This window comes from Kitasatospora sp. GP30, from assembly GCF_029892145.1.
GTDB lineage: Bacteria > Actinomycetota > Actinomycetes > Streptomycetales > Streptomycetaceae > Kitasatospora > Kitasatospora acidiphila.
Map to the genome: position 1 here is coordinate 343623 of NZ_JARZAH010000005.1, position 53761 is coordinate 397383.

The 53761-nt window shown below is 72.7% G+C and carries 60 protein-coding genes (1 of these 60 running past the window's edge); 32 read left to right on the top strand and 28 right to left on the bottom strand.

The features are described 5' to 3' along the window. On the top strand, nucleotides 1–321 hold the 3' portion of the coding sequence (locus P3T35_RS11315) for a class I SAM-dependent methyltransferase (RefSeq protein ID WP_280705655.1). It extends 597 nt beyond the left edge of the window; only the last 321 of its 918 coding nucleotides appear in the window; the start codon falls outside the window, past its left edge; its stop codon occupies nucleotides 319–321. 12 nt (nucleotides 322–333) lie between these two features. Here the strand turns inward: P3T35_RS11315 and P3T35_RS11320 are convergent, their stop codons facing one another. Further along, the gene (locus tag P3T35_RS11320) at nucleotides 334–1329 is read right to left on the bottom strand and encodes a winged helix-turn-helix domain-containing protein (RefSeq protein WP_101384580.1); all 996 of its coding nucleotides are present in this window, start codon (nucleotides 1327–1329) and stop codon (nucleotides 334–336) included. A 145-nt stretch (nucleotides 1330–1474) separates the two neighbouring features. Between P3T35_RS11320 and P3T35_RS11325 the strand changes: the two genes are divergently transcribed. Beyond that, the gene (locus P3T35_RS11325; RefSeq protein ID WP_101384581.1) at nucleotides 1475–2026 is read left to right on the top strand and encodes a hypothetical protein; all 552 of its coding nucleotides are present in this window, start codon (nucleotides 1475–1477) and stop codon (nucleotides 2024–2026) included. Between the two features lie 567 nt (nucleotides 2027–2593). Continuing rightward, complete coding sequence (locus tag P3T35_RS11330) at nucleotides 2594–2995, top strand: VOC family protein (RefSeq protein ID WP_280705656.1); 402 nt, start codon at nucleotides 2594–2596, stop codon at nucleotides 2993–2995. Nucleotides 2996–3324: 329 nt separating this feature from the next. Here P3T35_RS11330 and P3T35_RS11335 read toward each other — a convergent pair whose 3' ends face one another. The 3 genes from P3T35_RS11335 to P3T35_RS11345 form a co-directional block, all read right to left on the bottom strand. Continuing rightward, nucleotides 3325–5547, bottom strand: coding sequence for a hypothetical protein (locus tag P3T35_RS11335; protein WP_101384583.1), 2223 nt, complete (start codon nucleotides 5545–5547; stop codon nucleotides 3325–3327). A 31-nt stretch (nucleotides 5548–5578) separates the two neighbouring features. After that, on the bottom strand, nucleotides 5579–6292 hold the full coding sequence (locus P3T35_RS11340) for a helix-turn-helix transcriptional regulator (protein WP_280705657.1): 714 nt from the start codon (nucleotides 6290–6292) through the stop codon (nucleotides 5579–5581). A gap of 98 nt (nucleotides 6293–6390) precedes the next feature. Beyond that, nucleotides 6391–6966 (bottom strand): TetR family transcriptional regulator, encoded by a 576-nt coding sequence (locus P3T35_RS11345; protein WP_101384584.1) that lies wholly within the window; start codon nucleotides 6964–6966, stop codon nucleotides 6391–6393. A 170-nt stretch (nucleotides 6967–7136) separates the two neighbouring features. Here P3T35_RS11345 and P3T35_RS11350 point away from each other — a divergent pair, with 170 nt between their 5' ends. Beyond that, entirely contained in the window at nucleotides 7137–7721 is a 585-nt protein-coding gene (locus tag P3T35_RS11350) for a dihydrofolate reductase family protein (RefSeq protein ID WP_101384585.1), read from the top strand. A gap of 6 nt (nucleotides 7722–7727) precedes the next feature. Here P3T35_RS11350 and P3T35_RS11355 read toward each other — a convergent pair whose 3' ends face one another. Continuing rightward, nucleotides 7728–9176 carry a GH1 family beta-glucosidase gene (locus P3T35_RS11355; protein WP_101384586.1) on the bottom strand — a complete coding sequence of 483 codons (1449 nt, stop codon included), beginning with the start codon at nucleotides 9174–9176 and terminating at the stop codon, nucleotides 7728–7730. Nucleotides 9177–9221: 45 nt separating this feature from the next. Beyond that, a complete protein-coding gene (locus P3T35_RS11360; protein WP_101384587.1) occupies nucleotides 9222–9647 on the bottom strand; it encodes a hypothetical protein in 426 nt (141 codons plus the stop codon). Nucleotides 9648–9742: 95 nt separating this feature from the next. Here P3T35_RS11360 and P3T35_RS11365 point away from each other — a divergent pair, with 95 nt between their 5' ends. The 3 genes from P3T35_RS11365 (at nucleotide 9743) to P3T35_RS11375 (ending at nucleotide 13484) form a co-directional block, all read left to right on the top strand. After that, nucleotides 9743–10486, top strand: coding sequence for a hypothetical protein (locus P3T35_RS11365; protein ID WP_101384588.1), 744 nt, complete (start codon nucleotides 9743–9745; stop codon nucleotides 10484–10486). Nucleotides 10487–10669: 183 nt separating this feature from the next. Further along, nucleotides 10670–12829, top strand: coding sequence for a serine/threonine-protein kinase (locus P3T35_RS11370; RefSeq protein ID WP_101384589.1), 2160 nt, complete (start codon nucleotides 10670–10672; stop codon nucleotides 12827–12829). A gap of 160 nt (nucleotides 12830–12989) precedes the next feature. After that, a complete protein-coding gene (locus tag P3T35_RS11375; protein WP_101384590.1) occupies nucleotides 12990–13484 on the top strand; it encodes a DUF5709 domain-containing protein in 495 nt (164 codons plus the stop codon). Between the two features lie 140 nt (nucleotides 13485–13624). Here the strand turns inward: P3T35_RS11375 and P3T35_RS11380 are convergent, their stop codons facing one another. Both P3T35_RS11380 and pip read right to left on the bottom strand, forming a co-directional pair. Beyond that, on the bottom strand, nucleotides 13625–14455 hold the full coding sequence (locus P3T35_RS11380) for a polysaccharide deacetylase family protein (RefSeq protein ID WP_101384591.1): 831 nt from the start codon (nucleotides 14453–14455) through the stop codon (nucleotides 13625–13627). A 92-nt stretch (nucleotides 14456–14547) separates the two neighbouring features. Continuing rightward, nucleotides 14548–15561 (bottom strand): prolyl aminopeptidase, encoded by a 1014-nt coding sequence (pip, locus tag P3T35_RS11385; protein ID WP_101384592.1) that lies wholly within the window; start codon nucleotides 15559–15561, stop codon nucleotides 14548–14550. Nucleotides 15562–15630: 69 nt separating this feature from the next. Between pip and P3T35_RS11390 the strand changes: the two genes are divergently transcribed. After that, nucleotides 15631–16140: a MarR family transcriptional regulator gene (locus tag P3T35_RS11390; RefSeq protein ID WP_101384593.1), complete on the top strand. Its 510-nt coding sequence runs from the start codon at nucleotides 15631–15633 to the stop codon at nucleotides 16138–16140. 7 nt (nucleotides 16141–16147) lie between these two features. Here the strand turns inward: P3T35_RS11390 and P3T35_RS11395 are convergent, their stop codons facing one another. The 5 genes from P3T35_RS11395 to P3T35_RS11415 all read right to left on the bottom strand — a co-directional run bounded on the left by P3T35_RS11395 (nucleotide 16148) and on the right by P3T35_RS11415 (nucleotide 19415). Next, a complete protein-coding gene (locus P3T35_RS11395) occupies nucleotides 16148–16690 on the bottom strand; it encodes a hypothetical protein (RefSeq protein WP_143677036.1) in 543 nt (180 codons plus the stop codon). Between the two features lie 43 nt (nucleotides 16691–16733). Next, a complete protein-coding gene (locus P3T35_RS11400) occupies nucleotides 16734–17492 on the bottom strand; it encodes an SDR family oxidoreductase (RefSeq protein WP_101384595.1) in 759 nt (252 codons plus the stop codon). 46 nt (nucleotides 17493–17538) lie between these two features. Next, nucleotides 17539–18465 (bottom strand): TIGR03619 family F420-dependent LLM class oxidoreductase, encoded by a 927-nt coding sequence (locus P3T35_RS11405; RefSeq protein WP_101384596.1) that lies wholly within the window; start codon nucleotides 18463–18465, stop codon nucleotides 17539–17541. Between the two features lie 99 nt (nucleotides 18466–18564). After that, complete coding sequence (locus P3T35_RS11410; protein WP_101384597.1) at nucleotides 18565–18960, bottom strand: barstar family protein; 396 nt, start codon at nucleotides 18958–18960, stop codon at nucleotides 18565–18567. 2 nt (nucleotides 18961–18962) lie between these two features. After that, nucleotides 18963–19415 (bottom strand): ribonuclease domain-containing protein, encoded by a 453-nt coding sequence (locus P3T35_RS11415; RefSeq protein ID WP_101384598.1) that lies wholly within the window; start codon nucleotides 19413–19415, stop codon nucleotides 18963–18965. Between the two features lie 292 nt (nucleotides 19416–19707). Here P3T35_RS11415 and P3T35_RS11420 point away from each other — a divergent pair, with 292 nt between their 5' ends. Then, nucleotides 19708–21039: a lanthionine synthetase LanC family protein gene (locus P3T35_RS11420; protein ID WP_101384599.1), complete on the top strand. Its 1332-nt coding sequence runs from the start codon at nucleotides 19708–19710 to the stop codon at nucleotides 21037–21039. Here P3T35_RS11420 and P3T35_RS11425 read toward each other — a convergent pair. Next, complete coding sequence (locus P3T35_RS11425; protein WP_101384600.1) at nucleotides 20981–21397, bottom strand: DUF5997 family protein; 417 nt, start codon at nucleotides 21395–21397, stop codon at nucleotides 20981–20983. The genes P3T35_RS11420 and P3T35_RS11425 overlap by 59 nt on opposite strands. Before the next feature lie 57 nt (nucleotides 21398–21454). Between P3T35_RS11425 and P3T35_RS11430 the strand changes: the two genes are divergently transcribed. Next, nucleotides 21455–22219 (top strand): LysR family substrate-binding domain-containing protein, encoded by a 765-nt coding sequence (locus P3T35_RS11430; RefSeq protein WP_101384601.1) that lies wholly within the window; start codon nucleotides 21455–21457, stop codon nucleotides 22217–22219. Between the two features lie 93 nt (nucleotides 22220–22312). Here P3T35_RS11430 and P3T35_RS11440 read toward each other — a convergent pair whose 3' ends face one another. Beyond that, nucleotides 22313–22849, bottom strand: coding sequence for a sigma-70 family RNA polymerase sigma factor (locus P3T35_RS11440; protein ID WP_101384602.1), 537 nt, complete (start codon nucleotides 22847–22849; stop codon nucleotides 22313–22315). Between the two features lie 795 nt (nucleotides 22850–23644). Here P3T35_RS11440 and P3T35_RS11445 point away from each other — a divergent pair. The 4 genes from P3T35_RS11445 (at nucleotide 23645) to P3T35_RS11460 (ending at nucleotide 25141) form a co-directional block, all read left to right on the top strand. After that, the gene (locus P3T35_RS11445; RefSeq protein ID WP_101384603.1) at nucleotides 23645–23971 is read left to right on the top strand and encodes a PadR family transcriptional regulator; all 327 of its coding nucleotides are present in this window, start codon (nucleotides 23645–23647) and stop codon (nucleotides 23969–23971) included. Further along, on the top strand, nucleotides 23968–24324 hold the full coding sequence (locus tag P3T35_RS11450; RefSeq protein ID WP_101384604.1) for a DUF1048 domain-containing protein: 357 nt from the start codon (nucleotides 23968–23970) through the stop codon (nucleotides 24322–24324). The genes P3T35_RS11445 and P3T35_RS11450 overlap by 4 nt, the downstream gene beginning before the upstream one ends. 1 nt (nucleotide 24325) lies before the next feature. Beyond that, the gene (locus P3T35_RS11455) at nucleotides 24326–24652 is read left to right on the top strand and encodes a DUF1048 domain-containing protein (protein WP_101384605.1); all 327 of its coding nucleotides are present in this window, start codon (nucleotides 24326–24328) and stop codon (nucleotides 24650–24652) included. Between the two features lie 237 nt (nucleotides 24653–24889). Further along, a complete protein-coding gene (locus P3T35_RS11460; RefSeq protein ID WP_280705721.1) occupies nucleotides 24890–25141 on the top strand; it encodes an alpha/beta hydrolase in 252 nt (83 codons plus the stop codon). A gap of 78 nt (nucleotides 25142–25219) precedes the next feature. On the opposite strand, the gene P3T35_RS11465 is transcribed toward P3T35_RS11460, so the two are convergent. Next, entirely contained in the window at nucleotides 25220–26191 is a 972-nt protein-coding gene (locus P3T35_RS11465; RefSeq protein ID WP_218976754.1) for an RIO1 family regulatory kinase/ATPase, read from the bottom strand. A gap of 390 nt (nucleotides 26192–26581) precedes the next feature. Here P3T35_RS11465 and P3T35_RS11470 point away from each other — a divergent pair, with 390 nt between their 5' ends. Continuing rightward, entirely contained in the window at nucleotides 26582–27604 is a 1023-nt protein-coding gene (locus P3T35_RS11470; protein ID WP_101385589.1) for a hypothetical protein, read from the top strand. A gap of 113 nt (nucleotides 27605–27717) precedes the next feature. Here P3T35_RS11470 and P3T35_RS11475 read toward each other — a convergent pair whose 3' ends face one another. Both P3T35_RS11475 and P3T35_RS11480 read right to left on the bottom strand, forming a co-directional pair. Continuing rightward, on the bottom strand, nucleotides 27718–27927 hold the full coding sequence (locus tag P3T35_RS11475; protein WP_101384607.1) for a DUF397 domain-containing protein: 210 nt from the start codon (nucleotides 27925–27927) through the stop codon (nucleotides 27718–27720). Next, entirely contained in the window at nucleotides 27924–28760 is an 837-nt protein-coding gene (locus P3T35_RS11480; RefSeq protein WP_101384608.1) for a helix-turn-helix transcriptional regulator, read from the bottom strand. The genes P3T35_RS11475 and P3T35_RS11480 overlap by 4 nt, the downstream gene beginning before the upstream one ends. Nucleotides 28761–29030: 270 nt before the next feature. Here P3T35_RS11480 and P3T35_RS11485 point away from each other — a divergent pair, with 270 nt between their 5' ends. Next, entirely contained in the window at nucleotides 29031–29246 is a 216-nt protein-coding gene (locus tag P3T35_RS11485; protein ID WP_101384609.1) for a hypothetical protein, read from the top strand. A gap of 220 nt (nucleotides 29247–29466) precedes the next feature. Then, the gene (locus P3T35_RS11490; protein WP_143677037.1) at nucleotides 29467–29892 is read left to right on the top strand and encodes an ATP-binding protein; all 426 of its coding nucleotides are present in this window, start codon (nucleotides 29467–29469) and stop codon (nucleotides 29890–29892) included. Nucleotides 29893–29995: 103 nt separating this feature from the next. On the opposite strand, the gene P3T35_RS11495 is transcribed toward P3T35_RS11490, so the two are convergent. Next, the gene (locus tag P3T35_RS11495; protein WP_101384611.1) at nucleotides 29996–30475 is read right to left on the bottom strand and encodes a DinB family protein; all 480 of its coding nucleotides are present in this window, start codon (nucleotides 30473–30475) and stop codon (nucleotides 29996–29998) included. A 223-nt stretch (nucleotides 30476–30698) separates the two neighbouring features. Further along, nucleotides 30699–31970 (bottom strand): MFS transporter, encoded by a 1272-nt coding sequence (locus tag P3T35_RS11500; RefSeq protein ID WP_101384612.1) that lies wholly within the window; start codon nucleotides 31968–31970, stop codon nucleotides 30699–30701. Between the two features lie 97 nt (nucleotides 31971–32067). On the opposite strand from P3T35_RS11500, the gene P3T35_RS11505 reads away from it, so the two are divergent. Together P3T35_RS11505 and P3T35_RS11510 are read left to right on the top strand one after the other, a co-directional pair. After that, the gene (locus tag P3T35_RS11505; protein ID WP_101384613.1) at nucleotides 32068–33114 is read left to right on the top strand and encodes a DUF5937 family protein; all 1047 of its coding nucleotides are present in this window, start codon (nucleotides 32068–32070) and stop codon (nucleotides 33112–33114) included. Nucleotides 33115–33212: 98 nt separating this feature from the next. Next, on the top strand, nucleotides 33213–33689 hold the full coding sequence (locus P3T35_RS11510; protein WP_101384614.1) for a VOC family protein: 477 nt from the start codon (nucleotides 33213–33215) through the stop codon (nucleotides 33687–33689). Here the strand turns inward: P3T35_RS11510 and P3T35_RS11515 are convergent. Further along, complete coding sequence (locus P3T35_RS11515) at nucleotides 33686–34534, bottom strand: DUF6585 family protein (protein ID WP_143677038.1); 849 nt, start codon at nucleotides 34532–34534, stop codon at nucleotides 33686–33688. The two genes, P3T35_RS11510 and P3T35_RS11515, sit on opposite strands and share 4 nt — an antisense overlap. A 158-nt stretch (nucleotides 34535–34692) precedes the next feature. Between P3T35_RS11515 and P3T35_RS11520 the strand changes: the two genes are divergently transcribed. Further along, a complete protein-coding gene (locus P3T35_RS11520) occupies nucleotides 34693–35250 on the top strand; it encodes a hypothetical protein (protein WP_101384616.1) in 558 nt (185 codons plus the stop codon). 47 nt (nucleotides 35251–35297) lie between these two features. Continuing rightward, the gene (locus P3T35_RS11525; RefSeq protein ID WP_101385590.1) at nucleotides 35298–36050 is read left to right on the top strand and encodes a class I SAM-dependent methyltransferase; all 753 of its coding nucleotides are present in this window, start codon (nucleotides 35298–35300) and stop codon (nucleotides 36048–36050) included. A 3-nt stretch (nucleotides 36051–36053) separates the two neighbouring features. Here the strand turns inward: P3T35_RS11525 and P3T35_RS11530 are convergent, their stop codons facing one another. After that, complete coding sequence (locus tag P3T35_RS11530) at nucleotides 36054–36797, bottom strand: MBL fold metallo-hydrolase (RefSeq protein WP_101384617.1); 744 nt, start codon at nucleotides 36795–36797, stop codon at nucleotides 36054–36056. Nucleotides 36798–36890: 93 nt separating this feature from the next. On the opposite strand from P3T35_RS11530, the gene P3T35_RS11535 reads away from it, so the two are divergent. From P3T35_RS11535 to P3T35_RS11580, 10 genes are all read left to right on the top strand, one after another. Then, nucleotides 36891–37613 carry an ABATE domain-containing protein gene (locus P3T35_RS11535; RefSeq protein ID WP_101384618.1) on the top strand — a complete coding sequence of 241 codons (723 nt, stop codon included), beginning with the start codon at nucleotides 36891–36893 and terminating at the stop codon, nucleotides 37611–37613. A gap of 32 nt (nucleotides 37614–37645) precedes the next feature. Then, on the top strand, nucleotides 37646–38485 hold the full coding sequence (locus P3T35_RS11540) for a class I SAM-dependent methyltransferase (RefSeq protein WP_101384619.1): 840 nt from the start codon (nucleotides 37646–37648) through the stop codon (nucleotides 38483–38485). Nucleotides 38486–38787: 302 nt separating this feature from the next. After that, entirely contained in the window at nucleotides 38788–42363 is a 3576-nt protein-coding gene (gene fxsT / locus P3T35_RS11545) for an FxSxx-COOH system tetratricopeptide repeat protein (protein WP_180356829.1), read from the top strand. A 40-nt stretch (nucleotides 42364–42403) separates the two neighbouring features. Beyond that, nucleotides 42404–43090: a hypothetical protein gene (locus P3T35_RS11550; RefSeq protein WP_143677039.1), complete on the top strand. Its 687-nt coding sequence runs from the start codon at nucleotides 42404–42406 to the stop codon at nucleotides 43088–43090. Between the two features lie 65 nt (nucleotides 43091–43155). After that, entirely contained in the window at nucleotides 43156–43881 is a 726-nt protein-coding gene (locus tag P3T35_RS11555; protein ID WP_101384622.1) for a YcnI family protein, read from the top strand. A 352-nt stretch (nucleotides 43882–44233) separates the two neighbouring features. After that, nucleotides 44234–44431 (top strand): hypothetical protein, encoded by a 198-nt coding sequence (locus P3T35_RS11560; RefSeq protein ID WP_280705682.1) that lies wholly within the window; start codon nucleotides 44234–44236, stop codon nucleotides 44429–44431. A gap of 119 nt (nucleotides 44432–44550) precedes the next feature. Beyond that, nucleotides 44551–45681 carry a TerD family protein gene (locus P3T35_RS11565; protein ID WP_101384624.1) on the top strand — a complete coding sequence of 377 codons (1131 nt, stop codon included), beginning with the start codon at nucleotides 44551–44553 and terminating at the stop codon, nucleotides 45679–45681. 92 nt (nucleotides 45682–45773) lie between these two features. Then, nucleotides 45774–46151, top strand: coding sequence for an ATP-binding cassette domain-containing protein (locus P3T35_RS11570; RefSeq protein WP_101384625.1), 378 nt, complete (start codon nucleotides 45774–45776; stop codon nucleotides 46149–46151). 93 nt (nucleotides 46152–46244) lie between these two features. Continuing rightward, nucleotides 46245–46832 (top strand): TetR/AcrR family transcriptional regulator, encoded by a 588-nt coding sequence (locus P3T35_RS11575; protein WP_101384626.1) that lies wholly within the window; start codon nucleotides 46245–46247, stop codon nucleotides 46830–46832. After that, nucleotides 46829–47668, top strand: coding sequence for an alpha/beta hydrolase (locus P3T35_RS11580; RefSeq protein WP_101384627.1), 840 nt, complete (start codon nucleotides 46829–46831; stop codon nucleotides 47666–47668). The genes P3T35_RS11575 and P3T35_RS11580 overlap by 4 nt, the downstream gene beginning before the upstream one ends. A gap of 25 nt (nucleotides 47669–47693) precedes the next feature. Here P3T35_RS11580 and P3T35_RS11585 read toward each other — a convergent pair whose 3' ends face one another. Continuing rightward, nucleotides 47694–48107 (bottom strand): VOC family protein, encoded by a 414-nt coding sequence (locus P3T35_RS11585; protein ID WP_101384628.1) that lies wholly within the window; start codon nucleotides 48105–48107, stop codon nucleotides 47694–47696. Nucleotides 48108–48189: 82 nt separating this feature from the next. Further along, the gene (locus tag P3T35_RS11590; protein WP_280705687.1) at nucleotides 48190–49125 is read right to left on the bottom strand and encodes a LysR substrate-binding domain-containing protein; all 936 of its coding nucleotides are present in this window, start codon (nucleotides 49123–49125) and stop codon (nucleotides 48190–48192) included. Between the two features lie 115 nt (nucleotides 49126–49240). On the opposite strand from P3T35_RS11590, the gene P3T35_RS11595 reads away from it, so the two are divergent. Continuing rightward, entirely contained in the window at nucleotides 49241–49975 is a 735-nt protein-coding gene (locus P3T35_RS11595; protein ID WP_101384630.1) for an SDR family NAD(P)-dependent oxidoreductase, read from the top strand. Between the two features lie 7 nt (nucleotides 49976–49982). Here P3T35_RS11595 and P3T35_RS11600 read toward each other — a convergent pair whose 3' ends face one another. The 4 genes from P3T35_RS11600 to P3T35_RS11615 form a co-directional block, all read right to left on the bottom strand. Continuing rightward, entirely contained in the window at nucleotides 49983–50990 is a 1008-nt protein-coding gene (locus tag P3T35_RS11600) for an NADP-dependent oxidoreductase (protein ID WP_280705691.1), read from the bottom strand. Between the two features lie 90 nt (nucleotides 50991–51080). Then, nucleotides 51081–52583, bottom strand: a complete 1503-nt coding sequence (locus tag P3T35_RS11605; RefSeq protein WP_101385592.1) for a dienelactone hydrolase family protein — start codon at nucleotides 52581–52583, stop codon at nucleotides 51081–51083. A 103-nt stretch (nucleotides 52584–52686) separates the two neighbouring features. Further along, nucleotides 52687–53451, bottom strand: coding sequence for a crotonase/enoyl-CoA hydratase family protein (locus P3T35_RS11610; protein ID WP_101384631.1), 765 nt, complete (start codon nucleotides 53449–53451; stop codon nucleotides 52687–52689). Nucleotides 53452–53500: 49 nt separating this feature from the next. Further along, nucleotides 53501–53647 (bottom strand): hypothetical protein, encoded by a 147-nt coding sequence (locus P3T35_RS11615; protein ID WP_180356830.1) that lies wholly within the window; start codon nucleotides 53645–53647, stop codon nucleotides 53501–53503. Between the last annotated feature and the right edge of the window lie 114 nt (nucleotides 53648–53761).

Sequence of the window (53761 nt, forward strand, 5' to 3'; positions counted from 1 at the left end):
ACCCCCGAGAAGCTGTACGGCACTTGGGGCGACCCCGAGCCGACTCAGCAGGCGCTGGTGGAGCTGGACGGCGACGCCGAGGACTGCCACCTGGACATCGACATGGTCGCCGGCCGCCGGCTGATCCGCCTCTCCGGCCGCGGTGTGGCCAAGTTGCTGCCCGCCGAGCAGCAGAAGTCCGCGCCCCCGGGGCCGACCCCTGCTGCCTCGAGCCACTCTCGGGCCCAACGCCCCTCCCCGGCACGGCGGTTGGCGCACGACCTGCTGCCGCCCCTGGCGGTGCGAGCGGCGCGCAAGCTGCGGGCCAAGGCCGCAGCCTGACGTGACGGACCGTCAGGGCTGGGCGACCGCGGTCGGGGCGGCCAGCAGGCGGTGGCCAAGCTGGGTGCAGCTGTGGCGGACCGAGCGGCCGGTGCGGGCGGTGCTGACCAGGCCCGCCCGGCGCAGGGCGCGGGCGTGCTCCGATGCGGAGGCCAGGCCGACGCCCAGCGTGGTGGCCAGCTGACTGGTCGTCGGCTCACGCAGCGTCAGCCGCAGCACAGCGGCCCGCGTGCGGCCGAGCAGCACGGCCACCGGATCGTCCGGATCGGCGCCGGGCGCCGGATCGGTTTCCGCCAGATAGGGCAGCGGGGTGAGCGCGGCATAGACCAGCACCGCCGGCCCGTCCGGATAGCTGCCCACCAGCGGCCGCCCGGTCCAGCTCGCGGACGGGAGCAACAGCAGCCCCTCGCCGTGCAGTTGGAAGTCCAGCTCCTTGGCCACCGGGATCTCCAGGGTGCACCCATGCCACCGGCTGCCCGGGTGCAGGCCGGCCAGCATGCCGCGCAGACCCTCCTGGCGTTGCACCTGGCCGCGCCAGCGCAGGTCCGCGTCGAAGCCGGCCCGCAGCCGCGGCCAGGCCGTGCCGATCACCGCTCCGTACGCCGACCGCAGCGTGTCCGCCAGATACCGCCAGGCCTGCTGGTCCTGGTCGGCGAGGTGCTTCAGCAGCGGCGTGACGGCCAGGCCGGCGCCGCAGATCCGCTCCAACTCGCTGCACACCAGGGTGTTGGTGGAACGGCGGACCAGTTCCAAGCCCTGGTCGAGGTCCGGGGCGATCGGATCGAGGAAGAACGGTCCGGCGCCGGTCGGCGGCACCAGTTCGCGCAGCGCAGCCGTCGCGGCCAGCGCCCCACTCGCCGCCAAGCCGTGCCGCCAGCGGACGAACCCCGGGTCGGGGTCCCGGCGTTGCAGCATCGCGACGGCCAGCTCCAGCTCGATCAGCGGAGCCGGACCGTCGGCGAACCGCACGTCCAGTAGGTCCGCTGCCGTGAAGTGGATGCGTAGCACGGTGGTCCGACCTCCAGAAGCCGCCGAGAAGACAACCTTTCGGCGGACACCGAAAGCATCGCGTCGGGACGGTCCGTGACCTGACGATAGCAAGACGCACTCGCCCGGCGCAGGGTCGGGACGAGGCGGCTCACCGGAGGTCGATATGTCGGTACGCTCGCATCCGTTCACTCGCCTACTGGGCGCGGCCGTTGCCGTCGCCGCTCTGGCACTGGCCGCCCCGGCGGCGACCGCGGCCACGCCGGCGCACGGCGACGGTGGCGGGGGCTGGCATCCGTACCGCACCGGCGGCCCGTTCGACTACCCGGCAGGTACGGTCTGCCCGTTCCACCTGTACGTCAGCGTGCTGGTGGACCAGGAGGAGAGCAAGACCGCCGCCGGCTACCCGGACGGCTCACCGAAGAAGGAGCTGTTCCGCGGCCCGCTGGTGCTGCGCTACGCCAACGCGGACAGCGGTCGCAGCGTCGACCGGGACCAGAGCGGCTTCGGCATCCTCAACTACCTCCCCGGCGGCTACCGGGAGTGGGTGATCCCGAAGACCTCGCACATCAGCGCGGTGGTCCACCCGGGCGACCCGTACCACGCGACCGGGGACTACCTGTTCAGCGGCGGTGCGCGGCTCCTGATCCACCCGGGCCACCAGACCCAGGTGCTGGAGCAGCACCAGGTGGAGAACCTCTGCGACACGCTGGCCTGAGACTCACCGGTTCCGCCCGACACGGGGGTGCGGGCGGAACCGGTGGCAAAGCGACCTCCCCTAGGATGATCAACTGCCGAGCGGGGAGGACTGTTTATGGCGGTCGAGGTGCGGTCGCGCGGGGTGGGCGGGTCCACCTCGGCGGGCAGCCGACGGCGGATGGCGGCGTCGAGGGGCAGGTCTATGTGCAGTACCTGCGGCCGGCCGAGCCGGCCGGCCGCCATCCGCTGGTGCTCTGGCCGGGCGGCGGCCTGACCGGCGCAGCTTCGAGGGCACGCCCGACGGCCGCCCCGGCTGGCAATGGCTGTTCCTCGCCGCCGGGTTGGACGTCTACGTGTGCGACGGCGTGGGGGCGGGCCGGGCGTCATGGCGGCCGCGCCCCGAGCCACCCGTGCTGCGGGACGCGGCGACGCTCAGGGAGCTGTTCCGGATCGCGCCACAACTCCGCCGAGCTGGTTGCCCTGATCACCGACTGGCCGAGCGGGCACGGGCTGCTCACGGGTGCGGTGGGCGGCGATGTCCGTTTCGTTCAAGACCCCCGGGCCCGGCCCCACTAGCGTGACGATCATGACTGCACAACCACGCATCAGCTTCATCGGCCTGGTCGCCTCCGACATGGCGGCAACGCTCGCGTTCTACCGCCGGCTGGGCCTGGCCATCCCGCCCGAGGCGGACGCCGAACCCCACGTCGAGTACGACCTGCCCGGCGGCCTCAAACTGGTCTGGGACACCGTGGCGACCGTCCGCAGCTTCGACCCCGACTGGACCCCGCCGGTCGGCGACCACCGGATCGCGATCGCCTTCGACTGCGAGCGGCCGGCGGACGTGGACAAGCTGTACCAGGAGCTGCTGGCCGCCGGCTACCGCGGCCACAACGAGCCCTGGGACGCGTTCTGGGGCCAGCGCTACGCCACGGTGCTCGACCCGGACGGCAACGCGGTGGACCTGTTCGCGGTCCGGCCGAGCTGAGCGGCGGTCGGCTCGCCAGTCCGCCGGTAGGTAGGGAGTGGGTGGCGGTGCCGACGGTTTCGGCGTGGCTGACCGACTTGGCGGCCTGGCTTGGCGGGTGCTGGTCAGCGCGTCTGGGCCGCGAGTGGGCGTCGGGCGGCGGTGTGGAGCTCCACGTCGCCGCCGATGGTCTCGGTGGGGCCATTGCGGGGTAGACCTGCTCGCGGTTCAACTCGCCAGTCCGTCACCGGGTGTTGGGCGGTGGGTGTGGAGCTCCACACCGCCGCCGAGGAGCCCGGTTGGGTGCCACGCGGTGGGCCTGTTCGTGGTTCGGGCGGGCTGAGTGCCGTTCAACTCGTCAGGTCCGCCACCAGGCGTCGGGCGGCGGCGCGGAACCGCACGTCGCCCCCGATGATCTCGGTGTGGCCACCCGCGCCCACTACGCGGCGTTCTCCCTCGGCGAGCAGCCGAAGCCGCTCGACCTGGGCAGCGGCGAACGCGGCGGGGCCGAGCACGGCGAGGGCCTCCAGCGCGGCCAGCGCGGGGCTCAGATACGCGCTCGGCTCGGCCGCCGGGAGAACCCGGTCGACCAGCTCGCCGAGCGTGACACCGCCGGGGCGGTCGCTTCCCGGGTGCACGGCCACCAGCGCCCGCGTGGCGGCCGCCGCCGTGTCCCGCTCTTCGAGCATCGAGAGCAGCTGCGGGACGGCCGGCAGCGCGGCCGGGCCGAGCCGGGCAGCGAGCTCGGCAGCGCGGTTCGCGACCTGCCCGCCCCACGGCTGCGTGGCCCAGCCCAGGCCCTCCAGAACCATGGGAAGCACCGGCTCCTGATCGCCAGTCAGCTGCCAGACCGCGGCGGCCGCCACCAACCCCGCCGAGACCACGGGGGTGGTGGTCCGGCCCTCAGCTGGTTCGGCCAGCAGCGCCAGCAACTGGGGCAGTAGCGGGCGTGCCTGCTCACCGAGCGCGGCGGCCGCCTCGACAGCATGCTCGCGCGACCGGCCATGCTCGGCGAACGCCGACTCCAAGCCGGCGAGCAGCGGACCGACCTCGCCCGTCAGTGCGCGCAGCGCAGTCGCGGACGCCTGACGGTTCGCCAGGCTGCCGGCCTCGGCAGCGGACCGCAGGGCGTTGACCGCCTCGCGATCGAGCTCCGCGTCGGCGACGGCGCCGAGGGCCCTGACCGCGCCGGGGTGATGCGGCATCGCGTCCAGCAGCTCGGGTATCGCCACCCGGGCAGCACGCCCCCACCCGGCCAGCAGACCGGCGAGGTGGATCGGCTCATTGACGGCCGCGAGCCCACCGTCGAACACCGACCGGCGCTCGCGCGGCGTCGCGGCCTCGGACGCCCAGGCCGCCAGCCGCACCCGGACCGCGTCCAGCAGCGCCGGAGTGCACGGCAGCGGAGCCGGGGGCCGCCGCGTGGTGCGCTCGAAGGCGGCCGCCAGCGCCTGCGGCCGCTCCGTCAGTTGCCGCGCCAGGAGATCCGCCGCCCCTGCCTCGCCCAGCGACACCAGGGCAGCCAGCGCTCGGTCGGCCACCTCGCTGGTCCCCTCGGCGAGGCGGACCAGGGCCGGCACCGCCTGCGGGGCGGGCTCGGCCCAGTAACGCACCGCGAAGATGACCGAGTCGGCGGTGGCCGGATCGTCCAGCAGCGGCAGCATCGCGGGCAGCAACCGAGCCGGCGCGCTCCGGAATCGCCAGGCGAGCGACTCCGCCGCCCAAGTCGCCTCCGTCGCCGCCGACTTGGCGTCCCCACCGGTGCCGCTGCCCGCCACCGCGCGGTCCAGCGCGGCGACGACGACCTCGATCGCCGCATCGACATTGCCACGCTCACACAGAGCAGCGGCGATGGCCTTCAGCGGCCCCCGCTCCCAAGAGCTGCTCTGCACGTGCTGCTTCAGCGGCGCCAGCTCCGTCACGACGGCTGCCAGCTCCGGGGCCCACGGACGACCGGTGTCCACCCAGGCCAGCAGCGCCGCCACCCGCACCGGCGGGGGCTCCACCGCTCGCAGGGCGGCCGCGCACAGCTCCTCGGCCGCGGCCGGGTCGACCCGCACGCACGCGGTCAGCAGGTCCGCCCGCAGCACCGGATCGCCCTCCGCCTCCCAGCGCCGCCGCAGCGCCGCCCGGGCGCCGGGGCCCGCGGCCTGCCCGCACTGGGCCACCGCCCAGGCCGCGCCCTGCCGCACCTCGGCGTCAGCATCCGACAGCAAGGGCAGCAGCAGCGGAAGTTGTGCGACGACGGCCGCACGTGCCGCGCCCGGCCGCGCCAGGTCGTGCTCGTCCGTGCTCTCGGCGACGGCCCCCACGATGTCCAGCAGCTTCGCTCGGTGCACACCCGCTGCCAGGAGGCGGGCCAGGAAGGGGACGGCGACCACCGTGGCCTGGTACACCGTGCCCTGGTGCACGAGGCTGCTCCACAGCTCCTCGTCGGCCTCCGCCACGGCCTCCTGGTCCGCGCCCGTCAACGCGCGCAGCAGAGCGGGGACATCCTCGGCGGAGCCGTAGGCATGTTCCAGCTCGTGCCAGGCGACCTGGTCGAGATCGGCGAGGACGGCGGCAAGATCCATGCGGCGGATCCTGTCACACCTCTCTGACAGGTCACTCCTGCAGCCCGCCCTCCTCGGCGAGCAGCCGCCCGAGCGGCAGGCCGGCCAGGGCGCGCACCTCACGGGTCAGGTGCGCCTGGTCGGCGTACCCCGCCACCGCGGCGACCTGAGCGAAGGGCAGGCCGGTCCGCGCCTGGTCGAGGGCCCGGCCGAGCCGCAGCACCCGCTCCAGCGTCTTCGGCCCGTAACCGAACGCGTCCAGGCAGAGCCGTCTCAGCTGGCGCTCGCTCAGCGCCAGCCCGCGCGCGATCTCGGTGACGGTCAGTCGCTGCCGCACCCCGCGCAGCACCGCCTCCGGCACCCGGGCGGGGCGGGCCGGCGCCCGGCCCAGCGTGACCGCCACGGCCTGCAACGCGGCGGCGCGGTCGGCGGCGTCCCAGATCCGCTCGGCCGATTCGCGCACCTGGCGCTGCGGCCAGAGCTGGTCCAACGGCACGCGCTGGTCGGTCAGTTCGCTGGCGGGCACCCCCAGCACCAGCGGCCCGGTGCCCGGCGCGAACCGCAGGCCGACATAGCCGTCCCCGGCCCGCCCCGGAACCAGGTGGGCGGCGGAGTCGGGGCCGGCGACCAGCAGGCCGCCGCCGGTCCAGATCAGATCCATGCAGCCGTCCGGCAGGATCCGCGCCGGTGCCGCGGTGTCGTGCTCCAGGCGCTTGGACCACACCACCGCGCCCGGAACCGCCTCGGATCTCCGCTCGCTGTACACACCCCTATTCAACAGCGGCCGGAGGCACCGGTCGACATGCTGAAGCGGTCCGAGGCGCCGGGCGGCCTTCAACAGCGCCCCCAGGCGCCGGGCGACCGTCAGCCGGCCGGGACGAGTCGGGCCACCAGTTGCTCGACCAGCTCAGCCGGCTCGGTGCCGCCCAACACGTCCGGCAGTGTGAGGTGTTCCACGATCAGGCCGGTCATCGCCAGATAGAGCAGCACCACCGTCTCGCGGTCACCGGGGAAGCCCTCGTCCAGGTGGTAGGCGATGTTGCTCTCCAGCTCGGCCCGCATGGTGCCGGAGAGTTCGGCCCGCACCTCGGGGCGGCGGGTGGCCTCCAGGCGCAGTTCGAGCATCGCCAGGTAGCCGTCCCGGTCCGCGCAGACCCGGCGCAGCAGATCGCGCATCAGGGCAGCCACCAGGACGCGGTCACGCGGGGCCCGCAGCAGCTCGGCCAGCACGACGGGGTCGGGCGTCAAGCGGTGGTGGATCCGGCGGGCGGCCTGGTGGAGCAACTCGTCCCGGTTGGCGAAGTAGTTGGACGAGGTGCCGGCCGGCACGCCGGCCCGCTGGTCGACCGCGCGGAAGGTGAGGCCGCGCGCGCCCTCGGCGGCCAGCACATCGATGGCGGCGTCGGTGAGCGCGGCGCGGCGTGCGGGGTTCTGGGCCATGCGTCCGGTCCTCTCTTTCAGCAGGCGCCGCAACGTCTCAACGTCACCAGGCGCGTCAACGTCAACGGGCGCGCCAACAGGCGCTTGCAACCACTACAGGCAGAGTACTATAAATGGAGTGGTTAACGCTGGCGGGCGGAATTCGCCCACCGACAGCATGGGGGACATGTATGCGAACGCTCAGCTACCTCGTCGCCGTCACCATCGACGGCTACATCGCCGGTCCCGACGGTGAATTCGACTTCTTCGCGCCCTACCTGACGCCGGACTTCCTTCCCCACTACATGGCGGAGTACCCCGAGGCCATGTCCACGCCGGGGCGGGCTGGGCTCGGCATCGCGGACGCGCCCAATCGCCGCTTCGACACCGTGCTGATGGGGCGCGGTGCTTACCAGCCCGGGCTGGACATCGGCCTCACCAGCCCGTACGCCCACCTGCGGCAGATCGTGCTGTCCCGCTCGCTCACCGAGAGCCCCGACCCGGCCGTCGAGGTGACCGCCGAGGACCCGGTGGCCCTGGTGCGCCGGCTCAAGAAGCAGGACGGGCTGGGGATCTGGCTCTGCGGCGGCGCCGACCTGGCCGGTCAGCTGCTCCCCGAGATCGACGAACTGATCATCAAGCAGTCCCCGGTGGTGGTCGGCGCCGGAATCCCGCTGTTTCGCGCCGAGTTCGGCCCGCGCGCCTTCACCCTGGCCGAAGTCCGGCTGTTCGACGAGGGCCAGCAGATCCTGCGTTACGTCCGAACGGGCGCCTGAGGGCGCTTAGTTCGAGACGGGCGGCTGCAGCGCGTTGCTGCGGGCGGTGCCGGCGTACCAGGCGGCACTGGCCTTCGGGATCCGGCACTGAGTGGCGTAGTCGACGTAGACAGCGCCGAACCGCTTGCCGTAGCCGTACGACCATTCGAAGTTGTCCAGCAGCGACCAGAGGAAGTAGCCCCGGACGTCCGCGCCGTCCGCCATCGCCCGGTGGACCGCCGCCAGATGGCCGTGCAGGTAGGCGATCCGCTCGGGATCGTGCACCTCGCCCGAGGGCGTCGGCACGTCCTCGAACGCCGCGCCGTTCTCGGTGATCAGCAGCGGCAGGCCGGGATTGGCCCGGGCGGTCTCGGTGAGGAGGTCGTACAGGCCGCTCGGGTCGATCGCCCAACCCATCGCGGTAGCCCGGCCGGGCGGCTGGTGGAAGAACACCCGCTCGGCGCCCGGCCAGGGCGAGTGGTCGCCGAGCCCGTGCGCGGGGCGTGCGGCGGCGGGCGCGGATGCCGAAACCAGCGCGGGCGTGTAGTAGTTGAGGCCCAGCAGGTCGATCGGGGCACCGATGGCCGCCGCATCGCCCGGGCGGACCAGCCGCTCCCAGTCCACCAGGTGGGCGGTGTCCGCTCGCAGGTCGTCCGGGTAACCACCGTGCAGCAGTGGGCCGGTGAAGATCCGGTTGCCGACCGCGTCGATCCGCCGTGCCGCCTCCCGGTCCGCCTCGCTGTCTGTCAGTGGCCTGATCTGATGGAGGTTCAGGCTGATCGTCACCAGGGCGGTGCTCGGCAGGGACGCTCGGAGGGCGGCCACGCCGCGGCCATGGGCCAGGTTGAGGTGGTGCGCGGCCCGCAGCGCGGCGGCCGGATCGGTGCGGCCGGGCGCGTGCACCCCCGAGCCGTAGCCGAGGAAGGCCGAGCACCAGGGTTCGTTGAGGGTGCCCCAGAGCGCCACCCGGTCGCCCAGCGCCTGGGCGACCAACTGCGCGTACTCGCCGAACCGTTCGGCTGTGGAGCGGGCGGGCCAACCGCCCAGGTCCTCCAACTCCTGTGGCAGGTCCCAGTGGTAGAGCGTGGCCACGGGTTCGATCCCGGCCGCCAGCAGCTCGTCGGTCAACCGCCGGTAGAAGTCCAGGCCCTGCTCCAGCGCCGGGCCTCGGCCGGTCGGCTGGACGCGCGGCCAGGAGATCGAGAAGCGGTACGAGGTCAGGCCCAACTCGCGCATCAGCGCCACGTCTTCGCGGAACCGGTGGTAGTGGTCGGTGGCCACGTCGCCGGTGTCGCCGCCCGTCACCTTGCCGGGGGTGCGACTGAACGTGTCCCAGATGGACGGCCCCCGGCCGCCCTCGCGCACCGCACCCTCCACCTGGTAGGCGGCGGTGGCCGCACCCCAGCGGAAGCCGGGCGGAAAGGCCGGCGGCAGGTCGGTGCGGTCGACCGGGGTGATGTGTGGAAGCGCTCCCATAGGCCGAGGATAGGGGAGTTGCGGCATCATGTGATCCCCTCGGAGTCAGTCGAAGTACACCACCAGGCGCACCCCGTCACCGCCGAACCGGCCGGCCAGGGCGCGCAGGACGGCGAAGACGTGCTCCCACTCGCTGCCCGGGCCCAGAGCGTCGATGCCGGTCAGGTCGGCCCGGTCGAGCTCGGCGCAGCTCACCCAGGTGGCGCCGTGCACCGCCGAGTCGATGCCCTGGACGCGCTCGAACTCCTCCCGCAGCTCGGCCGAGACATCCGCCGGCAGCCCCCGACCGGCGGCGACGGGGGAGTGCCCGGCGCTGTTGCGCACGCCGAACAGCACGGCGAACGCCGAGTAGTCCCGGCCGTCGTAGAGCGGTGAGAGGTCCATCAGGCGCTGCCAGGCCGGCCATTCCCACCAGTCCTGGTCGGCGTGGGGGTGGCGCACCTCGATCGCGCCGTAGATGTCGGTACCCATGGCGGGCAGCGTAGGGGCGGGCGATCCTGGTGACCACCCCCGGCCGCTCTGGGATGCTTCGTAGCGATGCAGAACACGGTGAGAGAGGGCCGGGCATGGGGATCGTGATCGGGGTACTGCTGGCGGTCCTGGTCGGCGTCGGGGCGGCGGTCGCCTGGCAGCTGTCGCGCTATCCGGGCGGCTGGGCCTACGCGTTCGGGGCCGCCTTCGCGCCGGACCGCCGGCGACTGGCCGCCGCCCGCCGCACGGCGGGGCACCTGCGCCGCGGGGCGAAGCGGGAGTTGACGGGCGCGCAGGCCGAGGTGCGGGGCGCCGAGGCGCGGTACCGGTACGAGGTGGAGCTGGCGGCCCGGCGGGTCGAGCAACTGCGCAGTCCCGGCCGGGGCCCGCTGCTGGTGCGGCTCGGGGTGCTCGCCCTGCACCAGCATGCGGTGGTGGTCGGCGCCGAGGAACTGCCACTGGCCGGAATGACCGTCCGTGTCGAGCGGGTCGACCGGCGCCACTACCTCCACTTCGCACTGCCGGGCGGCCGAGTGCATCGCCAGACGTTCGAACAGGGCTTGCACAGCGAGGAGGAGGTGCGCCGGTTCGGCAACCGAGTGGTGAATGCCGTGGCCGAGGAGAACGCCCTGTTGAAGCGCCGCCACCAGCTGGTGGCCGCGGCGGAGGCTGAGCTGAAACGGGTCGAACAGCGCTCCGCGGCGCAGCGGTCCGCATGCGACCGGCTCGCCGAGCTGACCGAGCGCCAGGGGGTGGACCAGCGCCCGGCCGCGGCGGCCAAGGCCCTCGACGATGCCCGGGCGCGCTGGCAGAACCTCACCGGCCGGTCGCCCAGCTGACACTCAGTCAGGGGGCCAAGTGCCAGTGCAGTAGGGTTCGAACGCGTGCGGCCGATCGACAGGGCGATCGGGCCGCGCACCCGCCACCGTGCCGCCACTCCACGGCGCTGGTCATGGAGTGGGAGGGGCCATACGCTTTTCCATTGGCCAGCAGCCAATGCTCACCATCAGGGGGAACGGGGAATGTGGAGCCGAGGGACGGTTCTCGGGGGCCGCTACACACTGGTCGAGCGCATCGGCGGCGGCGCGATGGGCGAGGTCTGGCGGGCGGAGGACCAAGTACTCGAACGCCGGGTCGCGGTCAAGATCGTGCTGCCCGCGCTGCTGGACGACGCCGACTTCGCGCTGCGGTTCCGGCGCGAGGCCAGGATCCTCGCCTCGCTCAGCCACCCGAGCATCGTCGACATCCACGACTACGGCGAGGACGACGACCAGCCGGATGACCGTCTGGCCTACATCGTCATGGAGCTGGTCGACGGCCGGCCGTTGGACGCGATCCGCGCCGAGCGCGGCCGGCTGCCGGCCGAGGAGGCGCTCGACCTCGTCGCGCAGGCGCTGGAGGCCCTGCAGGTCGCGCACGAGCGGGAGATCGTGCACCGCGACATCAAGCCGTCCAACCTCATGGTGACCACGGGCGGGCTGGTCAAGGTCACCGACTTCGGCATCGCCCGGGCCCTGGCCGGCACCAAGATCACCACTTCGCACTCGGTCTTCGGCACCGCCCTCTACATGGCCCCCGAGCAGGCCGAAGGCCAGGGCACTGTCGCGGCCTCCGACCTCTACTCGATCGGTGTGGTGGCCTACGAACTGCTCACCGGTGAGCTCCCGTTCACCGGTGAGACGGTGCTGGAGATCGTGCTCAAACACGTCCGCGAGCCGGCCCCCGCCCTGCCCGAGGAGTTCCCCGAGCCGGTGCGGGCGTTCGTGGCCCGGGCGCTGGCCAAGTCGCCCGGCGACCGCCATCCGACGGCGGCCGCGATGGCGGTGGCGGCCCGGCGGGCGGCCGAGGGCCTGCCCGACCTGACGCCCCCGCCGGTCGCCGCCGCGCCGGTCGCCGTCCCGCCGGTCGCCGGCGCGGCGGGCGACTCCGCTGACGAGGCCGCTGACGAGGTTTCCGAGGACGGGCAGTTGGCGCCCACCGAGCCGGCCAAGGCCCTCGCCGGCGGTGCAGAGGCGCCCGCCGCCGCGCGCACCCCCACCGAGCCCGCCACCCCGGTGGCGGACGGCCCCACCCCGGTCGGCGGCGACACCGGCAGCACGGAGATCTCCAACCAGCCGACCGTGCTCGGCGCGCCCCAACCCGTCTGGTGGAAGCGGCGCCGCCGGACCACGCTGATCCTGGTGCCCTGCGTGATCGTCGCCTCGGCGGGCATCGGCGTGGTGCTCAACCTGGACGAGTCGCCGCACACCACCGCCCTGCTGCCCGGCGCCCAGCCGGTGGCCTCGGCCTCTCGGTCCGGCGGAGCCGGCGGCAGCGGCTCATCCTCGGCATCGGCGAGCAACTCGGCGAGTAACTCGGCGAGCGCCGCTGCGAGCGCCTCCGGAACCTCCGCCGGCTCACCGTCCGCGGCGGCCTCCGGCGGCGCCCCCGCCAGTCCGGGGCAGAACGGCGGCGGACCGCAGCCGAACCCGGCCCCGAACGGCGGTGCCCCGGCCGGGGGCGGCGGCAACTCCGGCAGTGGCAACTCCGGCAGTGGCAACGCTGGCGGTGCCCCGGCGGGCGGCGGCTCCTCGGGCGCCGGCAAGGGCGGCGCGTCGGCCGGCTCGGGCAGCGGGCCCGGCGGCGGCGCGGGTGGCTCGGGCGGCTCAGCGGGCAGCGGGAGCACCCCCGGCGGCGGCAGCAACCCGGGCGGCGGCAGCAACCCCGGTGGGGGCAGCAGCCCGGGTGGGGGCAGCAACCCGGGCAGCGGTGGTGGCAACACGCCCCCGTCCGGCTGCGGCGGCGGCACCTGGGGCTACATCATCAACGTCGCCGACGGTCTCAAGCTGGGCTTCTCCGGCAGCATGACCGGCGGCGCACCGGTGGTGATGAACGAGAACACCCAGTACGGCTGGGTCTACGTGCCCGGCAGCTTCGACGCCTTCTACCCGTGCAACACCAGCAGCCCGGCCCTGAACGACGTGCCCAACTTCAGTGGAACCTCCAACTCCCTCGACCTGCGCGGGATGCAGGACTTCAGCCCGTACTTCATGGTGGCCGCCGGAAGCTCCCAGGGTGCCCACCTGATCGAGGACTCGCAGGGCGGCCGGGGGCGCTGCATGACCGATCACGGCTCGGGCCAGCGAGTGACCATGGACGCCTGCGTGCCCGGCGACAAGGTCCAGGAGTGGTACATCCCCTGAGCGTGCCGGTCGCGAGAGGTTTCGCCGAGAAGTTGCAGAGCGATCACCGGTTGCGAAGCATGAGCGTGTGGGCGAAAAGTCGCACGCCTCATGCTTCGCACCGCTGACCGGAGCAGCCACGGCGAACCGGACGCCGCCCCGAACGGACGGAAGGTGTGCCATGACCGACTGGGACGACCGGGACTTCAGCCCGGTGGAGGACGACGGTGTGCTGCAGCCTGCGGATTCGCTGGAGAGCGACCGGCTGGGCGACGACCCGCTGGACACCGGCCTGACCACCAGCGGCGGCTACCGGGGCGCCACCGCCTACGGCACCACCCCGGCCGAGGGCAACCAGGGGGAGTCACTCGACCAGCTGCTGGCCGCCGAGGAGCCGGACGAGCCGCCGGACGCGGTCGACGACCGCTGGAGCGACGGGCCGCGCCCCCGGGCCGGGCGGCTGGTGCCCGGCCCGGACGACACGCTGGCCTCGGACGTCGGCCGGGACTGCGGGGCGGCCAGCGCCGAGGAGGCGGCCGTCCATGTGACCGACGCCGACGAGGACGCGGACGCCCAGCTGGGTGACGCCACCGAACCGGAGAGCCTCAGCGAGGCGATCCGCTACGCCATCCTGGACGACCTGGAAGGCGCCACCCAGTCCGACGAGTACCGCTGAGCGGGCCCGCCGGACGCGCGGCCACGTCCGGTGGAGCCTGGACGCCTGGCCACGTCCGATCGGGGCTGGACGCCTGGCCACCTGCGGTCGGGCCTGGCGGGTCCTCGGCTACCGCTACCGCTGAGCGGGCCGGGAGCACGTCACAGCCGCACGAACGTGAAGCCCTTGGCCTTCAGTGCGGGCAGCACGCTCTTCAGCGACTCCAGGGTCTGCGTGCGGTCGCCACCGCCGTCGTGGCAGAGCAGGATGTCACCCGGTCGGGCGGCCATCAGCTTCTGGGTGATGTGGGCGACGCCGGGGCGGGACCAGTCGCGCGGGTCGACGTCCCAGTCGATCGGGATCATGCCGTACTTGGCCGTGGCCGCGAAGATCTCGGTGGACCAGTCGCCGCCCGGCGAGCGGAACAGCGTCGGCGTGGGCGCCCCGGCGTCCACGATCACCGACTGGGCGTTGGCGATCTCCGCCTCGATCTGCGCCTTGGTCCGCTTGGAGAGTGGCTGCGGGTGGGTCATGGTGTGGTTGGCCACCATGTGCCCGTCGGCGGCGATCTGCCGGATCACGTCCTTGTAGGAGTGGGCCTGGCTGCCGATCACGTTGAAGGTGGCCTGGATGTCGTACTTGCGCAGCAGGGCCAGCAGCTGCGGGGTGTAGACCGGGCTGGGGCCGTCGTCGATGGTCAGCGCGATCGCGTCGGACGGGGCGTCGGGCAGGATGTCGTGGACCTTGAAGACCGGCTTGGTCCGGGCGGCGACCGTGCTGGTGGCCGTCGGGCTGGGCAGCCCGGCGGCCGCCGACGGGTTGATCGGGGCGTCGGGGGAGAAGGAGTCCGAGGGCTCGGGCGCCGCCCCGTTGGACGTATGGGAGCTGTCCGAGCAACCCGCCAGTGTGCCGACCGCGAGGCTCGCGGCGCCGGCCGCGGTCCAGGCGAGCAGTCGGCGGCGCGGCTGCGGAATCTTGGGCGATATCGACACGGGGCCCTCCTTGATGGCAATCCCTCCCCCGACGGAAGACACCACGCATCGCGGCAGCGGTTCCCCCGTCCCCTATGTCGATCATCTTATGGTCAGACGCCCACCTCTCCGGACATCGGCGTGTCGCCTCCGGATTTCGGCGTGTCGCCGGCGAACCGATCGAGCGCCGCGAGGACATGGCCACGGGTGGTGGCGCTGAGGCCGCCCAGGTGACCCGCGTCCTCGACCACGTGCAGTTCCACGCCCGGCCACGCCTTGGTGAGCTCCCAGGCGGTGTCGAGCGGGCCGCCCATGTCGTACCGCCCGTGCACCAGCACCCCGGGGATCCCGGCCAGCCTGCCGGCGTCCCGCAGCAGGGCGCCCTCCTCCAGGAAGGCCCCCTGCGAGAAGTAGTGGGCGCAGATCCGCACCAGCGCCGTCCTGGCGTCGTCCGGCCGGTCACCGTAGGCGTTGAAGGAGGCGCCGGTCTCGTTGGACAGCACCGCGTCCTCCCAGGCGACCCAGTCGGCGGTGGCCTTCGCCCGCACCGCCGGGTCGGGATCCTCCACCAGGCGCGCGTAGGCGGCCACCACGTCCCCGTCGCGCGGGGTGCCGGGCGCGCCGGCCAGGAACCGGTCCCAGGCCTCGGGCTGGAACCGGCCGGCGCCCCGGTAGAGCCAGTCGAGCTCGTAGCGCCGGGTGGTGGTGACGGCGGAGATCACGATCTCCGAGACCCGCTCCGGGTGGGTCTCGGCGTAGGCCAGGATCAGCGTGGAGCCCCAGGAGCCGCCGAACAGCAGCCACTGCTCGATGCCCAGGTGCTCGCGGAGCTTCTCCATGTCGGCGATCAGGTGGGCGGTGGTGTTGTGCCGCAGGTCGGTGGCCGGGTCGGCGGCGTGCGGGGTGCTGCGGCCGCAGTTGCGCTGGTCGAACAGGATCACCCGGTAGCGCTCGGGGTCGAAGTAGCGGCGCGACCTGGGACCGCAGCCGGAGCCCGGGCCGCCGTGCACCACCACCGCGGGCTTGCCGTCCGGCCGCCCGCAGACCTCCCAGTAGATCTGGTTGCCGTCCCCGACATCGAGCATCCCGCTCTGGTACGGCTGGATTTCCGGATACAACTCGGCCATCTCGGCCCCCTCCACGTTGTTGGTACGGCGGCATCGCGTAGATGCAACAGCACTGTTACATTAGACCGTATGAGTGATCAAGCGCTTGGTGGTTATCCACTCGGCACCCGGCTGCGCCATCTGCTGGAGCTGCTGGACGGCGATGTCGCGGCGGTCTACGACGATCTCGGCCTGCCGGGCTTCCGGCCGCGCTACGTGCCCGTGGTGCGGGCGCTGGTGGCCGACGGGCCCAGCAGCATCCGGGACTTGGGGCGTGCGATCGGCGTGACCCACTCGGCCGCCAGCCAGACGGTCGCTCAGATGGTCAAGGACGATCTGGTGGTGCTGGCCCCCGGCGCAGACGCCCGGCAGCGGATCGTCCGGCTCAGCCCGCGCGGTGAGGAACTGCTGCCGGTGATGAACGCCGAGTGGGACGCGACCGTGGCGGCGGCCGCCGCGTTCGAGGCCGAGCTGCCCTATCCGCTGAGCCGGCTGATCGAGGAGGCCGTCGAGGCGCTGGGGCGCCGCTCGATGCGGCAGCGGATCGCGGACGCGGCACCGGGCCTGACGAGTGCTCGGGCCACCGGTCCCGAGGGGTGACGGCGGGTCAACCGCCGCTCAGCACCTGGCGTATCGCCGCGACCACGGCGTCCACCGGGAAGCTGTGGCAGGCCGTCAACTCGGCCTCGGCCACGGCCTCCTGGAGTCGGTCGGGGTCCGCTTGGCGGAGTCGCCCGCGCAGCAGGGCGAGCAGCTCCTCCGGCACCTGGGGGCGGGCGCCGGCCAGGATCGCGGCGTCGTCCGGCTCGGCGGGACGCGGCGACGGGGTGCGCCGCGGCGCCAGCGCGTCGGGGTGGCGGAGTGGCGGCCGGGGCGGGGCCGGGCGTGGCGCCAGGGCCGGCACGGGAATTCGCTTGCTGGCGTAACGGGCCGCCGGCAGGCCGACCTTGCCCGGATGCACGCACACCGGGACCCCGGCCGTCGTGTAGCGAAAGCCCGTCGCCGGATCGAAGGGCGCGTCCCGGGACGGCCGCCGGTACACGTCGAACCGCCCGGCCGGATACCGCAGCGCCGGGCAGAACCAGCAGACGTCATGGTCGCCGTCGTCGTCGATGAACGGCTCATCCGCAGGCATGTCCTCCGCAGGCATGATTTCGCAGCCTACCTCGCACAACTCCCAGGACGGGTGGGGCTCACGGGAACAGCCGGCCCGCGCTCGGGTGGTCCTGGGCGGCGTCCACGCAGATGTTGGCGCCGTTGATGCCGCTGGCCCGGGGCGACAGCAGGAAGCACGCGACGTCGGTGACCTCCCGCAGCTCCACCAGCCGGCCCCGGGGGAAGTCCTCGCGCTCGAACTTCTCGAACCGCTCCGGGTGGTGCTCCTTGAACCACTCCCAACCGCCGCCCTCGGCCAGCACCGAGCCGGGGCTGAGCGCGTTCACCCGGATGTTGCGCGGGCCCAACTCCTGCCCCAGCGCGGCCGCCAGGTGGATCTCGGCTGCCTTGGCCGACGCGTAGGAGGACTTCGGACCCGGCTTCCAACCGGTGATCGAGGCGATCACCACCGCACTGCCGCCACCCTGCCGTTCGAAGTGCGGCACCGCCGTGCGGATCGCATGCGCCGCGTGCAGCACATTGATCGCATAGGTCTGCGCCCACTCCTCGGGCGTCGAGTCCAGCAGGCCGCCGCCGAACGCACCGCCGGCATTGGCGACCAACAGGTCCAGCCCGCCCAGCAGTTCGGCGGCGGCATCGACGGCCCGGCCCAGCTGCTCGGGGTCGGTCACATCGGCCTGGACGCCAGGCAGGTCGGTCCCTGCCAGCCGCTCCGGGTCGCGGCCGCAGACCGCCACCTGGGCGCCCTCCTCGACCAGCGCGCGGGCCACGGCCAGTCCGATGCCCTGGGTGCCACCGGTGATGAACGCCTTCTTGCCCGCAAGTCCAAGCTCCACGCCTGACAAGATCGCACCTGACGGCCGTTCAGGGCAAGGGAGGGCCTCAGGAAGCCCGCTCGCGCAACGCGTCGTGCAGACCGGCGGCGAGCGCCAGATACTCCTCCGGGTCGCCCGCCGCGAAGTGCAGATCGAGCAGCACCTCGGCGTCCAGCGCCTCGACCACGCCGCTCAGATAGCCGACCAGCTGGCCGACCGTGCCCCGGCGGGGCACCTCCGCCTCGGGCGCCGGCTCGGCCGTCAGCACCGGGTTGACCCGGACCACCAGGCGCAGCGCCTGCGGGTCACGCCCGGCCGCCTCGGCACGCTGCAGGACGGCCCGCCACATCTGGGTCAGCAGCGGCAGCGGCAGTCCGCCGGCCAGCCAGCCGTCGGCCCGGCGGCCGACCCGCTCCAGGGTGGCCTGGCTGAAGCCGCCCAGTAGCACCGGCGGGCGCGGCCGCTGCACCGGTTTGGGGTTCATGATCGCCTTGGGTATGGTCCAGTGGGTGCCGTGGTGCTCGATCACCGCGTCCTCGGCCCAGACCTGCTCCAGCACGTCCAGGGTCTCCTCCAGGCGGGCACCGCGCCCGGCCCACGGCACGCCGACCGCCTGGTACTCGTCCTTGGACCAGCCCAGGCCCAGGCCGACGTCCAGGCGCCCCCCGCTGACGTGGTCCAGCGTGGTCAGCGAGCGGGCCAGCAGCACCGGCGGCTGCCAGAGCGCGTTGAGGGTGCTGCTGCCCAGCCTGACCCGGCTGGTGACGGTGGCCGCGACGGTGAGCAGGGCCAGCGGGTCCAGGAAGACCTGGTGCTCCTCAGGGGCGTTGCCGCCACCGCCGGGGTACTGGCTGCGCGGTGCGGTCGCGACCAGCAGCCGGTCGCCGACCCAGAGGCTGTCGTAGCCGATCCGCTCGGCGGTGGTGGCGGCTCGGGCGGCGAAGTCGGCATCCGCGAAGCGGCCGTACTGGGGAATGGACAATCCGATGTGCATGGCGCTCAGCCTTCCATGGCCGGGTTGACGTTTGATGAACGTCCGATCAGCGGGTGCCGGTTCACGGGTCGTCACCCGGGTCGACGGGCGGCTGCCGGTTCACCGGGGTGACGACCCGTCGGCGGTGGCGATCCGGTGGGCCAGCAGCGCCGGCGCCGGGGTGTCGAACAGCACCCGCAGCTCGGCCGAGGCGCTGACCGTGTCCAGGATGCCCAGCAGCACGGCGAGTTGGCCCGGCGGTTCGTCGGCCAGCAACTGGTCGGCCTCGGTCACCAGCAGCAGCACGGCCACCGGGCCGACCGCACCGGGTGGCCGGAGCAGATCGCCCAGGCACTCCTCGAAGGCATCCCAGTTGTGCCCGAAGTAGTCGGGGAACCGCAGCCCGGCGGCCCACTCCCGGAACAGCCCGGGCCGGGTGCGGCAGTGGCTGCCGCGCACCCGCGGCAGCCCGCCGAGAAGGCGGGCCCACGGGTGCGAGGTGAGTGGCCCGGGCATGGTCAGCAGCCGTCGGCGATCTCGGTGAAGTCGGCGTAGTGGTCGGCGGAGTACCAGGCCTGCCCGGTCGCCGCGTCCCGCACCAGCCGCTCGGCGTCGCGGTGGGTGGTCGCGGTCGGGCGCGGGTTGACGTCGTATTCGTGGTAGCCGTCGCCGCTCGGCAGCTCGCCGTCGCGGTCGTGGTAGCCGTTGCCGCCGCGGAGGTGCCAGCCGTCCGGCAGGCGGTAGTCGACCGGGTCCACGGTGGCCGGCCAGTGCAGCTGGTCCCGCCAGAGCCGGCAGGCCTGGCCGACCTGCGACGGCAGGTCCGCGACCGGCAGCGGCGGGCGCAGCTCCCGGACGGCCGCGGCTGGGGCGGCGGCCCGGGCCGGCACGCCGGTCGTGGACAGCGCCAGCAGCACGGCGGCCAGGACGGACCGCGCGGCGCGCAGGCGGCGGGAGACGGTGGGGGGCATCGCGGTGGTTCCTTCGAAGCGGGGGCGTGCTCACAGCAGCGAACTCCCGCCGGTCCACCCCGGTCCAGCCGCCACGCGCGTGGGACACTCCGAAGAGCGCCGGGAACCGCATTGGTTGACGAACAATCAGCACCGCTACTCCGAAGCCGGTGCCGGCCGGGCGGCTCGGCCGCGCCCTCGCCGCCGGATCGCAGCTGTTCACCCGGCCGGGCTCCGACGGGCTGGCCGCACCCGGCGGTCGGACCCGGACCGGCTGACCCCAACCCTCCACCGATGTGCGAATCTTGACGGCATGACGATCGTCGGAGTGGATGAGGCGGAAGCAACCGCGACGGGCGCCCTCGACTGGCTGCTGCACACAGCGCGGAGCACCGACGGCGACGGGCTCGCCTGGCCCACCCGGCCTTCCGAGGGCGAACTCGACCCCACCCTCTACAGCGGCACCTCGGGCGTGGTGCTGGCGCTGCTCGAAGCACGCCGGCACTTCGGGGACGACCGCTACGGCGACGCCGCCCTGCGCGGCTCCCGGAGCCTCGCCGCCACCGTGGCCGACGCCCCGTTCATCGCCGCCGCCGCGGCTGACGGCTGGCCCATCGACTCGTTCCACTTCGGGCTGGCCGGCATGGCCTTCGCCCTGCACACCGTCGGCAGGGAACTGGGCGACCCCGCAGCAGCAGCTGCCGCCCGCCAAGCGCTCGCCATGGTGCCCGAGCGCTTCGACGGGACTCGCTGGAACCTGTTCGTCGAGCTGCTCGGCGGCAATGCCGGGATCGCGCTCGCCGCCCTCGAGGTCGGCGACATCGAGCTGGCGCTGCTGGCCACCGAGCCCTTCGCGCGCATCGCCGAGCCCACCCCGCACGGGGTGCACTGGGAGGCCAGGACCGGCCGGGAAGCCAGGCAGCACCACATCTCGCACGGCACCCTCGGCATCGTCTACGCCCTGGCCACCGTGGGCCGGGCGGCCGACCGGCCCGACCTGCTGGAGCTCGCGGCCGCCGGCGCCGCCGACGTGATCTCCCGCGACGAGGCCGGCCCGGACGGGTTCCTGGTGCCGCACTCCGACCCGCAGCAGCAGCACCCCGGGCTCGAGCGCTACAACTACGGCTGGTGCCAGGGCCCGGCCGGCGACGCCCAGGTGTTCCGGCAGCTCCACCGGGTGCTCGGCGATCCGTCCTGGGCCGCGCTGGTGGATCGCTGCTGGCACACCGTGCGGCAGTCCGGGCTGCCGCAGCGCCTGCGCCCGGGTTTCTGGGACAACAGCGGCCGCTGCTGCGGCACCGCCGGGGTGCTGGCGCTCGCCTGCGACCGGCAGGTGGAGAACGGCGACGGCCGCGAGTTCGCCGACGTCATGGTCGCCGACCTGCTGGCCCGGGCCACGGTCGACGCCGACGGGGTCAGGTGGTCCAACACCGAGCACCGAGTCACCCCGAGCGAGCTGGAACCGATGCCCGGCTGGGCCATGGGCAACGCGGGCATCATTCGCGAGCTGCTCCGCTACGCCCGGCTGCGCACGTCCGGCGAGCCCGGCTACGCCGTGGACTGGCCGGACCAGCCGCCGGTCGCCGCTACTTCTGCTTGGCGGCCTGCTTCGCCTGCTTGGCCTGCTTCTCCTGCTTCTCCTTGAGCCGGTCCGCCTCCCGGCGCACCTCGGCCTGGATGGTCCGCTCGCGCTGCAGCCACTCCGGGGCCTCGTCCCTCAGCTCCTCGATCTGCGAGGTGGTGAGCGCCTCGGTGACACCGCCGCGAGCCAGGCCCGAGGTCGAGACGCCGAGCCGGGCGGCCACCACCGAGCGCGGGTGCGGGCCGTTCTTGCGCAGCTCCACCAGCCACGCCGGCGGATCCGTCTGAAGGGTGTTCAGCTCATCGCGGGAGACGACGCCCTCCTGGAACTCGGCGGGAGTGGCGGGCAGGTAGATCTCGAGCTTCTTCGCCGCCGTGGCGGGCTTCATGGTCTGGGTCGTCTTCGGCTTGAGCGATGTCATGGGCACAAGGTTAGTCGAGTTTGGGCCCATCCCGATCACGGACGGTAGCCTGGGCCCGTGACAGAGAACCAGGCGACCTCCTCGTTCCGGCTGGCCTATGTGCCGGGCGTGACTCCCAGCAAGTGGATCCGCATCTGGGAGCAGCGGCTGCCCGAGGTTCCGCTCACCCTGCTGCCGGTCACGGTGGCCGAGGCGGAGCAGGCCCTGACCGGCGCGACGGCGGACGCCGCGCTGCTGCGGCTGCCGGTGGACCGGACGGTGCTCAGCGCCATCCCGCTCTACACCGAGACCAGCGTGGTGGTGCTGCCCAAGGACCACGAGCTCACCGAGGACGAGGAACTGCTGGTCGAGCAGCTGGCCGACGAGGTGATCTGGCACCCGCAGGACGAGACCATCCACTGGGAGACCCGGCCCGGCCAGCCCGGCTACGAGCGGCCGGCGACCACGGGCGACGCGATCGAGCTGGTCGCGGCCAACGTCGGCCTCCTGGTGGTGCCGCAGTCCCTGGCCCGGCTGCACCACCGCCGCGACCTCACCTACCGCCCGCTGGTGGACGCCCCGCAGTCGCAGGTAGCGCTCTCCTGGCCGGAGCAGCGGACCACCGACCTGGTGGAGGAGTTCATCGGCATCGTCCGCGGCCGCACGGTCAACAGCTCCCGGGGGCGTACCGCGGCGGCCGCGGAGGCGAAGCCGCAGGCCAAGAAGGAACGCAAGCCGGCTGCCGCCGCGGCCCGCAAGCCGGGGCCCAAGCCGGCCGCCCGCACCAGGGGCGGCGCGGGCGCGGCCAAGCGGGGCGGCGGCAAGCCGCGCCGGCGCGGCTGAGCGGGTCTGCTCAGGCCGGAGCGGGTCTACTCAAGCCCGAGCAGGCCCGAGCGGCCCTGAGCGCCCCTGAGCACGCCTGAGTGCCCCTGAGCATCAGTCCCGCAGCGCCGGGTGCTCGGCGAACCGACGGATCGCGACGTCGCCCAGCACCCGGTGGGCCCGGCTCTTGACCGTGCCCTCCGGCACCCCGAGCATCTGCGCGACCTGTTTGATCGGCCGATCCTGCTCGTAGACCAGCTCCCACACCGCACGGTCCGGGCCGTCCTCGGGGCCCAGCGACCTGAGCGCCACCTGGAGGTCGGCGCGGACGATCGCCGCTTCGACCGGATCCAGCTCGGCGGGCGGCTCGATCGGCACCGAGCCCTCGTCTCGGCCGTGCCGGCGCAGCCACATGGCGGCCTGCCGTTTGGCGATCACCCACAGCCAGGCACCGGCGGCCTCCTGCGGCCGGTAGTTGCGTGCGCTTCGCCAGGCGCCCAGGAAGGTCTCCTGCAGCACGTCCTCGACATCGGCGGCGGGTAGCACCATGCGCAACCGGGCTGCCAGCCAGGGCGCGTGACGGTGGAACAGCTCCCGCAGCGCCACGTCGTCTCCGCCGGCCAGGCGGGCGATCAGCTCGTCGTCATCCATCACTACCTCTATTGCGGCCCGGCGCCGTCCGGTTCACGGGATTCGAAATTTCCCGCCCTCCCGCGACGTGAAGCCGGGCCCGGCAAGGTCACGAGGACCTTGCCGGCGTTCTCCATGCTGGACCGGATGGCGATGAGCATCCGGGCGGTAGGTGAACAGCGACATCGTCACCCGGGTCCACGAGCCGCCGGACCGAGTTCGTCGAGTTGTCCGCATCTGAACCTCCTGGCGATGTCGTCACCGAGGAAGAGGGAGCGGCGTGCCCCGACTATCCGGTGAGCTGCGTCACACTGCTGCCGGCCCCGTGGTCCCAGCTCGGACACCAGGGAGCAAGTTACCCGTCGTTAGCTTTCAGGGCTTTGCCGCGGCAGTCTTCTTCGGCTGGCGGGGCACGGTCTTCTCGCGGTCGAGGTGTCCGTAGACCGTGGAGCGGGGGGCGTTGAACATGTCGGCAATCTGCTGGACGGTCTTCTCGCGAGCGTCGTAGGGCTGCTGGGCCAGTTCGGCCTGGTCCGGAGTCAGCTGGGGAGGATCGGGGCGTTGCGGTGATGACGTACGAGCCCCTGCCGACTACGGGGCCGGGGTCGTCGCAGATCGGTCCCGGGTCCGTGGGCAGGGCGCCCGCCGGAGATGCTGCCGATGGTGCACCTCGTGGTGCGCGGAAGCCTTCCTTCGCTTCGCGGATCGCAGGGCCCGGTTCGTGTTCGCCGATCGCTGGCCTCCTCCACTACTCGGTGATACCGTATAGTGGTACTCGGTAGTACGCAGTACCGATAGGACTGAGGAGGGCTCGCGATGGACGACCTGACGGAGATGCTGAAGGGCACGCTCGAAGGGTGCGTGCTCGAAATCATCGGCAGCGAGGAAACCTACGGGTACGCCATCACCCGTCAGCTGAACGAACTCGGCTTCTCCGACGTCATCGAGGGGACGGTGTACACCATCTTGCTGCGACTGGAGAGGAACGGACTCGTCCAGGTGACGAAACGGCCATCCGGGGTCGGTCCGCCGCGCAAGTTCTACGCGCTCAACGACGGCGGCCGCGAGGAACTCGCGAAGTTCTGGGCGAAATGGCAGTACGTCTCATCACGCATCGACAGGCTCAAGGAGGGCGGGAGATGAACTTCCGGGAGACCATCACAGGCAGCGATCTCACCAGGGAATGGAAGGCGCTCGAAGCCCGGGCCGAGGCCCTGCCAGACGAATACCGGGCGGCGTGGGAACAGATCAAGGGCCACCTCTTCCCCCATGCGGGCTTCACCGGCCGCAACCTGACGCCGATCCTCGACGCCGCCCTGGGGCTGCTCGAAGAAACAGCGGCGGACGGGCAGAGCGTCCACGAGGTGCTCGGCGACGACATCCGCGGCTTTTGCACGGCGCTGGCCGGTGGAGAAGGGGCTCGAACCTATCGCGACCGGTGGCGCGAGCAGTTGAACAGGAACGTCGCAAGGAAATTGAGCCGGCTGGGAGGCTGACGTGAGCATCCAAGACATTCTCGAGGGCAAGAAGCAGTGGCGGACGCACACGGCTCGGGTCAAGGCGCTCCCGCCGGATTACCGGATCGTCTACAAGGAGATGCAGAAGTACCTGTTCAAGGTCGGACCGATCAGCCTGCCTGACGGACCTCTGCTCCCCGGGATCGTCGACTTCTTCGAGGAGGGCGTCGCCGCAGGCAAGGGGGTCTTGGAACTCATCGGCAACGACGTCGCCGCGTTCTGCGACGACCTGGTCAAGGACTCACGCACCTATGCGGACGTCTATCAGGAGTCCATCAGCGGGGAACCCGGCACGGCTGAGAAGTAACATCCGTCGCCTCATGCCAGTGGGCGTAGCCCGCACGCGCGGTTCGTCATCGCCCAGGCGCTCGATGGCCCGGGCCTGCACGCCAGCACCCTATGCTCCGACGGCCGCTACCCGTGGGGCACCTCGGACGCCCCGGTCGCCCCTCGCGCCGCCGCCCGGGAGCGCACCCGGGACCAGCTGACGCCCGCCCGGACCCGGCCGTACGACGCCGACACCGCCACGGGCACCGGCAGCCTGCTGACCTGCCTGAACTGGCCGCGGGAGCCGGTGCCGTCCGGACCGTCGCCCGACCAGCCGCTGCCGCGCGTCCCGGTCCTGCCGCTCGGCGGCGACCGCGACCTGTCCACCCCGCTCGCCGAGCTCTACAAGGAGGCTGCGATGGCCCCGCTCGGCAAGGTGGTGGTGGTCCCGGGCGCCGCCCACTCGGTGCAGGTCCGGGCCGCCGACAACGCCGGCCGGCAGGCGGTGCACGACTTCCTGCTGCACTGACGACTTGACGGCCCACCAGTCGAACTACTACGAGGACTTGACGGTGCGTCAGCCAACTACTGCACTCCGGCTGGCGTGTCAGTCGAAGCGGGCCTCCCGGGCCAGGCGGCCGGACAGCTCGTCCACCGCGGCCTCCCGGAGTCCGCGCGAGACGAACCAGGCACCGACATTGCGGACGTCGCGCTCCAGGAAGGACCGGCCGCGCGGATTGGCGACCACGTCCACGATCTGCGGCACGTCGATGATCACCAGCCGGCCGTGGTGCACCAGGATGTTGTAGGCCGACAGGTCGCCGTGCGCGTAGCCGTCCCTGGCCAGCAGCACCAGGCTCTGCTCCAGCTGGTCCCACAGGCTCGCCAACTCGGCCTCCTCGGCGCGCAGTTGGGCAAGTCGGGGAGCCGCCGTGCCGGACTCGTCGCCGATGAACTCCATCAGGATCTCGGTCCCCAGGATCTGCACGGGGTACGGCACCGCGACGCCCGTGCTCCACAGCCGGGAGAGCGCGGCGAACTCTGCCGCGGCCCACTGGCCGGCGATCACCTGCTTGCCGAACTCGGTGCGGCGCGCCATCGCCCGGCTGACCCGGGACTCCTTGTGCGAGCGGCCCTCCAGGTAGCCCGCGTCGCGGTGGAAGAGCCGGTGCTGGCCGTCGCGGTAGCGCTTGGCGGCCAGCAGGGTGCGCCGGTCGGTGCCCGGCACACCGCGCTCCAGCAGGAAGACGTCGGCCTCCTTGCCGGTCTTCACGATGCCGAACTCGGTGTCGACGGCGGCCAGTTCGGTGACAACCCAGTCAGGACGCGGCTCCGGTCCCTTTTCGGTGGGCGTCGACTGGTCCCAGGTCGACCAGCGGTCGCCGCTGGGCGGGCCGTCGAGCTGAGCGGCCGGCTGCGAGTCGGTGTCCGAGGTGTCAGACAGGTCGTACGGCTGGTAGTCGTACGGCTGGTACTCGTGGAAGTCCTCTTCGAAGGAGCGGCGGCCGGGTCGCTTGCCACCGGCTCCCTTGCCGCTCATACGGACGAAGGACTCGTTGTCGGAAAAGCGCTCACGCACTTCGGTGATCTCCTGTGGGAGGTGCCCACCGGAGGGTGCGTCAGCAGACGACTCGTCAGCCGGTGGGCAGGGATGAATGAAGGGAGGCTTCTGGCGCGCAGCACCGAGCGCGCCGCGTCGTGGCGGCAATCACGCTTACGCACCTCCCAGTCATCCCGTTCGGACCGGCATGCAGCCGTCCGCGTCCCGCCAACCGGAACTCTGCGAGCTTATCGAGTCGCTGCCGGCCCGCAACCGATTTATCGGGCGGGTTCGCAGTTCGCGCCCGGTGCAGCGCCCGCCGCCCGGCGCCCGGGGACGACGAGTGCTTGACGTAGGGGCTGACCGCCTTCGGCGGCTTGGACAGTCCCGGACGAGGCCGGGTCGGCGCGGTGATCTATGGTCACGGCCATGACCAGGACCACGCCGCCCCGACCGCTGGATGTCGAAGACCACTTCCCGAAGCTGGCCGACTACCGCGGCGTGACGACCCGGTTGCACCCGCGGGCCGGGAGCCCGGACACCTCTGTCAGTTCGATCGGCGGTCCACTGCTCTGGCCCATGGACGAACCGTGGCCGGTGTGCACCGAGCCGCACCGACGAGGGCGCGGCTACCGGATCGCGGACATCCGCCAGCGGCGGCAGCTGCTCGCACAGGCCTGGGCCCGCGACGTGGCCCCAGGGCCGACGGATGAGGAACGGGTCCTGCTCAAGGAGTTGGAGCGCAAGCACCGCGTGCCCGACCTCGCGGACACCGATCCGGTCCCGTTGATCGGCGTGGTCCAGCTGTACCAGCGGGACGTGCCGGGCCTGTCGGCCGGGCCGGATGGCTGCGATCTGCTGCAAATGCTCTGGTGCCCGTTCGAGGCCCACGGTCCGAGCGGCTACGGCCCCGCCTTGCGCGTGGCCTGGCGCCGATCCGATCAGGTTGGCGAGCCGCTGCGCGCCGCACCGGAGCCGCTGCTGGTCGGCTTCGAGGGCGCGGTGCCCGAGCCATGCGTGCTGCACCCGGAGCAGGTGGCGACCTACCCCTACGTGGGAACGCTGCCCGCCCGCCTGCAGTCCAAGATCGATGCCTGGGAGGAGAGGCAGGAGCGGAAGTCGGACAAGGACCCGGACGCCGACGTGCTCACCTACCAGCACGACCTGTCGATCCCGCCCGGCTACCGCGTCGGTGGCTTCCCCTCCTGGCACAGCACCGACCCGCACGCCATGACCTGCGCGGCCTGTGGCACGCCCATGGCCTTGCTGGTGACCTTGGACAGCCGGGAATGGGACGGCTGCGTCAGCTGGATGCCGGTGGAGGACGGTCGCCTCCCGGCGCACCTACGCGACCCCAGGCCCACCCGGCTGGCCTTCGGCCGGCACGGGCTGCTGAACGTCTTCACCTGCCCCGCGAGGCCGGAACACCCGCACCGCTGGAGCATCCAGTAGGCACTGCTGGGATTCCGGCTGGGAGCAGTTCTGGCAGGTCCAGGGCGCGTATGAGTCGGCCCCGGCGGGCGGTTGCGGCTGCCTACCGGGGCCGGGGAATGCTTGACGTGGAGTCAGATTGCGTCGAAGGAACCGTTCTTCACACCCTGGACGAAGGCGGTGAAGCCCTCGGTGGTGAAGGTCAGGGCCGGGCCCTCGGGGTCCTTGGAGTCGCGGACGAGCATGACAGCGGGGGTGTTGGCAGCGATCTCGAGGCAGTTCCCGCCGTTGCCACTGTAAGTCGACTTCACCCACTGGGCGCTGTCGAGGTTGATGTTGCTCATTCCAGGTCCTTCCGAGCCGCGCGGATCATGGCCAGTGAAGCCGTCTTTGACAGCGCCTCCACCTGGAGTTGATCGTAGTCTCTCTCCAGTGCCGCTATGGCGTTCCGTCCACGCTCAAGGTGGCCCCGTAGCTGGGACTCGGCATACCCCACGACCGAGTGGTCGGGCAGGGTCAGCAGCACCACGGGCAGCAGGAACGGGCGTTGCTCCGCCAGGCTGAACGGGGCCACTTGAACAGTGATATGAGGGCGTCGTGCCAGCGCCTCCAAGTGGTCGAACTGCTCTGCCATCACCTCAGGGCCACCGACCGGGCGGTGCAGGCAGCTTTCGCACATGACCGCATGGACGACCGGGGGTCGCTGCTGTTCCAGGACCCGCCGCTGCCGAGCTGCGAGATAGGAGACTCGCTCGTCGGCCTGTGCCTGGGTGATGGAGCCGCGCTCCACTGCCGCTGCCTCCATAGCCGCCGCATAGCGCTGGGTCTGGAAGAGTCCCGGGATCACACCGAGTTCGAAGGTGCGCAGTCGGCGGCAGCGCGTCTCGCAGTCGGTGAATTCTTCGAAGCCCTCCAGCAGGGCCGCGCTCTTGATGCGGCGGTACAGCTCGACGAACGTTCCGCCGGTATCGAACACCTCATCGGCTTTTACTGCGAAGTGCGGGTCACAAGTGCGCTTCCCTCTTTCGATGAGCGAGATCCACCCGTGCGAGCATCCCAGGAGGCGGGCAAGCTTGATCTGAGACCACCCCCGCGACCGCCGCTGCCTGCGAAGCTCCGCGCCGAAGCGCAAAGCGGGAGATGACGTTGCATCAGGTTCACGCGTCAACTCGGTCATCAGAGACTGTTACCTGCCGATCTGGTGCGGGTCAAAACACTGGCGTTCGGCCTACTGCGTGCCGATCCTAGTGAAGTACCGAGCACGGAGAGGAGTCATCCGGTGACGCAAAATCAGCGCCAGCTGGCCGCTTGCGTCCCCCGGCTGGCCGCCAGGGCGCTGTAGGCGCCTCCATGGCCAGCATGCCGACCAGGTGCACTGGTGTGGACCGCCGGCGCGCACAGCAGCAGGCCGCGCCCCCAGGCACTCCCGCCACGAAGAGGATTCCCGATGACCATGATCACGGCCAACCGCCGACCCGTCGACCGTCGCCTGGCGGCCCTTGCCGAACTTCGCTCCCTCGGGCAGCAGTTGGACCGCCAGGTAGCCGATTGCGCCGGTGCCGGCGACCGCGAGGTGGACGCGGTGCTGCGCCTGATGAGGCAGGCGCACCTCGAAGTCGTTCGCTCCCTCAGGGAGGTGGCGGTCGACCCGAGGTCGGGCTGACCCACCGTCTGGTCGACACCAGATCAACTCCGGTCCGGACAATGGGCGTTGCCCCGTGTCCGGACCGGGCAGCACCACTGAATCCCGCGTAGCCGAGCTTGGGGAAGACGGCCGCGCGGGCCGCCCGCCTCGGTTGCCGTACCGTGCACGGCGGTTGGCCGGGGCGGGCCACCACACACCACACCACCAGGGGGCGATCCATCTGCACAGGAGTTCCGCCATGCGTCTTGTTCCCTTCCAGGCATCGATCGTTGACGGCCAGTCCGATGGCTCCGGGGGAGGCATCGTTCTCGCGCTCGTCTCCCGATCCACGCTTCGGTTGGCGCGCCATCGACTCCGCGACCACCTCACCAGCTTCGGGCTGGACCCCGATGACGCCTGCCTGATCCTCTCCGAACTCGCGGGCAACGCACTGCTGCACGGCGGTGAGACCGCTGCCGTCGCCTGGCGCCTCTGCGGGGACCGCCTGCACATCGGCGTCGCCGACGGCACCGCCCTGGGCTTGGCCGTGATCCAGGAGAACTGCGCCCGGGAGGGCGGGCGCGGTCTGCTGCTGGTCGAGCAACTCGCCAAGGAGTGGGGCGTGCGACCGCTCGGTGCTCTCGGGAAGGCGGCGTGGTGTGAGCTTCAGGTCCGAGCAGCCTGACCGTCGATACCCAGGGCGGCGTCGGAGTTGCGGCGCCAGCACGGGCAGTGCGCAGCCTCGACGTCGGATATGGGCGCCTGGTGCAGGATCGCGTTCCGTCGACTCAGTCGGCAAAAACCTGTTCGCGCAGGATGTCGGCGTGTCCGCAATGGTGGGCCAGCTCCCGCAGAACCTGCAGGTATACCCAGCGAAGCGTGCGCGGTCCGGTTCGGTGACCGGTCACCACGGCGTCCAGCGGCAGGTCCGCGACCACCGTCCGGGCCGTGGCGCAGGCTGCCCGGTGGGACGCCGTGACCGAGGCGATCGTGTCGTCGTCGGAGAACCGGAAGGACTCGTCCGGACTCTGCACCAGGCCGAGTTCCTGGCGGGACGTGCCGCCGACGCACTCCTCGAACCACACCCGCTGCATCCACGTGACGTGCTTGAGCAGCCCGAGCAACGTCGTCGCCGACGGGACGAGTCGGCGGCGGGCCTGTTCCTCGGTGAGACCGTCGAGAGTCGCCTCGATGGCACTGCGGTATTCCTCGATGAATGCGGTGAGTTGTGTGCGTTCGCCGCCAAGGGGCACATCGAACGAACCCATCGGAGCCTCTCATCACGTCGTGGGCCGCGCTCCACAGCAGCTTGTGTGAGCAGCGGGCGCAGAGCGAGCGGTGTGCGGTCGTAGCGTAGTCCGAGACGTGTGAACCGCAGCAGCCAAGGCGCGGTGCGCTCGATGGGACGGGCTCAGTCGGGAGTGCCAATCGTACGGCCGGTGGCGTGGGCGAACTCATGGGAACACTGGCCGAACTGGGTACTCACCCGCATCAGGTCCCGGGCAGCGCCCGCACTCGGCGCAGGGGTGAGCGGGCGATCGGCACCCAGACCAGTGCGAGACCCAGCGCGGCCGCCCAGAGCGCGGCCCGCACGCCGAGGACCGTGCCCAGCAGGCCGGCCAGCGCCGAGCCGACGCAGAGCGCCCCCGTCAGCACGAACCGCATCGTGGCGTTCATCCGGCCCAGCATGTGGTCCGGGGTGACGGCCTGCCGGAAGCTGACCTTCACCACGTTGTCGATCCCGACCTTGAAGGTGGTCACCAACCAGCCGAGCGCCGCCGCCCAGAGCCAGCCGCCCCGGTCGACCAGCGCGATCAGCGGCCCGAACGGCGCCACCGCCAGGCCCATCAGCCACAGCACCCGACCCGCGCCGAACCGCCGCGCCAGCGGCCGGGCGCAGCGCGAGCCGAGCAGCACACCGAGCCCGCCCACCGCGAAGAACAGGCCCAGCACCCAGGACGGCAGGCCCAACTCGCGGGTGATCAGCAGCGGGAGCACCGTCTGGCTGAGCTGGATCGACAGATTGGTGCAGCCGCCGGCCAGCGCGATCGGCCGCAGCACCGGGTCCTGCCAGACGAACCGCAGCCCCGCGCCGATCTCCTGGCGGATCCCCGCGCGGCGATCCGCGCGCGGGGCCGGGGCCGTCCCGGGGCCGAGGCGCAGCAGGCAGGCCGCCGACCACAGGTAGCTGGCCGCGTCCACCAGCACCGCCGCCGGCGCGGCCACCGCCGCGAGCAGCAGCCCGCCGACGGTGCGGCCGCCGATCTGGGTGAGCGCGTCGGTGGTGACCAGGTGCGCGTTGGCCTCGGTGAGCCGGTCCCGTCCGACCAGCTCCGGCAGGTTGCTCAGCGAGGCGACGTCGAAGAAGACCGTGGCCACGCCGCTGACCAGCACGGCGGCGCACAGGTGGGCAAAGGTCAGCCGGCCCAGCGCCCAGGCCGCCGGCACCGAGCCGAGCGCGGCCGCGCGGACCAGATCGGCGGCGATCATCACCGGCCGCTTGGGCGAGCGGTCCACCCAGGCCCCGGCGGGCAGGCCGATCAGCAGGAAGGCGACCGTGCTCAACGTGGCCAGCAACCCGACCTGCGCCGCGTCGGCGTGCAGGGCGACGACGGCCACCAGCGGGATCGCCAGTGAACTGACCGCGGTGCCGAGCTTGCTGACCGCGGCGGCGGTGTAGAGGAGGCGGAACGGACGTTCGGTGAGCAGGCTGCGCGGCGCGGGCGCCGGAGGTTGTGCCAAGGTCTGCTGAGCTGTGGTCATGACGCAGACTCTCGGGGAGGTCGACGGGGCTGCTCCAGGAATTTAGAGTGTGCTGAATCCATCGCCGCCCGGCCGCCGGTACACCCTCTGAGGTTGCATGCTCGCGCTCTCGTTCACCGCCGCCGACCTCGCCAGGACCCGGTTCGCCGTGTCGCCGCTCTGGGAGGTGATGGCGAGCGCGCGCATGCTCAGGCAGCCCGGCGGGCCGGCGCTCTACCGGCCCTGGCTCGAACCGGCACGGGCCCGGTTGGCGGCCGCCCGGGTGGACTGGTCGCTGCTCGCCGCGTTGGTGCCGCTGCCGCCGGTCATGATGCCGGTGTTCATCGCTCCGCCGCCGTCGGTGCCCGAGCCCGACCTCGCCCTGGAGCTCGCGGTGCTCCGGGCCACCCCACCCGAACTGGTCCGCGAGGCGGTCGCCGCCCTCGACTCGGCCCGCCTGACCCCACGCGCCGAGGACTCGCTGACCCGACTCGCCGAAGACCCGCCGACCCCACGCGCCGAAGACCCGCTGACCCGACTCGCCGAGGACCCGGAACGCGGCCTGGCCGAACTCGCCGAGACCGTCGAGGCCTACTGGGAGCTGGTGCTCGCACCCTACTGGCCGCGGCTGCTCACCCTGCTCCGCGGCGACGTGCTCCACCGGGCCCGGCTGCTCGCCGAGGGCGGCGCCCAGCGGCTACTGGACAGCCTTGACCCAGGCGTGAGTTGGGAACACGACACGCTGCAGGTGCCGCACCGCTACTGCGCCGGCGAACAGGAACTCGGCGGCCGCGGCCTGCTGCTGGTGCCCACGGTCTTCGGCGGCTCCAAGGTCTACTCGATCACCAGCCCGCGCTGGCAGCCGACCCTGCGCTATCCGCCGCGCGGCGTCGCCACCCTCTGGGAGCAGGCACCGGCATCCGCGCCCGAGGCGCTCGCCGCGGTCGTCGGCCGGTCCCGCGCACTCCTGCTGGCCGAGTTGCACGCCCCCGCCTCCACCACCGACCTCGCCCGGCGCACCGGCATCACCCCCGGCGGCGTCTCCCAGCAGCTCACCACCCTGCGCGCCGCCGGCCTGGTCACCGCCCACCGCGTCGGCCGCTTCGTCCTCTACGCCCGCACCAGCGCCGCCGAGGCCCTGCTGACGGCGGCCACGGGGGCGTGAACCCGGTACCCGGCGGCGCGTCTGCGCCACGGTGTCAGTGCGAGGCGGTACGGATGGTGGCATCACACCTGCGTCCCGCACTCCGCTGGAGGTCCGCGATGACTGGTCAGTTCACCACCTGTCTCTGGTTCGACGGGCAGGCCGAGGAGGCCGCCAACCACTACCTGTCGATCTTCCCGAACTCCCGGATCGGCCACATCACCCGCTACGGCGAGGCCGGGCCGGGGCCGGCCGGGTCGGTGATGGTGGTCGAGTTCGAGCTCAACGGGCAGAAGTTCATCGGGTTGAACGGCGGCCCGGAGTTCACCTTCTCCGAGGCGATCTCGTTCCAGATCCACTGCGCCGACCAGGCCGAGGTCGACCACTACTGGGAGAAGCTGGGGGAGGGCGGCGAGCCGGGGCCGTGCGGCTGGCTGAAGGACAAGTTCGGCCTCTCCTGGCAGGTCGTTCCCACCGAACTCCCGGCGATGATCGGCGACCCCGATCCGGAGAAGGCCGCCCGCGCCACCCGCGCGATGATGGCCATGGGCAAGTTCGACATCGCCGCCCTCCGCAAGGCTCACGCGGGCGGCTAGCTCCGGTGGCCCGCGCCGCCGTGCTGCTGCGAGCTGCGGGCAGCCTCGACCAAGTGGTCGGCGAGGGTGCGGAAGACGAAGAAGTTGGGGATCCGGCTGACCGCCCTGGTGGTCATGTTCAGCCAGCGGCCCTGCTGCTTCACCGAGAGGAAGCCCCTCTCGGTCTTGATCGCCTGCACCTCCGACCAGGCCACCGACTTGTCGCCCGAGCTCAACCGCTCGGCGTTCAACGAGAAGGGGCCGAACTCCAGGCTGAGCCCGGCTCGGATGGTGGCGAGGGCCGGCGGCAGCTGCACTGCGGTCACCTGCTGCTGGATCTCCGCGCCCCAGGCCTCCGGACGCTCGAAGCCGTCGAGCGTCCCGCCCTTGACCCGGCTGGCCTCGGCGCCCGGCCCGGAGAGCGTGTACACGTAGGTGGTGCGGATGTACCTGCCGTTGCGGTAGTGCTTGGTGATCTCCTGCAGGACGGACATCTCCTCCCAGCGGTACGGCACCATGGTCGCGCCGCCGGTGCCGACCACCGCCACGCCCCGGTCGTAGAAGCGCAGTTCACGGCCGACGTTGGCGCGCGTCTGGCTCTTGAAGCCGAAGACGATCAAACCCAGGAACCCGAGGAAGGCCGCGAGCACGATCAGGCCCGTCACCGGGCTCGAGCTGCCGGCCGCGACGACGACCAGCACCAGGCCACCGACGAGGATCACCAGCCCGATCCTGTCCCGGAACCTCATCTCTTTCCACGTCGGCCGCCGCGCGGGCTGGAACGCCCCCCGGAACGCGCCCAGCCCGGCCTGCTCGGCCCGCGCGCCGAAGTCCCCCGCCATGCCGTCTCCCTCACCAATCGTCACCAGTCGACCGTCGCCCGACAGGACGCCGCCGACACACTGCCGGTTGCAGCCGCACGACTGCAATCCGTCGCGGCTTAATTCACTTTCGGCAACGTCGCCGCCTCCGGCACGATGGCCCGGTCCTGACCGCCCCTGACCAGCCTGAATGAGGCCCCCGCATGCGCAAGATCCCGACGCTTTTCGCGCGCGACCCAGAGGACCGGCGGTCCGTCACCGCCGAGGTCAACCCCGGCTGCGAGTGGGTGCTCGCCGGCGAGGGCACAGCAACGCGCAAGTACGACGGCACCTGCGTGATGCTCGACGAGCACGGCGACTGGTGGGCCCGCCGCGAGGTCCGGCCGGGCAGGGCCGCACCCGCCGGCTACCTGGCCGTGGACACCGACCCGGTCACCGGCAAGAGGCAGGGCTGGGAGCCGATGGCGCAGTCGTCCTTCGCGGCGTTCCACGCGGAGGCGCTGGCGGGCGGCGGCGACTGGCAGCCGGGCACCTACGAGCTGGTTGGCCCCAAGATCAACGGGAACCCGGAGCGGTGCGACTCCCACACCCTGCTGCGGCATGCGGCTGCCGAGGTGGTGCCCACCCCGGTGCGGGACTTCGACTCGCTGCGCCGGCTGGTGCTGGACCTCGCGGCCGCCTCCGGCGCGGAGGGCGTGGTGTTCCAGCATCAGGACGGACGGATGGCAAAGCTCAAGGCTCGGGACTTCCAGGCCAGTTGACGGGAAACCAGTTGTCGGCGGCCTGTCAGATCGCCGACACTGTGCCGATGTACTCAGAAGCGGACGCTGCCGCCCTCTACGATCTGTTGAACCCCTGGGACCCCGACTCCTACCCCTCAGACGCCTTCTACTACTCGCTGGTGATGGACGCGGAGTCGGTGCTGGACGTCGGGTGCGGCACGGGTGCGATGCTGCACCTGGCCCGGGACCGCGGGCACCGCGGCCGCTTGGCGGGCCTGGACCCGGACCGCGCCGCGCTGGACCGGGCCCGCCGCCGCACCGACATCGAGTGGATCGACGGCACGGCGGCGCAGGCGGAGCCCGGCAGCGGCTTCGAGCTGGCGACGATGATGGGCCACGCCTTCCAGTTCATCGTCGCCGACGACGAACTCCGCGCCTCGCTGGCCGGGATCCACGGCGCGCTGCGCCCGGGTGGCCGGCTGGTGTTCGAGACCCGGCATCCCCAGGCGCGGGCCTGGGAGGGGTGGCGGCACACCAACCCGGAGGATGTCGCCGATCTCGTCGACCACGCCGGGCGGGCGGTGCGGGTCTGGCACGATGTCGACTCCGTGGTCGACGACGTGGTCGCGTTCCACGGCACGGTGGCGGATCCGGACGGCACGGTGCTCCTGGTCGAGCACGCCAGGCTGCGGTTCCTCGACCTGGCGGCGCTCAACGGGTTCCTGGTGGCGGCGGGTTTCGAGATCGAGGCCCAGTACGGTGACTGGGACCGCTCACCGATCACCGCCGCCAGTCGCGAGATCATCACGGTCGCCCGCAAGAGCGGCCGGACCGACTGATCGTCAGCAGAACTCCAGGCGGTCGGCGAGCCCGGCCGCCGCGAACGCCGCCTCCAGCGCCTCGCGGCCCTCGGTGAAGTGGCCCCAGCTGTCGAAGTGCACCGGGACCACCCGGCGGGCGCCCAGGAGCGCGGCGGCCTCGGCGGTCTGGGGGCTGTCGAGGGTGAGCAGCGCGCCGTCGAAGAGGATCGTGCGGGCGGCGCCGGCGAACAGCATCGCCGTGTCGATCGGCCCGAACCGGTCGGCGATCTCCTTGACCACCGCGAGCGAGGCGTTGTCGCCGCTGACGTAGACGTTCGGCAGGTCGGCGGCGGTCAGCATGAAGCCGATCACCTCACCGGTCACCGGCTCGCAGCCGTCCGGCCCGTGCTGCGCGGGCACGGCGGTGACGGTGACCGTGCCGCCGTCCGGGCGGGGCAGCTCCACCGACTCCCAGGGCGCGAGGCCGCGTGCGGTGCCGCCCAGCCGGCCCGCGCCGCCGCGGGTGACCAGCACCAGGGGCGCGGTGGCCAGGAAGGCGCGGCCCGAGGTGTCCAGGTTGTCCGGGTGCTCGTCGTGGGAGAGCAGCACGGCGTCGACCGGGCCGAGCTCGGCAGGGGTGATGGCGGTCGGCGCGGTCTTGGTGAGCACGCGGTTGCCGCCGACCGGGTAGTGGCCGGGCTGGTCGAAGGTCGGGTCGGTGAGGAAGCGCAGGCCGCCGAACTCGATGAGCGCGGTCGGGCCGCCGAAGACGCGGATGTCAGCCATGGCTGGTGGTTCTCCTCACGGGAAAGTCCGAGGTTTGACGTGAGAGAAACTAGCCTGTCCTCACGGAGAAGCGCAAGGTTTAACATGAGAGCCATGAGAGACAGGGCAGCCACCGGATCCCCCGGAGCCACCAGCCAGACCGCGAACGGCCAGACCGCGACCGGCCAGACCGCGAACGGCCAGAGCGCGACCGGACCGGCAGTCACCAGACAGACCGGCACCGCTGACCCCGCCCCGCTACCGCCCGCGCCGGGCGCGGAGCAGCACGTCGCGCTCGACTTCGCCAACAGCGAGCTCACCTCGCGCGCCGGCCGCCTCGACCTGCTCGCCACGCCGGACGCGGCGACCCGCTGGCTGATCGAGCGCGAGCTGGCTCCCGACGACGCCGTGCTCTACGAGTATTGCGCCGGACGGCTGCGCGAACTCCGTGCCCAGCTAAGGGTGTTGCTCGCTGCCCGGATCGACGGCACGCCGCCCCCGTTCGAGGCGGTGCGCACGGTCAACACCGCGCTGACCACGGCGCCCGCGGCCTCGCTGCTGCACTGGGACGAGGCCCAGGGGCCCTATCGCGCCCCGGCCCACCCGGCCGACCGGGTCGCCGAACACGCCATGGCCGCGATCGCCGCCGACGCGGCCGAGCTGCTGACCGGCCCGGACGGCGAGCGCCTCGCCGCCTGCAGCGCCACCCCCTGCAACCGCTTCCTGGTGCGCACGCATGCTGCCCGGCACTGGTGCTCGGTGCGGTGCGGCGACCGGGTGCGCGCGGCCCGTGCGTACGCCCGCCGCACCCAGCAGGCCAAGACGGCGGGGGAGTGACAGGACGTCACCCGGGCGCTAGGTTCGGGCGCATGCGAAGCCTCCCGCAACCCGACGCCCACCCCACTCCGTTCGACGCATACGAGCGGCAGGCCTGGGCCGGCCGGGCCGAGGCCTTCGCCGGCAGCTTCGCGCCGCTGTGCGCGCACACCGTGCCGGCGCTGCTGGACGCGGCCCAAGTGGCCGCCGGGGACCGGGTGCTGGACGTGGGCACCGGGACCGGATCGGTGGCGGCCGCGGCGATCGAGCGCGGCGCGGCCGTCACAGCGGTGGACGCCGAGCCGAGCATGGTCGAGCTCGCCCGGGCGGCGGTTCCCGGACTGGCCGCCGCCGAGGTTGCCGTGCTGCCTGAACTGCCCTTCGCCGACGAGACGTTCGATGCGGTGGCGGGCAACTTCGTACTCAACCACGTCGGGCAGCCGCTTGCGGCGCTGGCCGAGCTGCGGCGCGTACTGCGGCCCGACGGTCGGCTCGCACTCACCATCTGGGCCGCGCCCGCGGCACCCGGGCAGGCACTGCTGGGCCGCGCCGTCGAGGCGGCTGGACTGACCCGGCCCGCCCATCTGCCGCCGGTCTCCGCCGAGTTCGACTTCCCTCGCACGGCCGACGGCCTCGCCGCCCTGCTGACCGCGGCCGGCCTGCGCGAGGCGGCGACCGACGTCCTGCACTGGACCCACCGGACCACCCCGCAGGGCTGGTGGGACGGCGCTGCCGGCGGCGTCGGCTTCATCGGACAGCTGCTGCTCGCCCAGCGCGAGCAGACCCGGGCCGAGGTCAGGCGGCACTTCGACCGCATCAGCCAGGAATTTACCGACTCTGAGGGCCTGTTGAGCCTCCCGCACACCGCGCTGCTGGTGCACGCGCACCGCTGAGCCAAGGATGATAGGTACGATGTGCCGGGCTTCGGGGGTGGCATGGTGTTCAGGCACAGGTCTGCCGTGGTCGGACTGGCCGTGCTGGCGTTGGCGGGCTGCGGCGGTGGCGGCACGGCCTCCGCCGCCCGGCGCCGACCTGCCGCACCGACTGCGGATGCAGGCCTGGCCGGTCTCCAATGGGACGTCTACCAGCGAACCTTGCCGTCCGGCCTCCGACCGATGCGCTAGGCACGGTTCGACCCCTACGCAAGTCGCCCGTGCTGGGCCACACTTGATGGCCCGGTGCGGTGGGAGGCGGGGTGGAGTCGTACTTCTTTCTCAGCTATGCGCGAGCGGACGACGACGGGGCGGTGATCGCGAGGTTCTACCAGGACCTGCGGGCCGAGCTGGCCCGGCGGGATCCGGAGGCGGGGCGGCAGCCGTCGTTCCGGGACGTGGAGGAGATCTTCCTCGGGGCGGACTGGGAGCGGAAGCTGAGCCAGGCGATCAGCGGCTGCCGCGCGCTGGTGGCGCTGTATTCGCCGGCCTACTTCGCCAGCGTCTACTGCGGCAAGGAGTGGACCGCGTTCCGGGCCAGGACCGCCGCCTACCAGCGGGAGACCGGATGGGATCCCGGCGCGCTGCTGCCGGTGCTCTGGGAACCCGTGCCCGGCGGGCCGCCCGAGCCGGTCGGCGAAGTGCAGTACCGGGAGCCCGCGATGGGCGAGCGCTATGCGGAGCTGGGGCTGCGCCGACTGCTCGCCGAGGAGCCCGAAGGGCCCGACTGCCGGCGCGTGATCGAGGTGCTGGCCGAGCGGGTCAGCCGCGCCGCCGGCCGGATCCGGCTGCCCAGCCTGTCCGGGCTCAACCTGCGCGAACTGCAGGGCGTCTTCCCCGTCGAGCCGTCCCCTCCGGCGCCCAGCGAACCGGTGGCGGACACACCGGCGCCCCCGAGCCACCTCTTCGTCAGCTACGCGCCCGCCGAACGGATGTGGGCGGAGTGGGCGGTAGCCGAGCTCACCGCGCTCGGCTACCGCAGCTCACTGCACAGCCTCAGCCGGAGCACTGACGGACCGTCAGAGGAGATCGACTGGACGTTGGCCGGCCAGGGCCGGGTGGTCGCCCTGCTCTCCGGCGACTACCTGCGCCACCCCCGCGCCGCCGAACTCTGGCGCGCCCTGGCCGGACACGAGGTGGCCCGCGGGGTGAGCGCCCTGGTGCCGCTGCGGGTCAGGGAGTTGGACGGCCCACTGCCCAGGCTGTTCGCCGAGCGCCCGGTCGGCGACCTGGTCGGCAGCACCGCCGCCGACTCCACCGCCCGCCTCGCCACCGCCGTCGGCCGGCTCCCGACTGCCGCACCACCGACCGGCGGTGAGCCCGCCCGGCACCCCGGCGCGCTACCGGAGGTGCTCGACGTCCCGGCCCGCAACACCGCGTTCACCGGCCGCGACGGCGAGTTGGAGGCGCTGCGCGAGGGCTTCACCGGCGGCGGCCGAACCGTCCAGGTGGTCACCGGCCTGGGCGGCGTCGGCAAGACCCAGACCGCCGCCGAATACGCCCACCGCTTCCGGGCCGGCTACGACCTGATCTGGTGGATCGCCGCCCAGCAGGTCGAATACCTCGCCCCGCAACTCGCCGCGCTGGCCCCCTGGCTGGGCCTGGAAACCGGCGACGACAGCGCCGACACCGCCGGCCGGGTGCTCGCCGCCCTGCACCGCGGCGAGCCCTACCGGCGCTGGCTGCTGGTGCTGGACAACGCCGGCCCGCCCGAGCAGCTCACCCGCTGGCTGCTCGACGGCCCGGTCGGCGGCCATGTGCTGATCACCTCCCGGGACCCCGGCTGGAACCGGCGCGCCGCCGTGCTCGAACTCGGCGTTTTCCGCCGCTCCGAGAGCCTGCGGCTGCTGCGCCGCCACAACCCCGGGCTCAGCGAGCAGTCGGCCGGCCAGGTCGCCGGCCAGCTCGGCGACCTCCCGCTGGCCATCGCCCAGGCCGCCGCCTGGCTGCAGGAGAGCGGCATGCCGGTGGCCGGCTACCTCGACCTGCTCTCCGTCACCCTCACCGAGATCCTGGACCGCACCCGGCTGCCCGAGGCCGAATACCCGCGGTCGGTCGCCGCCACCTGGCTGCTCTCCCTGGAGGAGCTGCGCCGCGGCAACGCCCGGGCCGCCGACCTGCTGGAGGTCTGCGCGCACTTCGGCCCGGAGCCGATCCCCACCGCCCTGCTGTTCAGCCCGCCGCTGCTGCACCGCCTGGGGCTCGGCCGCGACCCGCTCAGCGCCCGGCTGGAACTCGGCGAACTGGTCCGCACCATCCACCGCACCGGCCTGGCCAGGGCCGACGCGGGCCGCGAGTCACTGACCGTCCATCGACTCGTCCAGGCCGTGGTCCGCGACCAGGTGCCCGAGGAGCGCCGCGGCGAGCTGCGCCGCACCGCCCAACTTGCGCTCGCCGCCGTGGCCCCGCAGGACCCGGACGCCGCCGACACCTGGCAGGCCTTCGCCGAACTGCTGCCGCACCTGTGGCCGAGCGGCGCCGCCGACTCGGGCGAGGCCGAGGTGCGCCAACTGCTGGTCAACGCGGTGCGCCACCTGTGGAAGACCGGCCTCGGCGAGGAGGCCAGGGAGCTGGCCGAACGCACCCTGGAGGGCTGGTCCGAGGCCAGCCCGGACGGCGGACGGGTGCCGTCCGACGGCCTGTACGCCGGGATGCTGCGGGTGCAGCTCGCCAATGTGCTGCGCGACCAGGGCGAGTTCCAGGAGAGCTACGCCATCGACCGGGCTGCCCATGACCGGTTCCGCCGCGAGCTGGGCCCCCGGCATCTGCAGACCCTGATCGCGGCCAGCAACCTGGGCTGCGACCTGCGGATGCTCGGCCGGCTCCAGGAAGCCCGGGTGCTCGACCAGGAGAGCCTGGAGGCGGGCGAGCAGTCGCTCGGCCGGACCCATCCGCGGGTCGTGATGATGACGCACAACCTGGGCGTCTCCGAGGCGCTGGCCGGCAACTGGGGGCGGGCGCTGGACCTCTACCGGCGCGGCTACCTGGGCCAGCGCCGCCTGTTCGGGCCCACCGATCCGCGCGCCCTGGTCGACGCCACCACCTACGGCATGGCGCTGCAGAAGACCGGGCGGCTGCGCGAGGCACTGGAGCTGTTGGAAGTCATCGTGCAGACCTACCGGCGCACCGTCAGCAGGCGGTACACCGGCGGCCTGTTCGCCGGCGCCCGACTTGCCGCGGCCTACTACCGGTTCGCCCGGTACGAGGAGGCCGGTGAGCTCGCCTACGCGGCACACGAGGGCTTCCTGGAGATGATCGGCCGCAGCAGCTGGTACACCCTTTCGGCGGCCAACACCCTGGCAGCCGTCCGGCACGCCCAGGACGACGTGGCGGCGGCCGTGCGGACCGCTGCGCTCGCCCATCGGGCCGGCCAGGACCACTACGGCGGCGACCACCCGATCGCCCTCGGACTGGCCGCCAACCTCGCCGTTCACCTGCGCGGCGCCGGCAGCACCGGCGAAGCCAGGGCGCTGGCCGACGCGGCGGTGGCCGGGCTGACCCAAGCACTCGGCGCGGAGCACTGCTACCTGGGCCCGGCCCTGGTCAACCAGGCGACCGCACTGGCCGACCGGGGCGATCCGGACCGGGCGGTCACCCTGGGGCGGCGGGCCGCGCGCCTGCTCGTCACCGCGTTCGGGCCCTCGCACTACGACGTCCTCACGGCGCGCGCCAACCTCGCCCTCGACCTGGCCGCGCTGGGGCACCAGGACCAGGCCGCCGAGCTGACCGCCGCCTGCACCCGCGAGGCCACCGCCGCGCTGGGGGCCGGCCATCCGCTGACCCGGGCGGTGGCGGCGGGGGAGCGGCTGTCGGCACACCTGGACTTGTGCGACTTGTAGCGGGTCGGGCCGGCCGGTGCGTCGCTATGCTGTGCGGGCCATGACTGCCCCCGGGACCACAGCCGAGCCGGCGGCGCTGCGAACTGCCGCGCTGGACCTGCGCGTACTGCGGGCCGTCCCATTTGCGACGGTTTGCGTGCTGCTGGCGGCCGGCGGGCACCTGCTCGGCTCCGGCAGCGCGATTCCCTGGCCGGCGATGCTCTTCGGGTGGCTGCTGGCCTTGGCGGCCGCCATCCACGGCGCGCGCCGGGAGCGCGGTCTGCGGGCGATCACCGGCGGGCTGGCGGGCGGTCAGCTGGTGCTGCACCTGCTCTTCGCCCTCGCCCAGGCGGTACGGGACGCGCCAACTGCCCCCGCAATGCCGGGTATGCCCGGAATGCCTGGCATGTCCGATGGTGCGCCACTGAGTCACGCCGCATTCGGCATCACCCCGGGCATGCTGATCGGCCATCTGCTCGCGACCGCCGCGGCCGGCTGGTGGCTGCGCCGCGGCGAGGCGGTGCTCTGGCACCTGGCCGGCAGCGCCACCCGGGCGGCAGTCGAGGCGACCCGGCGGTGCGCGGCAGCGCTGGACACCGTGCTGGCGCTGCTCACCGCCGGGCGTGCCACCGGGACGCCCGGCGCGGTCAGGACTTCGGCCGTGGCGCGGCCGCCGCGCCGACCCGGGGCGGTGGCGCTGCGGCACGTGGTGGTCAGGCGTGGTCCACCGGTGGCGGCGGCTCGCTGAACGGCACCCGCCGTCACGAGCCGACCCGGCCGACCGACCACAGCCAGCCGAATCGGAGTACCCCCATGTCCAAAACCCGCCACACCCGCACCGTCCGCAGCACCGCCGCCCTCGCCCTGGCCGGCGCGACCGTGCTGCTCACCGCGCTGCCCGCGTCCGCGCACGTGACCGTGCAGCCGTCCACCGTCGCGGCGAACGCCACCGACCAGACCTTCGCCTTCCGGGTGCCCAACGAGCAGGACAACGCCAACACGGTGAAGGTGGAGATCGACTTCCCGACCGACCACCCGATCCCGTCCGCCCTGGTCGCCCCCGTGCCCGGCTGGACCGACCAGATCCAGACCACCAAGCTGGCCACCCCGATCCACACCGACGACGGCGACATCACCGACGTGGTGTCGCAGATCGTCTGGACCGGCGGGCAGATCACCCCGAACCACTACCAGGACTTCACCGTCGACTTCGGCGCGCTGCCGGACGGCACGGACCAGGTGGTGTTCAAGGCCCTGCAGACCTACAGCGACGGCAGCGTGGTGCGCTGGATCGACGAGCAGAAGGCCGGCCAGCCCGCGCCGGAGCATCCGGCGCCGGTGCTGCACCTCACCGCGGCGGGCGCCTCCGCCGGCCCGGCCGCCGCGCCGGTCTCCTCGGCCAAGCCGGCCGCGGCCTCGGCGAGTGACAGCGACTCCACCGCGCGGACCCTCGGCATCGTGGGCATCGTGGTGGGCGCGCTGGGCGTCGCCGCCGCCGTCCTGATGGGCCGACGCGGACGGACCGCGGACGGCAAGTGAGTCGACCGGCTGCCGGGGCCCCGGCCCCGGCAGCCGCCCCAACACCCGGTGACCCGGGCATCTGGCGCCCGGCACCTACACAGCCGTTGCTCCCGATGCCCGCTCGACGTGTACCAGCAGACGGTATCCAGCTACCTGGCACGTTCCCAGCGGCCGTCGATTGAGCTTCGGCCGGAGCCGCCCGGGCGACGATGTGACCCGCTAGGCCGCTCCTCCTCTTGGTCGCGCCTCGCGACGGCCACTGCGTCTTCATTTTGTCGGGGCAGTAGTGTGTGCGAGGCGTGAAGGAGGTTTGATGCTTGCTGGGCCTGGGTTCTGGGATGCGGAGATTACGGCTGCGGGGTGGTCGCGGGTGTTCTCGCCGGGGCTCGCGGAGTTTCCGGAATTGGCGGCGCGCGGCGCCGTGTGGGGGCGGAACGCGTATGTCCGGGGCGGCGACCGCCTGGTGATGGAGTGGTCGGACTCGGTCACGCTGGCCGTGGTCCTGGTGAACGGAGTGCCGCGACAGGTGAGGTCCGAGGAGGACTTGGTGACCCTGATCAAACCCTGATTTCGGGAGCCACACCCTGGATCCGGGAACCAGATCTCCCGGATATCGCGTTATCGGCGACACGGACCCGGCAGCGGCCGGGGAACGGGAGCATGCGGGATCATGACGGAGGAGTGTCCATGAGTGTGGCGCTGACGAAGGGCGGCAACGTCTCCCTGGGTCGGCAGGCGCCGGGCCTTGGCACGGTGCTGGTCGGGCTGGGGTGGACGGCCGATCCGGCGTACGAGCTCGACGCCAGCGCCCTGCTCTGCGACCGCGACGGGCGGGTCCTGTCCGACCGCCACTTCGTCTTCTTCAACAACCTGCGCAGCCCCGACGGCTCGGTCTGGCACCTGGGCGGCCCGGCCGCCGACGGCGATGCGAGTGACCGGCAGCGGATCGAGGTCGAGCTGACCGCCGTGCCGGCCGAGGTCGAGAGGATCGTCTTCGCGGTCGCGCTCTACGAGGCGGCGCAGCGCCGGCAGAGCTTCGCGCGGGTGCGGTCGGCGTACATCCGGATCACCGACCCAGGCAGTGGCCTGGAGATCGCCCGCTACCAGTTGGCGGACGAGGCCGGCACCGAGACCGCGATGGTGTTCGGCGAGCTCTACCGGCACAGCGGGGACTGGAAGTTCCGCGCGGTCGGCCAGGGCTACGCCAGCGGGCTCGCGGGGATCGCCGCCGACTACGGGGTGGTGGCGCTGCAGCCGGCCGCCGCAGCGCCCACCGACCAGGTGCCCGCCGCCGTGCCGGCAGCACCGGACCCGCCGGCCGCGGCCACCGCGGCGGCTCCTCCGGCCACCGCACCCGTGCCGCCGCCGGCGGCGGCCACCGAGCAAGCAATGACTGGGAGTTCACCCGTGACGTGTTTCTTCGACCCCTCGCACGGCGCCGGTGGAACGGCAGTGATCTGGACGCCGCAGTGGGGTGTGCCCCGGCAGATCCAGGCGTGTGCCGTCTGTGCCCAGCGGGTGCAGACCACGGTCCCGCCGTTCTACACCCCGCCGCAGCAGCAGGCCGGTTACCCGCAGCAGGCCCCGCAGGGCTACCCGCAGCACGCCGACCCCCGGCTGGCCGGCTACCAGCAGGGCTACCCGCAGCACGGCCAGGTGCCGCCGGACCAGCAACGCCGTTACGGAACCGGGGCGTTGATCGGCGCGGGCGTGGCCGGCGTGCTCGGCGGGGTGCTGCTGGACGAGGCGTTCAGCGACGACCGGCCGGAGGTCGTGGTCAACAACTACTACGAGGATGACGACGACGGCTTCTTCTGAGCGCGAAGTCTCGCGAGTCTTCGAGCAAGGAGCGGTGACCGGCCTGCCGGTTGCCGCTCCTTTGTCGTCGGACCCACCGCTGAACTGCTTCGGTGATCCACTGCTACCAACTCGCCGAACTCTCCGGCGGCGGCTGGCAGCGCGCGGCGGTCGCCCGGGCGTTCTACCGCTCGACGCTCAACCCCGGGCTGCTGATCCTGGACGAGCCGACCTCCGACCTCGACCCGCGCGCCGAGCACCGGATCCTGCACGCCCTGCGCGGCTTCGCACCCGGCCGGATCACCCTGCTGGTCACCCACAACATCGCCAACGCGGCGCTCGCGGACCGGGTGATCGTGCTGGACCAGGGGCGGATCGTGCAGAGCGGCAGTTGGCAGGAGCTGGCCGAGCAACCGACCGGGCTCTTCCGTGAGCTGCTCGACCTGCAGCGGGACCGTGCCATCCCGGGCCAGCGGCCGGCCGCCGCCTGATCCGACGGCGCGTCACCGGGCTCTGTCCCCACGGTGGAGCCCGGCGGTACGGCATGCTAGCTTTCTTCCTAGAGATCCTAGGAAGGGAAGCGCATGGCACGCGTAGGGCTCACCGCGGCCCGGCTCACCGAGGCGGCCGCGCAGCTGGCCGACGAGGTCGGCCTCGACCGGCTCACCGTCTCCGCCCTGGCCCGCCAGTTCGGCGTCAAGGACGCCAGCCTCTACTCCCACATCAAGAACCTGCGCGAGCTGCGGGTGCGGATCGCGCTGCTGGCGGCCGAGGAGATGAGCGAGAAGATCGCGCTCGCCGTGGCCGGCCGGGCCGGCAAGGACGCGCTGATCGCCTTCGCCGACGCCTACCGCGAGTTCGCGCTGGCCCACCCGGGCCGGTACGCCGCGACCCAGCTGCAGTTCGACCCGGAGGAGGTCGCCGACTCGGTCGGCGGGCGGCGCGGCGTCGAGCTGACCCTCGGTGTGCTGCGCGCCTACGGCCTCGCCGAGCCCGACCTCACCGACGCCGGCCGGCTGCTGCGCGCCGCCTTCCACGGCTACATCCAACTGGAGCTCAACCAGGGCTTCGCGCACAGCCGTCCCGTGCAGCAGTCCTGGTCCCGATCCCTCGACGCGCTCCATGTGGCGCTCTCCAACTGGCCGACCCGACCCACCGGGAGCACCGAATGACGACCACCGACCAGCTCAAGGTCCCCGGCGCCACCCTGCACCACGAGCACCGCGGCGCCGGCCCGGTGCTGCTGCTGATACCCGGCGGCGCGGGCGATGCCGGCCTCTACGCGGGCCTGGCCGAACGCCTCGCCGCACACTGGACGGTGGTCTGCTACGACCCGCGCGGGCTCTCCCGCAGCCCGCTCGACGGCCCGCTCACCGACCAGCGGGTGGAGGTGTGGAGTGACGACGCCCGTCGGCTCCTCGACCTGTACTCGCCCGACGAGCCCGCCACCGTCTTCGGCAGCAGCTCCGGCGCCATCGTGGCCCTCGACCTGCTGGCCCGCCACCCCGAGCGGGTGCGGCGCGTGGTGGCCCACGAGCCGCCGCTGCTGGAACTGCTCGCCGACCCCGCCCCGTTCCGGACGTTGTTCGCCGAGACCGCCGAACTCTCGCGCACCGCCGGGCCGGCCGCCGCCATGGCCCACCTCGGCGCCGGGCTGGGCGGCGAACAGCCCGACGACGCCGGGCAGGACGATCGGGCGGCCACCGAACTGCCGCCGGAGATCCAGGAGATGGCCCCGCGGATGGCCGCCAACATGCCGGTCTTCATGGAGCGGATGCTCCATCAGTTCGCCACCACCGCACTGGACTTGGACAAGCTGCACCCGGTCGCCGACCGGCTGGTGCTCGCAGCAGGCCGGGACTCGCGCGGGCTCCCCGCCTTCCATGGCCCTGCCGCCCGGCTCGCCGAACTGCTCGACGCCGCGCTGGTGGAGTTCCCCGGCGGCCACCTCGGCAGCGTCGAGCACCCTGCGGAGTTCGCCGAGTTGCTGCACCGGACGCTGCGCTGAGCCGGGCGGCCGCCGGGGGCCGGGGCTACGGCCGGGCGTAAGGCCGGGTCAGGATCTCCATGTTGTGGCCGTCGGGGTCGGTGAAGTAGGCCCCGTGGCCACCGAACCAGTCGTTGACCTTGCCGGGCTCGGTGTGGTGCGGGTCGGCGAAGTAGGTCACCCCGGCCGCCTCCAGCCGGGCGATCATCGCGTCGAACTGGTCGTCAGGCACCAGGAACGCGTAGTGCTGGCTCTGGACCGGCTGGTCGCGCATCTCGTAGAAGTCCAGGGTCACGCCGTTGCCGAGGTCGATGGGCAGGAACGGGCCGAACGGCGCGCTGATCTCCAGGCCGAGGATCCCGGCGAGGAACTCGGCCGAACGCTGACGGTCGGAGGCGAGGACCACGGTGTGGTTCAACTGGACGGTGCTGACGGGCACCTGCGGCTGCTGAGCAGTCATCACAGAATTCTCCAGGTCTGGGAGTGCTGTTGAAAGCGAAGAACAGAACCTGGAGGTGGCGGGGCCCTGGCCCGCCTCGCGCTCACGCCGAGGCCGGGAACCCAACTCGTGTGTGGCCCAAGGCCGACCCGGCAGTCACGAGCCCGACTCTACCCAGCGCCGCAGGTCGGGGCAACCGACGCGCCGCGACCTTGGCCGTCACCCGGACGAAGGCCGCCAACGCCGGGCAAGTGCTCCGCTCCGGCCAGGCCAGCACCACGGTGGCCGGCGGTGCGTCGCAGACTGGGACGCAGACCAGGCCGCTGCGCATGTGATTGCGCACCGAGTCCGGCACCACCGCCACCGCCTGGCCCAGCGTGATCAGCTGCATCAGCTGGGCGGCGTCCCGCACCTCGGGCCCATCGCCGTAGAGCGCGGGCCGGCCGCGCCAGCGGGCGACCGGTTCACCCACCAGGTCGGCCAGGTGGAGCTCCTGACGGTCCGCCAGCCGATGGCTGCTCGGCAGCAGTGCCAACAGTCGCTCCTCCAGCAGCGGTTCGACATCGAGACCGGTGAAGTCCTCGACCGGATGGTGCAGGAACGCCACATCCGCCGAGCCGTCCCGCAGCGCGGCCACCCGCTCGTCCTGGTCGCAGAGCTTGATCTCGACCGGAACGGCGGCCGGGTCCTCGGGATAGGCCGCCAGGATCTCGGGCAGCAGATCGGAGTCCCCGCCCGGCTTCAGCGCCACCACCAGCCGAGCGTCCCGCTCCGCCGCCCGCTTGGTGCGCCGCACCGCGGCCTCGGCCGCCTCCAGCACGCTGACCGCCTCCCGCGCCAGCACCGCGCCGGCCGAGGTGAGCCGCACCCCGCCGGAGTGCCGGACCAGCAGCTCGACACCGAGGCGGCGCTCCAGCTGCCGGACCGCCCGGGAGAGCGGCGGCTGGGCGATCCCCAGCCGGGCGGCCGCCCGCCCGATGTGCAGTTCCTCGGCCACCGCACGGAAGTAGGCCAGTTCCCGGGTTTCGACGCGTTCCACCCACCGATCCTCGCACGGCAACCGAGCAGCCGAAAGGCGCGGTGGTCGGCCAGGGTATCGAGCGATACCCGAGACGGTCTGGCCGATGCTGCCGCCCCGATGGTCCAGTTGAGCCATGAACGAGACCATTTCCCTGGTGACCGGTGCCAACCGAGGCATCGGTTACCAGATCGCCGCCCAACTCGCCGACCGCGGCTGCACCGTCCTGATGGGTGTCCGCACGCCACGCGCCGACTGGCAGCCGCCGGCCGGCCGGGTCCACCAACTCCGCCTGGACGTCACCGATCCGGGCGATCGGGAGGCCGCGGCCGCCTGGATCACCGAACGGTTCGGCCGACTCGACGTGTTGGTCAACAATGCCGGGATCTCCGGCCCTCGGGACGGCCAACTGCCCAGCGCCACCGACCCGGCTGTGCTGCGCGAGGTCTTCGAGACCAATGTGGTCGCCGTGCTCGCCGTTACCAACGCGCTGCTGCCGCTGCTGCGCCGCTCCTCGGCGGGCCGGATCGTCAACGTCTCCAGTGGACTCGGCTCGCTGACCTGTCTGAGCGACCAGGCGACGGCCGCCGGCGGCCGACCGCCGTTCGTGGCCTACGCGCCCTCGAAGACCGCGCTCAACGCACTGACCGTGCAGTACGCCAAGGAGTTGCGGGCGGACGCCATCCTGGTCAACGCGGTGGCCCCGGGCGCCTGCGCCACCGACTTCGTCCAGGGACTGTCGTTCGCCCACACCATCACCCGCACCGCCGCCGAAGGCGCGGCGATCGCCGTGGAGTTGGCCACCCTGCCGCCCGGGGCCGACGGCCCGACCGGCGGCTTCTTCGACGACGACGGCCCGGTGCCCTGGTGACGGTCCGTCAGTCCAGCGTCACCACCAGCTTGCCGGTGGTGTGCCGCCGGGCGAAGTCGGTGCAGGCGGCCACCGCTTCGGCGAACGGGTAGCTGCGGCCCACGGTGGCGCGCAGCCGGCCCGCGGCGGCCTCCTCGGCGACATCGCGCATGGTGGCGAGCCGGCCCGCCATGTCGAGGACCAGGGTCACGGTGACGTCCGGTCGGCCCGCCGCGTCCTCGCCGGGCGGCGGGAAGGTGATGGTGAGCAGCCGGCCGCCGGCGCGCAGGGTGCTGCCGAGCCCGGTGAGCCGGTCGCTGGGCAGCACCAGGTTGAGCACGGCGTCCACGCCGTCGGGATGGCTCGCGCGCACCACCGCCGGAACGTCCGCGTGCCGGTAGTCGATGACCTCCGTAGCGCCCAGCCGGCGCAGCAGCGCGGTCTCCTCGGCGGTGCCGGTCGCGATGACGTGCGCCCCGGCGGCGGCCAGCGGCGGCAGCAGGGTGGTGCCGACCCCGCCGCCGGCGCCCACCACCAGGATCCGTTCGCCGGGTAGCACCTCGGCCTGGGCGAGCAGCGCCAGCGCGGTGAGGCCGGCGGTGGCGAGCGCGGCCGCCTGGGTGGTGGACACGGCGCTCGGACGGTGCGCGATGAGCGGCGTGTCCGCCTCGACCACCGCGTACCGCGCGAGCATTCCGGTGCCCAGGCTCGGGCGCGCCGGGTCCGCCATCGGGCGCAGCACCCGGGGGAGTGCCAGCCCGAACACCTCGTCGCCCACCGCGTACCCGGTGACGCCCAGCCCCACCTCGGTGACGGTTCCGGCGAAGTTGTTGCCCGGGACGTGCGGGAAGGGCAGCTCCAGCGTGTCGCGGAAGTCCCCGCCGGGCAGCACCAGGTCCGCCGGGTTGAGCGAGGCCGCGGCCACCCGCACCTGGAGCTGCCCGGGCCCCGGGTGCGGTATCGGCAGTTCGGCAAGGGCGAACTGCTCGGGCGGGCCGTAGTCGCGCGCGATCACGGCCGTCATCACATCGTTCACGTGGGATCCCCCAAGAACCTGCCAACCGGACCACCCGGTCAGGTTGCTGACGCTACGACAACCGGACCGGGTGGTCAACTTAGCCGGGGGTCAGCTCTCGGTCAGCCGGGCCAGCACCGCCGCCATCGCCCGCCGCACGCCCTCGCGGGCCTCCTCGGTGTGGTCCGTGGTCTCGAAGCCGTGGCGGGTGCCGGGCAGGTCCACCAACTCGACGTCCGCGCCGCACTGTTCGGCGGCGGCCAGGAACTCCCCGACGGTGGCCGCGAACGCCGGGTCCTCCAGGCCCACCCGGGTGAGGACCAGCGGCAGCCGGCCCGCCTTCACCACCGCCTGCACCGGACGGAACCGGGAGTCGACGGCTCCCCAGCTCGGCGGCGGCGCCAACACCGGATAGGAGGCGGCCAGGCAGCGCAGCCACGGCGGGGGAGCGGCCAGCCAGTCCGCCGTGAGCAGTCCGCCGCCGGAGAAGGCCCAGAGCGCGATCCGGTCCGGATCGACCCGGGGGTCCGCCCGGACCAGCTCCACCGCCTCGGCGACGTCCTGCGCGGCCCGCCCGAAATCGGCCGGCTCGTGCAGCCGGTGGTCCAGGGTCACCCCGACCACGCCGAGGCTCGCCGCGTAGCTGCCGTAGCCGATGAAGGTCGGCCAGTCCCTCGGTGTCGGCCGCATGCTCTCGGGAACCGGCCCGCCGTGCACGAAGACCACCGCCGGGTGGGGCTCCGCTGACGCGCCGTCGGGCGGATACAGGTCGACCCGGCCGATCCGCTCCCGGGGCCGCTCGGGCACCGGCAGCAGGAACTCCGCGGGCCGGTCGGGCTCGGCGGGCAGGGTCAGCCGATGGCCCTCGTCGGCCGCCGCCCGACGGAGCGTGTCCGCCAGCTCCCCAGGGCAGGACAGCATCGGCCAGTGGCCGGTGTCCAACTCGAAGAAGGTCACCCGGGGATCGACCAGAGCCCGCAACTGCGGGTCGCCGAAGCCCAGTCGGGTCTCCAGCATGGCAATGGTCGAACCGTTGGCACTGCACAGGACGCCGGTGGTCGCCGGGATCCGCTGATCCGGGGCGCCGAGCCGCAGCGGCTGGGTGAGGGTGCGCACGGGCTGCGGGGCGGCCAGCCGGGTGAGCCGCTCCAGGGCCGGCAGCGGCACCCCGGCGGTGCTGCCCCAGCGCGACCACTGGTCCAGGGCCGGCGCTGGGATCGGGCCGGCCTGCGGATCCTCGCGCAGCCGGTCGTGCAGGGTGTGGTCGGGCACCAGAGCCAGCGCGGGCGCGCCGTCGCGCGGCAGCCCGACATCCAGGTAGACGACCCGGGCGATCCGCTCGCGACGCCGGTCGGCCGCGCCCACCGCCGGGTGGATGCCGTAGCCGTGGCCGACCAGCACCACCTGCTCCTCCGGCAGATGGTCGATCAGCTGCACCACGTCCTCGACGTGAGTGGCCAGATCCGTGTCCGGACCGGCGAGATGGCGGCGGTGGCCGAGTCCGGTGAGCGTCACCGGATGGGCGCCGAAGCCGGCCGCCCGCAGCCGGTCCGCCGTCTCGCGCCAGATCCAGCCGCCGGTGTGGGCCTCGGACACCAGGACAAAAGCGATCATCATGCTCCTCCTTGCTCGGCGGGAGCATAGGAACTCCCCGTGCGGGAGGTTCAGCCATGACGGTGGTACGAACTGCCGCTACTCGAACGCCCCGTGCCGCCCGCTACTCGAACGCCCCGTGCCGCCCGCTGCCCTGGGCGAAGCGGCTGGCGCCCGCCACCGTGTCGGCGGCCAGCGAGACCTCGCCGCGCCGCCACTCGTTGGCGAGCGCCTGCCCCAGCGGCAGGCCGTGCTGCTCGTAGAGCGACAACCGGTCCTGGCGCAGGCAGGTCTGCGGAAAGCCGGCCAACTGCTCGGCCAGCGCGACCGCCTCCGACAGCGCCGCACCGGGGGCGCTGAGCCGGTTGGCCAGGCCGATCCGCAGCGCCTCCTCGGCCCCGACCGGCCGCCCGGTGAGGATCATGTCGAGAGCGTGGGATTCGCCGATCAGGCGCGGCAGCCGGACCGTGCCGCCGTCGATCAGCGGCACACCCCAGCGGCGGCAGAACACCCCGAACACCGCGTCCGGCGCGGCCACCCGCAGATCCGCCCAGATCGCCAGCTCCAGGCCGCCGGCGACCGCGTGGCCCTCCACGGCCGCGATCACCGGCTTGCCCAGCCGCAGCCGGGTGGGCCCCATCCCGGCGGGTCCCTCGCCGGGTGCGCCCACCACCACCTCGCCGCGCGCCACCGCCTTGAGGTCGGCGCCGGCGCAGAAGGTCCCGCCGCGGCCGTGCAGCACGGCGACGGCCGCCCGCGGATCGGCGTCGAAGGACCGGAACGCCTCGGTGAGCAGCGCGGCGTGCTCGGCGTCGACCGCGTTGCGCACCTCGGGTCGATCGAGGCTGATCACCGTGACCGGTCCGCGCCGTTCGAGCTGCACTGCCATCAACTGCCTCCTGGAAGTCAGGTACCGGGCCTCCCGAGGCTACCGGCGGTCAGCAGCAGCCCTGGCCGACGCCGCCGCCCTGCGGCGTCGTGCTGACGACCGCGGCGGGCGCGGACGACGCGATCCAGGCAGTGCCGCCCAGCGCGAGGACGAGCCCGCAGGCGGTGCCGATCAGCAAGGCGAGAACCTTCTTCATGGTGACCCCCGTGACTGTTGCAAGAAGAGTGAAGTCACCAGTGAATGAGGTGACTTGTGGTGCCCAGGTGATCCAATCGTGCTCTCGGGCGTCATGCAAGGGATCGGGACGGCG

What these genes read in the sequence shown, in the direction of transcription:
- P3T35_RS11475 (WP_101384607.1), bottom strand. Translation starts at nt 27,927, where the DNA reads ATGAGCAACATCAACCTCGACAGCGCCCAGTGGGTGAAGTCGACTTAC.
- P3T35_RS11550 (WP_143677039.1), top strand. Translation starts at nt 42,404, where the DNA reads ATGACTGCCCCCGGGACCACAGCCGAGCCGGCGGCGCTGCGAACTGCC.
- P3T35_RS11425 (WP_101384600.1), bottom strand. Translation starts at nt 21,397, where the DNA reads ATGACATCGCTCAAGCCGAAGACGACCCAGACCATGAAGCCCGCCACG.
- P3T35_RS11405 (WP_101384596.1), bottom strand. Translation starts at nt 18,465, where the DNA reads ATGCACATCGGATTGTCCATTCCCCAGTACGGCCGCTTCGCGGATGCC.
- P3T35_RS11345 (WP_101384584.1), bottom strand. Translation starts at nt 6,966, where the DNA reads ATGGCCCAGAACCCCGCACGCCGCGCCGCGCTCACCGACGCCGCCATC.
- P3T35_RS11500 (WP_101384612.1), bottom strand. Translation starts at nt 31,970, where the DNA reads ATGACCACAGCTCAGCAGACCTTGGCACAACCTCCGGCGCCCGCGCCG.
- P3T35_RS11375 (WP_101384590.1), top strand. Translation starts at nt 12,990, where the DNA reads ATGACCGACTGGGACGACCGGGACTTCAGCCCGGTGGAGGACGACGGT.
- P3T35_RS11440 (WP_101384602.1), bottom strand. Translation starts at nt 22,849, where the DNA reads ATGGATGACGACGAGCTGATCGCCCGCCTGGCCGGCGGAGACGACGTG.
- pip (WP_101384592.1), bottom strand. Translation starts at nt 15,561, where the DNA reads ATGGCCGAGTTGTATCCGGAAATCCAGCCGTACCAGAGCGGGATGCTC.
- P3T35_RS11530 (WP_101384617.1), bottom strand. Translation starts at nt 36,797, where the DNA reads ATGGCTGACATCCGCGTCTTCGGCGGCCCGACCGCGCTCATCGAGTTC.
- P3T35_RS11580 (WP_101384627.1), top strand. Translation starts at nt 46,829, where the DNA reads ATGACGACCACCGACCAGCTCAAGGTCCCCGGCGCCACCCTGCACCAC.
- P3T35_RS11615 (WP_180356830.1), bottom strand. Translation starts at nt 53,647, where the DNA reads ATGAAGAAGGTTCTCGCCTTGCTGATCGGCACCGCCTGCGGGCTCGTC.
- P3T35_RS11565 (WP_101384624.1), top strand. Translation starts at nt 44,551, where the DNA reads ATGAGTGTGGCGCTGACGAAGGGCGGCAACGTCTCCCTGGGTCGGCAG.
- P3T35_RS11595 (WP_101384630.1), top strand. Translation starts at nt 49,241, where the DNA reads ATGAACGAGACCATTTCCCTGGTGACCGGTGCCAACCGAGGCATCGGT.
- P3T35_RS11610 (WP_101384631.1), bottom strand. Translation starts at nt 53,451, where the DNA reads ATGGCAGTGCAGCTCGAACGGCGCGGACCGGTCACGGTGATCAGCCTC.
- P3T35_RS11445 (WP_101384603.1), top strand. Translation starts at nt 23,645, where the DNA reads ATGGACGACCTGACGGAGATGCTGAAGGGCACGCTCGAAGGGTGCGTG.
- P3T35_RS11540 (WP_101384619.1), top strand. Translation starts at nt 37,646, where the DNA reads ATGCGAAGCCTCCCGCAACCCGACGCCCACCCCACTCCGTTCGACGCA.
- P3T35_RS11415 (WP_101384598.1), bottom strand. Translation starts at nt 19,415, where the DNA reads ATGCCCCCCACCGTCTCCCGCCGCCTGCGCGCCGCGCGGTCCGTCCTG.
- P3T35_RS11525 (WP_101385590.1), top strand. Translation starts at nt 35,298, where the DNA reads ATGTACTCAGAAGCGGACGCTGCCGCCCTCTACGATCTGTTGAACCCC.
- P3T35_RS11420 (WP_101384599.1), top strand. Translation starts at nt 19,708, where the DNA reads ATGACGATCGTCGGAGTGGATGAGGCGGAAGCAACCGCGACGGGCGCC.
- P3T35_RS11325 (WP_101384581.1), top strand. Translation starts at nt 1,475, where the DNA reads ATGTCGGTACGCTCGCATCCGTTCACTCGCCTACTGGGCGCGGCCGTT.
- P3T35_RS11390 (WP_101384593.1), top strand. Translation starts at nt 15,631, where the DNA reads ATGAGTGATCAAGCGCTTGGTGGTTATCCACTCGGCACCCGGCTGCGC.
- P3T35_RS11360 (WP_101384587.1), bottom strand. Translation starts at nt 9,647, where the DNA reads ATGGGTACCGACATCTACGGCGCGATCGAGGTGCGCCACCCCCACGCC.
- P3T35_RS11355 (WP_101384586.1), bottom strand. Translation starts at nt 9,176, where the DNA reads ATGGGAGCGCTTCCACACATCACCCCGGTCGACCGCACCGACCTGCCG.
- P3T35_RS11350 (WP_101384585.1), top strand. Translation starts at nt 7,137, where the DNA reads ATGCGAACGCTCAGCTACCTCGTCGCCGTCACCATCGACGGCTACATC.
- P3T35_RS11335 (WP_101384583.1), bottom strand. Translation starts at nt 5,547, where the DNA reads ATGGATCTTGCCGCCGTCCTCGCCGATCTCGACCAGGTCGCCTGGCAC.
- P3T35_RS11450 (WP_101384604.1), top strand. Translation starts at nt 23,968, where the DNA reads ATGAACTTCCGGGAGACCATCACAGGCAGCGATCTCACCAGGGAATGG.
- P3T35_RS11575 (WP_101384626.1), top strand. Translation starts at nt 46,245, where the DNA reads ATGGCACGCGTAGGGCTCACCGCGGCCCGGCTCACCGAGGCGGCCGCG.
- P3T35_RS11395 (WP_143677036.1), bottom strand. Translation starts at nt 16,690, where the DNA reads ATGCCTGCGGAGGACATGCCTGCGGATGAGCCGTTCATCGACGACGAC.
- P3T35_RS11370 (WP_101384589.1), top strand. Translation starts at nt 10,670, where the DNA reads ATGTGGAGCCGAGGGACGGTTCTCGGGGGCCGCTACACACTGGTCGAG.
- P3T35_RS11605 (WP_101385592.1), bottom strand. Translation starts at nt 52,583, where the DNA reads ATGATCGCTTTTGTCCTGGTGTCCGAGGCCCACACCGGCGGCTGGATC.
- P3T35_RS11480 (WP_101384608.1), bottom strand. Translation starts at nt 28,760, where the DNA reads ATGACCGAGTTGACGCGTGAACCTGATGCAACGTCATCTCCCGCTTTG.
- P3T35_RS11365 (WP_101384588.1), top strand. Translation starts at nt 9,743, where the DNA reads ATGGGGATCGTGATCGGGGTACTGCTGGCGGTCCTGGTCGGCGTCGGG.
- P3T35_RS11555 (WP_101384622.1), top strand. Translation starts at nt 43,156, where the DNA reads ATGTCCAAAACCCGCCACACCCGCACCGTCCGCAGCACCGCCGCCCTC.
- P3T35_RS11510 (WP_101384614.1), top strand. Translation starts at nt 33,213, where the DNA reads ATGACTGGTCAGTTCACCACCTGTCTCTGGTTCGACGGGCAGGCCGAG.
- P3T35_RS11490 (WP_143677037.1), top strand. Translation starts at nt 29,467, where the DNA reads ATGCGTCTTGTTCCCTTCCAGGCATCGATCGTTGACGGCCAGTCCGAT.
- P3T35_RS11410 (WP_101384597.1), bottom strand. Translation starts at nt 18,960, where the DNA reads ATGCCCGGGCCACTCACCTCGCACCCGTGGGCCCGCCTTCTCGGCGGG.
- P3T35_RS11535 (WP_101384618.1), top strand. Translation starts at nt 36,891, where the DNA reads ATGAGAGACAGGGCAGCCACCGGATCCCCCGGAGCCACCAGCCAGACC.
- P3T35_RS11330 (WP_280705656.1), top strand. Translation starts at nt 2,594, where the DNA reads ATGACTGCACAACCACGCATCAGCTTCATCGGCCTGGTCGCCTCCGAC.
- P3T35_RS11470 (WP_101385589.1), top strand. Translation starts at nt 26,582, where the DNA reads ATGACCAGGACCACGCCGCCCCGACCGCTGGATGTCGAAGACCACTTC.
- P3T35_RS11505 (WP_101384613.1), top strand. Translation starts at nt 32,068, where the DNA reads ATGCTCGCGCTCTCGTTCACCGCCGCCGACCTCGCCAGGACCCGGTTC.
- P3T35_RS11485 (WP_101384609.1), top strand. Translation starts at nt 29,031, where the DNA reads ATGACCATGATCACGGCCAACCGCCGACCCGTCGACCGTCGCCTGGCG.
- P3T35_RS11495 (WP_101384611.1), bottom strand. Translation starts at nt 30,475, where the DNA reads ATGGGTTCGTTCGATGTGCCCCTTGGCGGCGAACGCACACAACTCACC.
- P3T35_RS11585 (WP_101384628.1), bottom strand. Translation starts at nt 48,107, where the DNA reads ATGACTGCTCAGCAGCCGCAGGTGCCCGTCAGCACCGTCCAGTTGAAC.
- P3T35_RS11520 (WP_101384616.1), top strand. Translation starts at nt 34,693, where the DNA reads ATGCGCAAGATCCCGACGCTTTTCGCGCGCGACCCAGAGGACCGGCGG.